Annotated in this window: 11 protein-coding genes (1 of these 11 running past the window's edge); all 11 read right to left on the reverse strand. The window is 40.0% G+C overall.

The window, feature by feature from the left end:
• Positions 1-2,806: hypothetical protein (locus ACHSBP_RS10205; RefSeq protein ID WP_395388780.1), on the reverse strand; the 2,806-nt coding region annotated here is incomplete at its 3' end.
• 1 nt (position 2,807) lies between these two features.
• On the reverse strand, positions 2,808-8,876 hold the full coding sequence (locus tag ACHSBP_RS10210; protein ID WP_395388781.1) for a thrombospondin type 3 repeat-containing protein: 6,069 nt from the start codon (positions 8,874-8,876) through the stop codon (positions 2,808-2,810).
• Positions 8,863-9,693, reverse strand: coding sequence for a peptidyl-prolyl cis-trans isomerase (locus ACHSBP_RS10215; RefSeq protein WP_395388782.1), 831 nt, complete (start codon positions 9,691-9,693; stop codon positions 8,863-8,865). Before ACHSBP_RS10215 ends, ACHSBP_RS10210 begins: the two co-directional genes overlap by 14 nt.
• 12 nt (positions 9,694-9,705) lie before the next feature.
• Positions 9,706-10,530 (reverse strand): peptidylprolyl isomerase, encoded by an 825-nt coding sequence (locus ACHSBP_RS10220; protein ID WP_395388783.1) that lies wholly within the window; start codon positions 10,528-10,530, stop codon positions 9,706-9,708.
• Between the two features lie 65 nt (positions 10,531-10,595).
• Positions 10,596-48,368, reverse strand: a complete 37,773-nt coding sequence (locus ACHSBP_RS10225) for an IPT/TIG domain-containing protein (RefSeq protein WP_395388784.1) — start codon at positions 48,366-48,368, stop codon at positions 10,596-10,598.
• 280 nt (positions 48,369-48,648) lie between these two features.
• Positions 48,649-49,563, reverse strand: a complete 915-nt coding sequence (locus ACHSBP_RS10230) for a polysaccharide deacetylase family protein (protein ID WP_395388785.1) — start codon at positions 49,561-49,563, stop codon at positions 48,649-48,651.
• An 84-nt stretch (positions 49,564-49,647) separates the two neighbouring features.
• Entirely contained in the window at positions 49,648-51,195 is a 1,548-nt protein-coding gene (locus ACHSBP_RS10235; protein WP_395388786.1) for a glycogen synthase, read from the reverse strand.
• 9 nt (positions 51,196-51,204) lie between these two features.
• Positions 51,205-52,524: a glucose-1-phosphate adenylyltransferase gene (glgC, locus tag ACHSBP_RS10240; RefSeq protein WP_395388787.1), complete on the reverse strand. Its 1,320-nt coding sequence runs from the start codon at positions 52,522-52,524 to the stop codon at positions 51,205-51,207.
• Complete coding sequence (locus ACHSBP_RS10245; protein WP_395388788.1) at positions 52,517-55,027, reverse strand: glycogen/starch/alpha-glucan phosphorylase; 2,511 nt, start codon at positions 55,025-55,027, stop codon at positions 52,517-52,519. Before ACHSBP_RS10245 ends, glgC begins: the two co-directional genes overlap by 8 nt.
• A gap of 1 nt (position 55,028) precedes the next feature.
• Positions 55,029-57,155, reverse strand: a complete 2,127-nt coding sequence (gene glgX / locus ACHSBP_RS10250) for a glycogen debranching protein GlgX (protein ID WP_395388790.1) — start codon at positions 57,153-57,155, stop codon at positions 55,029-55,031.
• A protein-coding gene (gene glgB, locus ACHSBP_RS10255) for a 1,4-alpha-glucan branching protein GlgB (RefSeq protein ID WP_395388791.1) crosses the window boundary here: on the reverse strand, positions 57,155-57,671 show its 3' portion. The gene runs 1,670 nt beyond the window's last position; only the last 517 of its 2,187 coding nucleotides appear in the window; its start codon lies off the right edge, out of view — the gene reads right to left on this strand; its stop codon occupies positions 57,155-57,157. Before glgB ends, glgX begins: the two co-directional genes overlap by 1 nt.

Below are 57,671 nucleotides of genomic sequence, written 5' to 3' on the forward strand. Positions count from 1 at the left end.
GGCTTTGCAGTGGCACAACTGGGTCGTCTGCACTCACATAAATAGTGCCATCTTCGCCAATGTTGTCATAGCCTGCCCAACGCGTATCAAGTGCTACAGCTTCAAACGCATAATCCCACAGTACATTAGTGGGGTCGGTGTTGTTATAGAGACTTAACGTCACAAAATCTTCAACATCTAGCGCTGCAATGTGGTCAAGGCGTTCAAAACGTACTTGACCTGATTCGCCAATGGTGGCTTTGATTTCATCAGCGCCAAGTGAAAACACCAGCTCTTGGCCTTCACCTAAAAATTCTAGCGCGTCGCTGTTTGATGCCAATAAATCGTACATCATAGTAACCATGTCGTCGCTTGAGCCAATTAATGGGCGCTCTTTGGGGTAAAGCGATATCACATTATCATCGGCTGTTTGGCGCAGGATATCGTTTACTTTTAGCTCGTATGTACTGAACTGATACTCTGGGCGATAAACATAATGGTAAACAGGCTCTGGCTTTGCCAAGTCACCTGCTTCTCCCGCCTCAACCGCTTTTTTATACTTAAAATTTAAATCTGTCGTTAACTCTTCATTAAACACGGGCACTTTAAACGGGACATAGTATTTTGGACGGTGTGCCAACGGCCCATCTCCTGCGCCTATTTCTTCAAAACTTGGCGATTCTGAAATGGGTTCACCACTTACATTTACGTAAAAGTGTTCATTAGTTGACGCGCCACCTGGCAAATTAATTTGAACAATATTACGCCCAGGTTTTATCGCAAAGTTTGCAAGCTCTCCGCCAACGGTTACTAAACTATTGTTACCGGCTACTTTTGCTAAACGCCCTGTATAACCAAAGTCAGCTAACCCTGCTGGTAAAGGAGTACCATCATTATCAAACCACTCAGTTGTCAGCACTAGCATTGAATCACTTGATAATGCTGAGCCTTCATAACTAATCACGTTTTTTTGCTGACCTGTTTTTATAGAATTTTTATTTGGCTCAAAAATGCGCTCCGCTGTTACTTTTAAGTTAGGTGGATACATTCGAGTTTCATGTAAAATACTCATGTAATGACGATCGTCAGATATCCCCCAAAATGAACGTAATGCCGTTCCTATATAACCGGTTTTTCGATTAATAAGGACAATACGCAACATTTCGTTGGGTTTTAAATGATCCGCTTCACGGCGATGCAACTCAGGGTTCATATGAGATTTACTTTGATACTCAATAAAGCCGGCTTCTCCGCCTGTTCTCCTCATCGCATAGTTATAAAATGCGTCAGAAGCAGGGCCTCGCATAAAAATTTGGTAGGTAAATTTGTTATTATCAATGGCGTAGTGACTAGCCCCTTCCCTTAGATCTTTACCTTTGCGTTGCGTAATTAGCATTCCGGTTGATTCTCGGAAAACAAAAATATCTGTGTCTTGGAAATCATCTTCACTAATTTCAGCAAGCAGACCCTGAGGTGTTTGGTCCGTGGCGATGTCGACTACTCGTACTAAATCTGGTTGAGGTAACTCTGGTTCTTCGTCTTTACAATCATACGCGGGTTTAACCCCGTTTGATGATAAGTAGACACCATAATAAGTTGCATCATCTGGCGATTCATTACATACAAATTGGCCTTCAGCGTTTAAGTTGCCATGTAAAGTAAACTCTTTCAGATCATCGCCATCAAAATAAAAACTAGGTGATGGGATCACTCGATTTTGGGGCTCGTTATAAACGTATTTTGTTTGACCAGTAATTGGTACTGGTGCACCTGAATTCAAATCGATGAGTGCGCCACGACCGTGTAATAGTGTTGTATCAACGAAATAGTTATTGATTCCGACAGGATCTTGAACAGATGCAAGTATTCCCATGATGGCAACTTTTGCCATCAAACCTGCAAGATCTGTTGGTTGGATCGCGTCATAACCAATACAAGTGCTATGCCCAGGTAACATTTGATATGAAAACCCTGCCCTGTACCCTCTATGGTTAAAGTTGCCAAAGTAATATTGTAAGATTGAAGGCGTTGTATAATGAAACTCAAACATTGGGCACGGTATTAACATGAAGGGCGCCCGCCACTTACCCTCTTCATCGGGTATCGCCCCGCCAGGATACGGTGCTACAACTTCAATATATGATTGGGTATACGGAGCATAAGGCGTTTTATCAAACAGCGATCGAATAGATGACGGGATTGCACTGTCACCTCGTTCACCATCATAAAAAGCCGCTTTGAATGCGATATTAAATTCAGATGATGCGATTAATGCACCTTTATAATCAAGTAATAATGATTTCACGCCCCCGTCAACCGCGCCAATACTGTTGAGGTCGAAACGAGCTAACAGCAAGACCATATCTTGATCACCTGACACTAACGTTTTAGGGTCCAGTATCGCTATGCTTTTATAATAATCGGGGATCGTAATTTTCTTAATTTCGGTTTTTATGCCTGTTTTAAATTCTGCACTGTTATATGCATCAACAGACATTATTTGGAGGCGGTCACCATGCTTTAGTTTTAATGAATCGAGTGTTTGATGAACTGAGTTCACATGCTCTGCTGAGAGAACATAACTTTTGGGATAACTAACAAGAGGAAACTCGGCTCCCACCGTCTTTCCTGAGTCATTATATTGAGCCCAAATCGGCAAATCACCTTCCAGTACAAGTCCGCGCGCCATTACCATACCGATGCGAACTCGTTGAATGTCTAAGTATCCGTACGCGTTTGCAGGTTTAATTTGTGTAACTGTGCTAAATAAAATTAAGTAAATAAATACAATGTACTTAAACAAAATCGAAAGTCTTAAGAACCGCATTTTAATTCCGTTTATTTATTAATGCAGAAAGCTGAACTAACCCAATTTCACCGTCAGCATAATTTTTCAAATGCTCCTGTAAATTAGGGTGTAAGCGACCAAAGCCAATGTAATCTAATGTTGAAAGTAGCACTGGTCCACGAGATATGACTTGCCTGTTTTGTAATTGGCCAACTCCAACTAATTCCATTTTATTGGAGTTGAGCTTTCGGCCATATAAAGGGACAAACTCACCATCGTCAGGCAAATAACTTGTATTTCCATACAAACTCGCTGCAGTCATAGTTAGACTCATTGCGCCTGTAACTTCTACACCTTGTGGTTGACCTGCCATTAAATAGAATATTGGTACGTCATTATTTAATTGCATTCCTGATGCAGTAAAGTTCTGAATACTAAACTGCATTGGTACAGTGGATTTTCCTTTAAAATTTATATTCGCTTGTGACAAATCAAAGGTTAAATCGCCATTAGCAAGGTTTGTATTGGGAAGACCTGATGCCACTTTACCAAATGCAATGTTTTTACCTAAAAATGGCACCTGAACTACACCAAGGGAATGTCGCGTATTTGGTACATAATCCAGTGTTTTTATATAGTTGCCAAAATCAGATGCAGGCGAAAACTCGTTAAATACGAGCGTTAAATAATTCGCTGATGTTTCTGGGAGTTTTTGATCTCCATAACCAAATGTAAAGTTACCATTGTCGTCACTTTGAGTACTGATACCAAGCTCTTTGATAGATACCCACATCTTTGGAATACTGACAAATAAATGATCCTTTAAATTACCATCTATTAAGGTTGGCATCTTTTCAGTTTTAAAAGTAAATCGCGCTTTTTCTTCACTATTTACCAATATTTCGGCACGGATTGTTGCGCCATAGCCAAATTCACGGCTAGGATAAAAGGCATACGTATGATCACCAGGTAAACTTGCAATTGCACCGGGTACAGGTTCGTTATCGCGATCTACACGTTTTACTTCATACCCTCCCATAGTAAACGGTGAATCTTGGGGAGGTTTAGGCAGATAAGTGTCGCCGTGTAATGTTTCATACACATTTACTTGAATATCCGATTGTTCAACCGCTTTGTTAAAGTAAAATGCTATAAAACCGTTTGCGGCATGTCCTTCATCCTCATTTTTAGGAGTTGTCTTGATAATGCTTAAAGGTATCGCCTGTTTACTACTAACAGTGAAAAATTGCGTAGACGTACCAACTAAGCTATTGCTCCCATCATAGACATTAACTGTTAACGTTTGTTCTGTGGTACTGGAGTCTACTTCAGTTGTTACGTTTATGTATCCTGCAATCACATCAACCGCGATTGGCGAGGCATTATTAACTTGAATTTCAGCATGCATTTGTTCAGTACTATTTTCCACTGCAGCAACAATTTGCAGTGATAAATTAGCATCGTCAATTAAGAAGATTTGCTGTTTTCGTGGTGCAATGATATTTACCGCAGTTTGTGACTGATTGGTTAAATTAAACGCATATTCACTTGTGTTACCGGCAAAATCGACCGCTTTGATTGTAACTGGTGTATCAACGCCTTTCGCCAAATCTAACTGCGAGGTAAAACGATATTCGTTTTCACTATTACCTGGTCGTAACTGTATAGGTAACTCATTAACGCTTAATGTTATTGATTGCGCATCGCTCACCGTACCGCTAATCGTAACTGGGTTTTGTACCAACACGGTAGACGAGTTTTTTGGCCAAGGCTGCTCCAATATTATTATTGGTGCGCTATTATCAAATTGATAATTAAGGGTTTGAATTACATTACCAAACTTATTGGTAGCTTCCAGCGTCCATGTATTTTCAGATTTTTGAGCCAGGTATTCAAATTGATAACGCTCTATACCTGAAGGTGTTACGCCAACGTCAATATTATTAATTGTTAGTTCTGGCAATACATTAGATACAATTACACCGGTGATTAAAAATTTATCACGATTAATCCAACTGCCATTAGTTGGGCTAGAAATTTCTATTATTGGCGCAATGCCTTGGTCCTCATCTATTCGTTTGATTATAAAACGTAACTCACCATATCCTTGTGCTGATTCGACCTTTACATTGAATAAGTTATCACCCATATCAAGCATTATTGGTTCAAAGGTCAAACGCCATCGATTATTTTCAAATGGACTAATGGTTCCGACAAATTGACCATTCATTGTTGCCACTAGTTCGGTTAGCGTAACTTCACTTGTCACAGCAAACTCAAGCTGAACATTTGCTTGGGTGACCGTATCCCCATCTTTATGAGATACTAGTGCTATTGTCGGCTGTATTTGGGACACTCGTTTTATATTAACTATTTTGCTAACTTTTTGACCCAATGCATCTTCAGCCACAATAGTCAGTTCGTTATCACCCTGTTTTAGAGGGATCTGTCCCGTAAATTGACGCAGTTCATTAAACATCAAATGGAATGTGCTGTCCTCGAATACATTTGACTTCACCAATAACTCTTTTAAATTGGTTTGCGACTCAACTTTACCAGACAATGTTATGCTATCTTGCTCTGTCTCTAATTCTATTGGGTCGAGCACAATGTTTGGCGAGTCAGCTTGAGTAATTACTTTGATGACAAAATTTTCTTGCCAACCAGTTACATCAACTGCGCTGAGCGTCCATTCATGACCAAGTGCTAAATCAAGCGGCAACTTAAATCGTTTATCATTTTGAACTGTATACTCTTGTTCTGAACTCAATGTTTTGATAGTCAACTTTGATGGGTAAGAAACGTTTAGTAACCGCCCATTAATGACTAATTTTTCGGCTGATTTCGTCGCGAAAAAGTCGAACTGATTACCTTCATGCTTTGCGTATTCGTACAACACTAATTCAGGAACACTGCGTACCAATGCACTCGCACTGTCAGACCACGGGCCTAAAACGATTACATTTTTTTGAGTGATTGGGTTTTTGATATAGTTATAAGCCCTTACTCTGTATTCGTACGTCATTCCTGAAATAACATCAAAATCGTCATAAGAACTATTATTTGTTTCTGCTAATTTTAACCAAGCGCCGTCAGCTAAACGTTTTTCTATTTGGTAGTTTTTACTGTCATTTGCTTGCCAAGTTAATGAAAGGCCTTCCTTATTACTTTCAACTTTTAACGCTTGAACCTGTTCATACTTGCCTATGTTAAACACAGACACTGACCTACTTTGACCTAAAAGAGAATCAATTGCTCTCACCGTAATATTATAGTGATAGGCTCGGTTGCCCATCGCTGTAGAATCGATATAACTTCTTACCGTTGCATCAAAAGTTGCAAGCTGAGAGAACGTCCCTTGATAATCTGATCGACTTAAAATAATTTGCGAGATGTGCGGTGAATCCGAAATTTGCCAATTAAGATTTACTGCGGACTTTTCACTTTCAGCAAACAAAACTACGTCAACCGGGTCTAACCAACGTGTAGGATCATCTGGAAAACTATCAATGTCGTTATTATAGCCATCACCATCTCGGTCCGGGTCACTATTATCCCCAATGCCATCTCCGTCTAAATCAGACCACTCATTAGGATTATTTGGGAAAGCATCATTTTCATTCGCATAGCCATCTCCATCACGGTCAGGGTCACTATTATCACCAATACCATCACCATCCATGTCAGCCCATTCATCGGGATCATCTGGAAACGCATCTTGTTCATTGTTGTAAGAGTCGCCATCGCGGTCAGGGTCACTATTGTCACCTAAACCATCTCCGTCTAAATCTGCCCATTCATTCGGATTATTAGGAAATGCATCTTGCTCATTAGAGTAACCGTCACCGTCGCGATCTGGGTCACTATTGTCACCGATACCGTCACCATCCAAATCAGACCACTCATTAGGGTCATCAGGGAATGCATCTTGCTCATTGGGATACCCGTCACCATCACGGTCATCTAATTCAGGATTGTCACTCCAGCGCGTAGGATCATCTGGGTACGCATCATATTGATTTAAAACACCGTCACCATCTCTGTCTGGGTCACTATTATCACCAATGCCATCACCATCCAGATCAGACCATTCAGTTGGATCACTTGGAAATAGATCTTGCTCATTAACAACACCGTCACCATCTTTGTCTGGGTCTGAGTTATCGCCAATGCCATCATTATCTAAATCCGACCATTCGGTTGCATCATACGGAAATGCATCTAGCCCGTTAACAATTCCATCATTATCAATGTCTGGGTCAGTATTATCGCCAATACCATCATTATCAGTATCTGTTGTTTCGCTAGGATCGTTTGGAAATGCATCATCTTGGTTATTAACACCATCACCATCGCGATCTTCATCACTGTTATCACCAATGCCATCATTATCTAAATCTGACCATTCATTTGGGTCATCAGGAAACACATCTTTTTCATTTTCTATGCCATCACCGTCACGGTCTGTATCGCTGTTATCGCCAATACCATCGCCGTCACTGTCTTTGCTTTCATTCGGGTCTTCTGGAAAAGCATCCTCATCATCAGGCACGCCATCACCGTCTAAGTCTGCTTTACGAGACAGTTTTTCGGCTAATAACTTAAGGAATTCAATTAAGCATGCAATTTTATTTGGTAACGCTATTTTAATTACAGGTCGCACACTATTGCCTGTTACCACATAGTAATAAACTAAACGATGGCGCCCTTTTTTGAGATAGAATGTACGATAGTGATATTTCCCTACTCTCCCCGCGTGTTTATCTACAACAGTGGACCTATTAGTTGCTAATTCTTGTACATTTTGAGCACTTAAAACTTGCCCAGCAAACTCAATTTCAAGTTGGCTTTCAGCTGTATAGTAAAGTGTTACGTAACCGTCTTGCTCTACCTCTAACTCGGTATCAAATAAAACTGAATAAGGCTTAGGCCATTCGTTGTTAGGTAAGTTGTCTATCGATACGCCAACTAGATTAGGTAGCAAACTTTGGGCGTGCGCCATATTATTTGGCTGCTGGGTAGTAAAGACCCTAAAGTTAGTGCCTTCAACATATTCACCTGCGGGAGTGATTGGTGGAATTTCATTTTTTTCTATTTTTTCAGCGACAAATGACCAATTATCTAATGATAAATAACGCGCTGTGCTCCCTGGCGTATAAAGTGCAATATCAAGCATCGGATTTGCTTGTTTGGTGTGTTGTAGTTGAGTAAATTCGAACTCATGAACGCCAGCTTCTAAGGTTACAAACTGCTCAATTAAACCAAACTCACTTGCCACTTGAAAATTTTGATTGAGGCTTACTTTAATAGGACCACTCGATAACACTCTTACACTGTAGCTTGCTGCTTCTTCCAGTGTTAAAAAGCCTCGATAAGTCAAAGCATAACTCTGATCACTATGACGAACAAGTAAGCTAATGTCATCTCGATTCCCATGAACTATCGGAGCTATCTGTTTTAATGAATTAAAATCTAACGTTTCACCTTCAAAATATGTATATTCAAAGCCAGGGGTATGTCGCGCAGGAATTGTCGTGTTTACAGCGTCAACCTTTATTAATGAACTCGTTGCTAGGTATAAATGCTGCTGTGCTAAATCAATTTCTTGGGTCTTTTCAGACGACATTAAAATTCGCGGCTGTGTTTGCAGTTCATCACTTTCGAATGACAACTGTATATGGTGGTACCCTTTGCCGAGTGCAAGCAACTCACCTTCAATATAGGCAGAACCGTTTATCTGTAACTCTGCGTTACCATTTGTAAACACTTCAAATTGGTAAAGTTCGTCATTTTCAGCGAAAAAGAAGCCCCTAAATTGTGCGGCGCCCACAAACTCAGGATCCAATAACATTGCTGATATTGCAGGCATATTACCTGTTTGTATAGCTTGCGCTTTAGTAATATCTTGAATTTCACTGCCGGGTGCGAACAATGCATATTCAACAGCCGCAATTGGGCCATCTAACGGCGTGCTCGCATGATAATCTATTTCTGGCTTGGGCGGTTTTTTTACATCATCTGGATTTGAACATGCAGATAATAGACCTGCCAGCAATAATATCGATAAGTAATTTTTTAAACTGCTTAAGTTTTCGCTAATCCATAGCATAACGGGTTATTTTGGCCTGTTGTTTTAAACGAGCCGCTTCCTCTTTTATTGCACGTTTGATTTGAATTGGTGATAGTGTCTTTCTTATTTGTTCTTTAACTTCACTCAACGGTTTTGCATCACTTTTATGTTCAGCTATCACCTTAAAGCGAATTAACTTATTATCTAAACGATACGTTTTTGAAACTTCCCCAAGCGCTACGTTTGCAATAATGTTGCGATAAAAAGGGCTTAATCCTTTATCACCTTGCGTACCCAGAGACAAAATCAGTGCGGTGCCCTTATCTTTTTGATCCTGCGCGTGCACTCGCCAATCTATGTCTTTTATAAAACTGTCTAGTGCATTTTGGGCGGCCTTTGAATTTGGTAAAGTTATCATTTCAAATCTACGCTGCACTTTTTGCCCAAATTCACTTAAATTAGCGTTGTAGTACGCTTGAACTTGCTCTTCTGATACTGGGGTTGCAGTTATGTTCTGTTGGATATATCGTTTGCTTAAATATTCATCGCGATATGCTTGTTGTGCGAGTTTAAATTCTGTTAGTTCATACTCACTGAGTTGTGCAAGTTGTTGCTCAGCCATTAATTTTTTGATTATCATGCTTTCGAGCAACTTTTTCCGGCCTTCATCGCCAAGTTGCATGGCTGCATATTCACCAAACGTTTTGAGCATCACATGTTCTAATTCTTGCGCTGTAATTGGCACGTCGTTAACATTCGCGATTACGTCACGTACACCCGAATCTGACTCTTGTTTAACGTCTTGTTCACCACAGCCAACTAGCAACAATGCTAGTAATACTAAACATTTGCGCATTGTAGTCCCTTATTACAACGTAACTGATACTGTTGACTTTAAACGCGCTAACTCGGTATCTTTCGCTGCCTTTCTTAGCGTACGCTTGATGTTTCCTTTTACATGCTCGTATGGCTGACTCACCGTTTTTGGTGTGTGCTCAAGCTTTATGATGTGATAACCAAATGAAGTTAAGATCGGTTGAGAAATCTGCTGTTCTTTAAGTTGATTGAATACTGCATCCGAAAACGTTGGCGCTACAGCTCCTTCTTTGATCCAACCTAACTGTCCACCGTTTTTTGCAGATACTTTGTCTTCCGACATGGCTAGAGCAACATCGGCAAATGCTTGACCTGTAATTACTTTAGAATATGCCTCTTGCGCCTTAGAGTATTTGGCTTGACGTGTTGCTTGGTCATCTGTTTGTGCCACACGTATTAAAATATGCGATACTTTAGCCTGTTTTGACTGATACTTATCACTATTTTGCGCGTAATAATTGCGCATTTCAACATCGGTTACAGCCGTTTCTAGAAACTGATTAAGATATCGACTAAGTAATAAATCTTTTTTTATCTCATTTAGCTCTACCGCTAATTTTGACGTGTCGAACTCAGGTAGAGACTCAATAGCCTGCGATACCGCTAGGGATTCTAGGTAATGCTTTTTAGCTTTAGTAACGAGTTCTGAATTATCTTTGTCAATACGTTTGAGCTCATAATACGCATTAAGCTCTTGTTGCGTTACCCCCTGATCACCAACGGTTGCAACAAACTTAGGTTTGTCGGAACAACCTCCAATCAACGCAGCATTCACCAAAAATAGTGTTAAAAATTTATTATGTTTTCTAATTTTCATCCCTAAAACCTAAACTACATTCGTGTAACTATATAATAACTCGGGCATTATCCACTAAATGGAAGTTAATGCCAAATGATATTTGCGCCCGAGCTGTTTAATTTTTCAACTAACTCTTGATTTGCACTACCAAGACTGATACTCACGTCAGGTGTGAACACTGCTTCATTAATATCACTCACTTCAACTCGGTTATTACCAAAATCGACATTTGCACTATTAATAACTTTGAGCCCTTTTAATAAATGAATACCTTGTAATGTTGCACCGGCGTAATTACTTAAATCTTGAGGAGTTCTAACAACCAAACTGTTTTTATCATTACTGACGATTTCCACAGCATGGTCAAGCGGGTTATATATATCTGGGTCAATCATGCGACCAATCAAACTACGCTTTTTATCTATGTTTGAATCGTTCCAATGTTCAGTATTGTTATCAGCTGAACAATCGGTATCTAAACGCCATAAATTGCCACCCATGCTGGTAACACAATCAATTTGGTGTTTACCCGCACCACGTATTGGTGTGGATATGCGTTTCTGGTTATTTGTAGTCCAATTTTGTCGTATGTTATCTATTGTTAAGATGCCATTTTTACCATTTTTATCAGCAATATATACGGTACCAGCTTCACCTTGTTCTGATTCATAACTAGCAAATTCTAGCGTTTTAATTTGTGCGTTGAATTCTGTAAGTACATCACTTTTTACAACGACACGACCGCCATTGCCAAATTGCATATAACGAGCGGCTGTAGGCTTGGCCTCAATGACACCTGTACCGCTTAAACTATAAGCCTCAAGCAATATCGCTCCACCTGACGACCCCCAATAATAATTCCTAGATTCAGTGCTATTAGCTAACAGAGTACCATTATGAATAATTTCATTAGCTGTCAGTTTTAAATAAGCGCCAGGCGAGCCAGGTTTACTATCATTTTCTTTTGTGCCTATTACGCCACCGTAATTAACATCAAAATAGCTTCCATAAGTACAATCTAAAGCAAGGTATTTATTGGTACTCGTAAAACAGTTTACTCCTTCGTTATCAAATGAGCCCTGCATGCCAGTAACATCTATGCGGCCATTTTCGCCAATCGTTGCTTGATTAACTACATCAATTTTTAAACCATGAATATCGGTACTAGCTTTTCTAATATCACCGTTTTCGATAACCAGGTTATTACCTATATGTGTGATATCACCTGTATTGAGATATAAACGTGACTCAGCCACTAGATCCTTGCCAACGTTAATTCGTTTTTCTGCTGATAACGAAGTACTTCTCGAGCTGTTAAGTTCAATATCTTGTAGAACATTTATATTCTGATAAGCAGCTATACTCAAACTACCACCACCATTCACATTAATGTTCCCATTGATATTTATTTCACCGACTTTAATCGAATTATAAGCACTATCCTGAACTTTAAGATTCCCACTAACATCGATCGAATTAGCATCAATACTTAACACACCACCATCACTGAGTTCGATATTTTCTGAAATATTTAAATTATCTAACTGGAGTTGAGAAGAACCTCTTGGGATTGTCCCTGTGACTTTCATGGTTCCTGATACATTAAGGTTGCCATTAGGCATACTCGAAATCACTCGAGCCTGACCTATAATGAGATCCCCTTCAACATCCAGTGATTTATCTATAACAAAGTTCGACAAACTACCTGAATCAATTGTGAGGCTGCCCTTTACCGTCATTTTTTCAGCGATAAAAGAACTATCTTCGTCTATTAGTTGATCACCATCTAGAATGAGGTGTGTATGATATTCAGGTTTCCCATTGAATAATGCTGCCACACTAGAATTAGAAGGTGTTACTCTATGTAGGCTTGTTTCAGATACTGAGCTATGTTCCACATCTTCAATGTGCAATACATCATCACCAAGATCGAAAATTACATTGCTGTTGATATTGATACTATTAAATACATGTACCCCAACCAACTCTCGCCCCGTATATGTTGATAGATCATCATTCGTAATGACTACCAGTGAGTTACTGGAATGACGCAAGATTTGATAGAAGTGTGTAACGTTATCTCCTGCATCTAAATCAACATATTCTCCTGTAATATTAAAGCCTTGGGTATCTTCTAAAAGCTTCCAATTAGCAGAATTGGCTGTAATCTCCCACTGATTGTTACCAAGACTACGAATATTTGAAATGGTATGTCGCCCAATTTCTGGTAGTTTTATCACATCTTGGAAATACTCGCAGTGATAACATGGGTTATCTTCAATATTTAATAATAAGTTACCATAAATCTCATTTCCATCTTTGGTGTAAACAGTACCTTGCGAGCTATACTCACCTGCAAAACTATTATCAACTGCATTGATGATTAAGCGTTCCCCTCCATGAATTTTACCGTTACCACTCAAGGAATCTATATCTATCACAAACGCACTATTAGGCCAGCTACTGTAACTACTTATATCTAATGAGAGCTCACCATTATTAATCAGCGAATTTGCAGTTAAATACGCCAAATGCTCACTTAGTTCAGGACAATCTTTACCAATACAGCTTGGCAGACTGCTAAAACTAGGAATAGACTTGTAACCAATAAGGTCTGTGATACCAGCCTGTTCAACGGATGAGGCAAATTCAAAGGCTAAATTACCATATTGATTAAGCGTAATATTACCGCCCACAATTAAGCCTTGATACGCATCTTTTTCGGTATTCATATCCCTTAATACTAAATTGCCATCAATAGTTAAGTCGTTTGAAACATTCAGCACACCATCGTAGTTAATATACAAACTACCATTCACTGTAACGCCATCATTAAAATTAATGGCATTTGGTTGTTTGAACTTAATAGAAACATTATTCCCAGCGCTTAACAGGCCATTTACAGTTAGAGAACCAAACTCAGAAGCTATGTTTGTATCGTTTAACACCAAGTCTTTATCAAATACAATCGTTCCGGTTCCATTTAGCAATAAAGTGCCATCGTCATAATTGTCTTTTGCGATTTTAACATTACTCATAAAGCTAATGGTGTTTTCCGAGTTAAACTCTACATTTCTTCGCGTTATGAATACCTCTTCTAATATCTGAATGTTTTCAGGCGCCTCAAAATCAATCTTGGTAATTCCACTTAACTTGTTGATAGTTATTGACGTATTCGAAGTTAGTTTTGTTGCATCATATGAATGGTACTCATCATATAGTTCGCCCAAAATGACAATTGAATTAGCCTTTACACTAGCTTCACTACTCATAAAGTCAGATTTAAACTCAATATCACCGTCTGCGATAAACTCAACCCAGTTGTGGTAACTGCCAGAATCGACAACATCGTTTAGTTGTATATTAGAGCTACTGATTAATCTAAGTTGTGTTCTTGGCCAATCAGCCAGTACTAACGGCCTATCAATAATAATATTTTGAGCATTTATAACTAATTTTTTAACCGGAGAGTCAACTGTTGAACGCTCTACAGTAATTGGTTGATTAACATCAAGTTCCAAATCAATCTCTGCAGCCTGCCAAAGAGCGGACAACGCCTCTTCTGATACTGAATCAGCTCTTAAAGTTGATTTATTTAGTATCAAACTATTGCTTTCAACGATATCGTTAGCAAAATCAGCTTCGCTCCACACTAAATGAATACTTTCGAACTGGTGTAAACCTTGAAGCCTTGTTGGGACAAAACCATTTAAGTTGGCCTCAGTCGTAACATGGAGACTGCTGTCCGTATTTCCGGTGATCACAGCATCAATACTGCTCTCAGAGGCATCAAATAATCGTACTCTTAATCCTGCTAAAGAGCGGCCAAATTCTTCTCGGTTTGAGAGCCAAGGATCACCATCAACAGTAATAATCCATTCAGACTGATTGAGCTCGTCGATGTTAGAGATATCATGTTTACCTACCGTTAAATAAGTTGTTAAATATTGCCTTGATTCATCCACCATTTTCGGCTCAGGTGAGTTTACTTCGCCTCGAGCAATATTTTCTGCGCCATGAGGTTGAATATACCCACCACTTCCTGGTTGTAACACACTCAAGAACTGCTGTTTATTTGTTTTATCAATCAATATCACTGAACCTACATTCAGTTTGGGATCCTCAGGATAAACATCTAAATCTAACGGAAGCGAAAATAACGTTTGTAGATTTGCTAGGGATTCGCTGTGACTTGCAGTTCGAACCTGACTGGCTCCATAACAACACTCTGGGTTAGATGTAGGATCCTCAAAGTGATTGCTTGCATCAATTTGTAATGCGTCAAAAGAAACAACATAACGTACAGCTTTTAAACTCGCTTTATCTTCGCCTACATTCATTCCTTGAGTTGACTGAGGGCCAACTCCATACTCACCACATAACTCATCATTGCAACCAGAACTTCTTTCATAACCCGCATTTACCAAGAATTGGACATTTCGAACAATTAATTCATCAGTGTTGATATTAACATCAAGATCATAAACAACATCAGAGAAATGACTTCTATCACGCATTTCGAGAGGAGCTACACCATGCGGAATTTCTCCAGAAGAGTTCACATCGTTGGTTTTCAACCAATCTGTTGATGTGTCTATTTCAATGCGATTGGCATTAATATTAATGCCATACACTGACGATAGATGGTTTGTGACATTACACGTCGCTTCATCGAATAACGTTAAACACTCTTTTGAAATACCATCGAGATAACTTGGTAATACATTAAGTTGACCAAAACCAGTTAGCTTCTGACCTACGTTCAGTGAACGTAGTGTCGTTTCAATTGGTCTATCTTGTCCGAAGTGTGTCATATCACCTCGCACATCAATAAATTCGACTTCTAGTACAGTCATATCACCTAAGGTTAAATCGGTTTGCACAGTCAAGTTAGACGCATCAAGGTGCCCCTGCGAACTTATGCTTTCAATAGTAACAGAGCCATTCACTGATACATTTCCTGCTGCAAGGTATGATTGCAGCGTTAAATCACCCGACACTGTTATATCACTGATAATAATAGGCTTATAGTTAGGGTTCCTACGATTACGAATTCCTATTGTGTCATCATACATAATATCAATGCTTAATTTGACTTGAGAAAATCTAGGTACAATACACACTGTTTCGTCGCTTTCTGGCCTTGGTTGCCAACAATCATCCACAACCTCCCCTGTTTGAAGATTCGTCATATTGATTGAGTTACGATAATCACTGAATAGTTCCAATCTGCGATCACTTCTTTCACCTAAGTTATCAATGAACAACTCAAACATGCCAGGTGGCAAGTCATCATAAAAAGAAACTACTTGACCCTCGTTTGAGAAATATAGATGTTCTGATGAAATATCACTAATCATCATAGAACCTTCAACATTACCCTCAACGTTTAATGTATATTCACCTAGCTCTGTTAACGGACACGTTACAATAAATACGGCAAAATCTGCATCATACTTACCCTCAAATGCTCTTTGATACTTTTCGTCACATTGGATTTGCGCTGTTCCACTGAAACTATAGGTATTATCGAACTCAGGCAACGAACCATGGCCGCCAGTTGGCGGTACTTTAAATCGGATCTGCACAAACTTATCTATATTTGATTCGGTTATATTAAGCCTTGCAACTAGATTATCTTGATTAAAGTCATAAACCTTGTGGTGTTCTCTGATGTATAAACTATTATCACCCTCTGACTTTAAGACCATTAGCTCACCTAGAATGTTAGCATCTCCTTTAACTTCTAATGTATTGCTTGCTACTTTACTCAGCGCTCCTTGTTCAACAGTCAAGTCATTTTCGATAACTAAATCACCAGCTACAAACGCATCAACCCTGCCTCGAATTGTAATTGAGTTGGCAAATACAGTTCCGGTAAATTCAACACTTTCATCCTGCCAAATAACATCGCCTAAACTAATGACTTCTACCACCTTCACTTTAGCGGTATCAGAATACGCACCGAAATGCACTCGAACCTCAGCTTCACCCAAAGCAATTGGTGTGAATCCGCGGTATGAAGGAATAACAATACTTTCATCCAACGACTCGAATACTAAGTCATAGAAATTAGCATCACTAACATCGATCGTGTAAGTACGATCATTAATTGAAACAGTGGCAATTATTGTGAATATTACATCGTCACCATTGCCAGCTAGGTTATGAGTTACAACATCTTGGGCTATATCAATACCGATAACCAGCTCTGGCTTAATAGCGCGGTCGTTGGCATCTGTTGGATCTGAGCCCGATGCAATTTCAATTGCATCATCAATACCATCACCATCAGTGTCAGCATTATTGATATCTGAGCCCCATTGATATTCAGTGCCATCATTAACGCCGTCATCATCACTATCGGCATTATCAATTTTGCCACCTAACTGAATTTCAAGAGCATTTGATAGTCCATCATTATCGTAGTCTTCATTTGCATCTGACACACCATTACCATCACTATCTTGCTTAAGCGGGTGGTAGCCTAATTGATGTTCAAGGTCATTACTGATGCCGTCCCCATCAAAGTCACCAGCTTGAGTTAATAGGGTGAATGTTCTTGCATTTGCAACAAATAATGATGTCTCTTGTATCCTCGCACTCACACTTGCAACAATTTGCTTTCCTTCGTCTTGCTCAGCAATAACTGGTGCAATTAATTCATGAGTTTGTGCATTTACCGCTAGACTTAGATCGTCTGATATGAAATTGAGTTCATTAATCTGATCCCATGTATAGTTATCAGCAAGTGCAAGCGTTAATGTGCTCGTTTGTTCTGATAATAAATATCCCAACGTTTGCTCAGGCAAGCTAAGGTCTGGTCCAGTAAATTCATAATGTGACGCAAATATTGTTTCTTGCGTTTCATTACTCACAATTGCTGTGCCATGAGTACTTAGTTCATAAACAGCACCAAGCGTAAGCGGCTGATTCGGGATAAAGCGCAGTGTGACGTCATCATCAAACGAGAATTCACCTTCAACATTTACACCTTGTAAGCTCACGGTAGGCCACGCAAAACCGCTTGTTAATGAAACAGGCTCGTTAAATTTGACTTCAAGTGGAGTGATATCTAAATCAACAACTTGAACAAGTTTCGTATCGACAACGCGCGCGAGTAATCGGGCAAAGTTCAACGTCAAATCGCTTTCAGCATCAATGTTTAAGCTATTTGCAATATTTGTTACTGATATAATTACTTCTTCAACGGTATTGTTAGTCACCGTAAATGTCGCAGCACCGTTGTTTAGCGCTACAACGAATTGGTTAGTATCATTTGCGAACGTCGCATCACCAGTTACAAATACGTTTACTTCTCCATTTGCTGGCTGACCGTCAATTTCGGTGATCTGATTACCAAATTCGTCGGTCAATTGTAATTGTAAGGTTGCGGTTTCAGTTTGCTCAAGCACGTCTTCACGACCTGAAATATCATTGCTCATAGCTGATAATGACATCACCAATCTCGCCGGAACGTTAGCTGTCACGTTAAGAGGAATATCTGCACTGATTTGATACGAGCCATCTTGTTCTGATTGATAGCTTAAACCAACATCTGCAAGGTTGTCGGATAAACGTGCAAGCACATATTCGCCCATCACTTCGGTGGCTTGGAACTCAATATTCGCTTTTCCGCCTACCAGCGTAATTAACGCTTTTTCACCAACATAATTTTCCCCCTGATAATAAGGCTCAACATGAACATTCGGATCAAACGCAAAATGGAAACCTGGGTGGTTAAATACAAGCGCCACGTTGGCATTAGGTACATTCGTCGCTTTATTACCTGCCGCATCAACAAGTTCAAGCATCAAGTTTGCGGTTTCGTTGGCACGAATTGGCGCGATGTGCTCAACGCGAATTGCACTTGGTTCACCTGGTAATACTTCGAAGCGAACAATCGCAGGTAAGATGTTTGGATAATCTCGAAGTGTCGCTTCAGCAACATATTCGCTAACCACCAGATCCGAAGTATCAACTGAGAAATACGCCACACCATTACTATCGGTTATAACCGAATTAGATATTTTTTGCGCGGAATCACGCTGCGAAATGACTAAATCTACATCTTGTAACGCTACGCTACGATTTGCTAAATCTTTGACCCTAAATGCAAATTCTGCTGGAACGCCGACTTTTGCAAGCGATAAGTTAGCACTGTCAAACTCATCAGTTAAAACAATAGCATTGGGTACTTGTGATAATAGAATAGCATGTTGATCACTTTCCGTAACTTGACCTAGCTTATCGATAGCACGTAATGCAATGTGAATTTGGTCATTAGCTACAGTGGTGAATGGTATGTTAATACTCGCATTCATTGTCTCGCGACATACTATGTTGCGGTTAATATCACAAATTGGCTTTGCAACCTTAAGTTCACCATCTTGATAAATAAGTAAGTCAACTGCTAATTCTCGTAATAAACCATCATCAACTAAATTTAAGTCGATAAGTTTACCATTGAGTTTAGAACCGTAAATGGCCGCATCAGCAAAGCTTAAGTTACTTAGTTTTGGCTGTGGTGCCTTATCTTTCGTAACCGTAATGGATTTTTCAACGCGTGTTTGCTGCCCTTTCGAGTCAACGATTAGTAACGTTAGCGTCTCGTTTTTGTCACTGTTAACACGCAGTGAACGCGTATCTTGAATTGATAACGTTTTATTTATTTGTCGTTCGTTTACAGGATAACGCTTTACAAAATTTGGCCACTGTACTTCGATATAAGCGACTTGAATATCATCCTGCACATTCATTGTAACCTCAAATGCACTCTGTTCCAGAACTGCATTTGGTACACTGATATCATTAACGACTGGACGCTCATCTTCTACCACCTCAACATTAAGACTTGTGCTATTGGTGTTATTTGCATTATCCGAAACTTCTAAACTATAAACATAAGTATCACCCGTGTTTTTTGCATGTTGTTCAATGCGAGACTGCGTATCTGTAAAGCCAGCCCAAATCACTGTGTTGTCACGTTTAAGCAGTGCCAAATTAATTGCACTTCCAGTATCACTAACGTTAAATGCAATACCATAAGGGTATGTGGTAGTAACACGCTTAGCATCATTCAGTGGCGACTCTAAACTGAGCGAGACTTGAGGTACTTCATCATCCAAATGGCGCTGTATTACTGTTGGTTGCGATTCAGTCACGTTGCCATACACATCAATTGCACGTGCTTTAATAAACTGCCCACTTTGCGCTAGCGTGAAATTATTGCGAACAATAAACTCAGGGCCATAATGTTTGCGAATAAGCTTATACGGACCAGATTCATCATCTGACAGATAAAACTCAACTTGACGGATATCTTGTGTCGCATTCTTAACTAAGGCTTCAATTTTTAGCGGTGCCGGTACATAACTTGGGTTACGGTAAAGTAGCTCAACGTTAAAGTTATTTTGCGGCAAGTCTTGGCTATGAAGTAGCATTGTGCGCTTATTACCAACAACTGAGTTACCTATACGGTCTTTCGTTACCGCATGGACTGTAAACTCATTACCATTACGTAATTCTCCAGGGATTGGGATCTGTACGCTAAATGGGAAGTGTTCGCTACGCGCGACTAACGCATCATTAACATAATAATCGACGCTCACAAGATCAGCTGAATGTGCAACAGCGAGGTCAATTGCTTGACCATGCACAAAATGCGTTTTATTAGCTGGTTTAGTCAGGTCTGCAACTAATTGACTTGGCTGTTCGCCACGCCATGCTAACTCGACACCATTAACGCCTAACGCCACCGCTAACTGATCTTTTGAGATAGCAAAGCCCGCAATATCAGCCTTCGCTTGATACATTAATTTATCTGGAGTGTTTGACGAAAGTTTATGTTCAAAGATCTCGTTATCGAGTGCATAAAGTACACTTTGTCCCTTTATTACAACATCTTGCACTTTATTTGAAAGAATCGTTTGGTAGATATTTTCGCTAAGATTATAGCTGCTAAGCTCTGTTCGAGAGGTTAATACTAGTGTATCACCAAGTGTATTAATTTCCTCAATTACCGAGTTGGTCGCAATCACACTATCAACACGCAGTGCAAATTCTTCCATAGGTAAACCAGGATGACTTACGCGATAAATCGTGCCATCTAACGTTGCAACATAGACCTCGGTCGGAGTCGCTTTTAACGCAGTGATCACTTCACCTGCGGCTACAGTGAAGGTATGGCGTTGCTCAAAATCATCTTTACTAATGATAGTTAACTGATCACTTGTTGCAGCATATAGGTAATTTTCATCAGTACTAAACATGCTATTGCTAGCAAACTTACCAAGATGTTGGCTACCACTTAATTGAGCTGTGTTAACTTGATACAGATAACCTGACACTTTATCAAACGCATAGATATCTGTATTGTCGAGTATCAACGCACTAAACTCGCTCGCATATTCACTAGGGAAAAAGCTACGTCTCGCATGATTTGGTAAGCCCGTATATTGCGTTAGTGCATATGTTTTTTCAGCTACTATTGCACTTCCATTATGCAGCACAATGTGCTCACTGCTGCCTTTGTGTTTATTGCTAGTAAACAGTTGACGGTATGGCGCATTTTGATTTTGATTTAACGTCCAAACATCACCGTTATTTGATGTAATGACGCCATTTGATACAAACAGATCACTAATATCGCTTTGAATATTTTCACGGTAAATAACGTATGGCGTTGCTTCATTTAAGCTAATGATTAGTAATTCATTTGCTAAACCATCATAAGCAAACAGTTCATTACCAAGGCTCGAAACGGCATTAATTGCCATGACTGTGAGCTGATGCTGAGATAAACGACCGTTGTCAATACGATATAGACCACCTAGTTCATCAAATGCGATGAGGTGACCATTATGAACCACCGAGTGAGCCACTTCAGCAGAAAGTTCAAAGGATAAATCAACCTCAAGTTCATGATTAAAACGAGTTAGTGTGTCTTGATAAGTCACCCAAATGCCATCGTTCGCTACTACAACCTGCTGTGCAAGCGTACCAGATGGAAGTTGCTGAGCAGACGGCTCTAAGCTATTTCCTTTAATATCAAACACAATAATATTACCAGCATCACTGATTGCAAAAACTTGTTGCTCATATATTGCCAGCGCTTTGAAATCTATCTGACTAGGGTAAATACCCAATATTGCGTAATCATCCTGCCAAGACATAAACGCAATACCTAGGTCTTCTAGCGCAATAAGTAATCGGTCTTGTAACAATTTAGCATCGAGTACATTACCATCGAATTGACTAACAGGGAGGCCATCCTTATACAATTTACTATGGTTTATTGTGTACTGATTATTAGCAATACTAAATTGATACTCAAATGGCGATACCGGACTATCTTTAATTAATTGATATGGTTGAGCAACGGCTACTTGTTTATCAACTTTAGTTTCATTACCTAAGCCATCTTTCAACAGTGCTTCAATGGTGAAGCTATCGATATCATTAGGGACAGCAAATGACACCGGCTCAACACCACTGGCGATAATCGTTCCATTTAAAGTCGATACCTTAAAGTCAGCATGTTGAGGAATATCTGTACTCAATGTAACAAGGCTATTCGAGTAAATTTTATTGCCAACACCTTGAATTTTTGCATCTAAGGATTGACGAAGCGGTACGACCTTAATACCAACCGATTTTTCGATATAGTTATAACTTTGTTCGAAATAGGCGCGAACTCGAATGGTATATGTGTCATACCGGTCGACTGCTGGTACTTTAAATGCTGTGTTGGCATTAACAGAGTTTGTAGTAAAAGATAACAAGTCAACTTTATTGAAATCTTGTAAGGTCACCTCAACATGCTTGAATTGAGACAAGTCAATTCCACTTGCTAACACCTCAAGACTAACCCAATCACCTTCTGTAAACTGGCTGTTGTTTTGTGGGTTTGAGATTAATAGCTGCCCTTGTGGAACTGTATTTTCAAGCACATCTAATGTAAATGGTGCAAACGTGGTTGAACCATTAGATAGGTTAAGTACTTTACTTGTAGTTACTGTAGTCCAACCAGCTACACTACTTTCGGTTGCCATTGAACTCGCGCTACCTTCAAAAGTAAATGGTACAAAAGCCATGGTATTTTTAAATGTAGCGACAGTTGGGACAATTGCCGTATTAACTATCGATTGACTAAGGTTCCAATTCACTTGGTCATTTGTTAACCCTGAATCAGCTGGCATATCAATTTGATACCCATTCGTTATATCACCATCGATATAAATAGTTAATTGCGTCGCGTCTGTAAGCTCATTATTAGCAATAAACAAGGTGTTATCATCCGCCCAACTGCTAATCAAATGACCGCCTTGCGCATTGACAATGGTGAGCTCTGCAAACGACTCAAGAGATGTAAACCCACTAATGGCAACACCACCAAGCTTGCGTTCTACAACCAATGATAAGGCTGGTTTAAGTGCTTTAACAACACTGTATTCAGCAAGTTCATTCTGAGAATGTAACCATAACTTTTTGTTTGTGAAAGTTAGATCATATTGCCAGTCAAGTGCCCCTAAAGATTTATCTTGCTTCAATACATACCAAATTGGTGATTGAATTGGGTACTGAACTTTTAACCAAACTCGACCAGCGTTATCCATGTCTATCGCATGAATAACGCCGAGCTCTTCAAAGTCACCGAGCTTAACGAGTTCTTGGTTCTGATTTAACTCAAACGCATGAACGGCGTTACCCTCTGTAATGTAAATTGTTTCTTGATTAGCAACCAAGCTTATAGGTGAAGTAACCGCATGTTGATAAGTCGTGACACGTTGCCATGACAAACTTTCGTAATCGGCAGCTAACTCAGTTAATTGACCATCAGTGAGTAACCAAAGCTTTCCACGTACAAACACTGCATCTTTTAACTGTTGTGCAGTTTGATAACCGATAAACTCTACTACTCCGTTTCGCGAGAAATGTTTTACAAGCAGCACATTGCCTTGTTGAATTGCGACCAAATTCTGTTCAACTGACAAAACATCGCCATGAATTGCACTTCGCGTGATTTCCTTTCGTTCATTCGGGTCGAACATTGCTATAAACTGCTGATTATTTTCACGATATTCAACGAAATAATGGCCACCAGAGTGATATAATTTCGAAGCGACGGTATTTGGTCTTTGATATACCGTAGTATCGTTTAGCTTGATCTCAAAACCGTGATTTGTACGTTGTTGCAATGTAATTGGCTGATTATTGAAACTTGCAACATCAACAAGATATGACTCCTTGTCGTTGAACGACGCTAGTACATTGCGTGAGCTGTTTACATAATCATGTTTTTGTATAGTAAACTCTTCTTTCTTCTCGTTACCAGATACATCTTTTAGGGTACTGCTCACCTTAACTTGGCCTGACTCAATACCGGTTTGCCAAAGTGCAGATGTCGTGTCCATAGCAAGTGTTTCAGTCGAATTGTTGCTGTCTGTTACGACAACAGTTGACTCGTCTGAATAATCAACCATGCTTTGTGGGCGCTGCCCTTGAATATGCATCGCCAAGCCAGATAGAACATTGTCATTTGGCCACACTTTTACTGCAATATTTTCCTCGAGAGAGTCATCTTTAACCACATTTACAAAGCTACGAGCGACATAGTCCTCGCCTTCTAACGCTAGTAATACAACAAGGTCTTCGCTTGTGTAAGGCATTTTGATTGTTACATTAAAACGTTCTACATCTACATGTGGTTTTACAATTTCAATTGGCTCAGGGTTACGCGGATCAGTTTTCTCAGCACCGACTAAAATTGCTAATGTCGCTTTTTCGATATGGCGCATTAACAGCGTAAGTTCAACTTGCTGTCCTTCTCTCACATACTCACCATTGTTTGGCGAAATAATACGTAGCTCAGGCTCTCCTTTAGTTGGGTCAAATGCTCGCACAGAGACAACTTCAGAGTATCCAATATTACCGTTCGGATCATTTGCTCTCGCTTGAATTGTCACTTGTGACTCTGTCTCAGGCGTAAATTGATACAAGTTTGCTGTTTCAACCGTTTCGAAAGGACCTTCATTAATTGACACTTCAACTTTTTCAACACCGTATTTATCGAATGATTGAATAACCACATCAGCAACTTCTCCAATTGGGAATTTATCATTCATTTTAGGTGTTACAATTGAAACAGTCGGCGGTGTCGCGTCTTTGTATAGCCTATAGCTACTATTGAACGTTCGAGAACCTGCATAATTAAGTTCCGCCTTGAGCACCACACCAACATTTTGTTCAGGTGCAATCTGAGCCAGGCTTGGGTTTACAAAATTTAAAGTGACTAAACCATGGTCAAGCATCTGATGGTATGTTGTTCTATACCACTTGTTATGCAGCATCATTGTGGTGCTATTAACCAGATCAAAATCACCAAACACTTTGAATTGAATACTCGACGCTGACAGTTCTTCGGCTTTCGTTGGTGTTAAGATTGGCTCAGACACGTTTACTTGAGGTTCGATTATCGCGGCACTAAATGGCGCAGTCGCGACATTGTCATTACGATCGGAAACTTTAAGTCTAACGCCAAGTTGCTCAAAAGACTCATCAATAAATAAGCTAAACTTATTGTCACCGATAGACTGTGCGTGATGTACAAAATTAACGCCATCTTTCGCATAAAGCAGCGTGTACCTTACGTCACTTGTTAAATTATCAATAGCGCTTGCTTCAAATTCATAAGTACGACCTCTTGTTAAGGTCATTGCAGGTGTCATTGGCAACTGATCTGCAACTCGCTGTAAACTAATTGACCTTGGAGGCAAACTATCAAACGTAGTGTGACTCAATACTAATTGGCCGTCGATAATCGTAACATTTGTTTTATTGTAATCTTCAACAGTATTTGCGTCGGTGTCACTAATGCCATTTATGACCACCGTATATACTGCGTTATCTTGTAAACGATAACCATTGACAGGAGAGAGTATTAAACGTTTATTTTCAACTGCAACAGTAAAATTATCTGATACATCGAGATGCATTTGAGTATTGTAATCAAAGTTTTCTTTGCTTACCGAAAAGCTTCCCACAACCATGTCATCATTGAACGAAATAGCGATTCTATCTTGTGTGTTAAAAGCAATACTGGTCGACGTCACAATAGGGGCTGTATCATCAATAGCGGTCAAACGTTGTGCAACTTTATAATGCTCTTGTGTGCTCGGTTTAACTATTTCAACATGATACACAGTGCCAGGTAAGGTATTAGGCGTATTGAATACTATGCCTCCCGTAATATTTCTGTACTCAACCTTATTGGAATCTGAAATAGTATCGCCAAGCTCATCCGCTAAAAAGTAAACTTGTATATCACCAGTTAACCCTTTGCCTTTTAGCGTGATTTCATTTCTCTGCGTATCAGAAACTAAATCCGCGCCACGTGCATTATTACTCGTTAAAGTATCTACAGAAATTGCATCTGTGACATTCAACCCAGCTATTAATGACGCTGTTTCTGCCCCTTGATAAGCGGTAATACTATTTACCCCGGCATTGTCAAAATGACGAGTAAAGGTTAATTGAGTACCGCTATTATTCACTTCAAAGTCAGCAGGCAATAGAGTTTGACCGCCCACAACCAGACGCTCTAGTGCAAAAAGTTGATCTCCAAATAAAGTAAAATGCGTTTCACGTCCAGTGATAGTCGTGTTCGGGGATAGGTAATCAAGCGATACCGGCTCATCAGTAAATAGCGGATGCATGGTAAAGGCATTTGGTAAATCAAATACAACCTGACCACCGTCTATATTCTGTTGAGGATACACATGTAGTTCAATCTTCACAGCCGCATTTGCTATAAAACCTGGCAAGTGTGGCGTATAACCAATGAATCCATCAAACACCTCTGTTTGTCCAGCGACATCATTACCATCTTGTGTCACGCTTAAGCTGCTGTTTCGCCACGGAGACTCATCGCCCTTGATAGCGAAGTAAAGTGATTGATTCGCACGTGTAATCAAGTTGGTTTGCGCAGCAATTAAGTTACTAACAATCGTACTACCACATCTTACCTCACCACGAATGAGTCCACATATTTGGTCATCAAATAACATGACATGTGTTGCATTTAGGTCTACGTCGACACTAGCAATTACGTTAGCGTTTAATGCTTGATCACCTATATTAAGGTCCGCAAGTACAAACTGCTCACCATTAAAGTAACTAAGCAGTTCACCATTGATACTTAATTTATTGTTTGTTCCTAGCGATGTAGTAACTGCTAATTTACTCATCTGCCCACGGATCACATGACTTAAATCATAAAGCGCCAATTCTGACGGTGCCATTACATATAGTCGATTCCCCTCAATATGTAATTTTTCTGCATAGGTCGGGATATCAGACTTTATAACAACCTCAGATGCTAAATCACTTGCTCTCAAAGCAACCAGAGATCCATCTTTAATGCTAATAACAAAATCGTCGTAGAAGGTTAATGCTTTATACGCCCCCTCCAGTGTTTGATAACTCTGGCCAGAGATATCGGTTATTAATACTTCGCCATCGGCAAACATCGCGAGTGTATTTTGCTGCAGCACTAGCGCACTGATGGTTTTATCAGTTGGAAGTTGAATTCGGTTATGAAGTGCATAAGCCGCATTATCATTCGCTCGATATACGACAACGGAGTTATCGTCCAACAGAACTGCGACTGTATCTTTTTGTATCGCCAGCAGTTTACCTTTACTTGGTAATGTATGCGTGAACAAGTTGACGTAGCTATTCCCAATGTGCTTATCGATTACCAATTCATCAATCTTCAGCTTAATAATTTGATCATCAAAGCTTTCCATTAATGTAACAGCATTATCGTGTTCACTTGTTGGTACAAAAACGCTTAGGCTATTATCAATTGCGGCGACGTCTGGGTTGTCTTGGTTATGTAGTTTCACAGACAAACCACCAAGTGTATTAGTTGGTAAATCAAACACGACTAAATTCGAACGAATAAACTCAACACCTGTGGCAGGTTGATTATTAATCTCAATCAAGGTATGGCGGTTTATGCCTTCTGCTTGAATTGCTATTTGTTCTGCACTGTTAAATGCAAAAGTGGTTTCGAGCGTATTTACCAATACTTTTTCATGATTAAACTTACCAATAGCAAGAATTTCTGGGTCAGTAATGTAAGTGTAAGCACCATTTAATACATCGTGTTGGTGCATGTTACTTAGTTCAAGACTGACAAGTTTGTTGCTCGCTGGTTTTTCATTAAGTGGCGGTACAATCAGCGTAAGCTTTTCAGGACTATAATATTGAATATCTTCTTGTGGTACCTCTTTTCCTGCAAAGCGGATCTCGCTATCACGGCTGAAGTTTTCACCAAATAATGTTACTTGATTACCACCATTCCAAACCCCAGAATTAGGCACTACGGCAGTTATGACTGGTGAATTAAATTCACTCGCGATAAAGCTAAATTGATAAGGCGCTTCGAGCGTATCGTTAGTGATTGCACGTAATCCTTTGGCAATATTCACCTTATAACGTTTGCCATTTTGCCATGGTGCATCTGACACAAACCTTGCAACTACGCCATCCGTTAATACATCTAATTGCCATTGCCCTGAAACAGGCACTTTATTCAAAGTAACTGTAATTAAGCTGTCTATAAACTGCTCAAAATAGTGAGGTTCAATGTATTGATTAAAACGGATCTCGAGTGCTTGTTCTAAAGAAACATACCCCTCAGTGTCTGGTGTATGGCCAATTACAGCAAAACCATCTGGTGCAAAGCTTTCAATGCCTCCACCTGTTCTATGGTACTTACTACCAACAGGTACAGGACTTTCAATTCCTTGACCTTTACTATCTTGAAGATAAGCCGTTGTTGCAAATAGAGTAAGATTGTTCACCGCAATATCAGTAACAGATCCCATCACACTGTAGTAGTTATAGAGTGCAGGGCTTATATCAAATCTTCCTGCTAACCAATTACTTATATTAAACTGCTGAAGGTCACCATGACCTGCCGCCACATTCAAGATGCTGCCTTGAAGCAATAATTTATCTGCAGAGATATCACCATTGCGTAACAGATAAGCCAAGTTTAGATTATCTAACCCGTTACCAGTTGCTTTATCAATAGCTACTACGGTCGCATTATTGCCTGTAGCAACAAGGATAATTTCATCCAAAACGATAGCGTCAGCAATTGGTAAACGTTTACCTAGCTGATCAGTAACTTTGATACGCTGTTCAATTGTGAAATCACCTGAAGCAATATCTACCGAGACAAGCTCTCGACTGGTTGATAACACTAACCATAGATCAACACCATCAACAATCGTTTTGCTTACAATCCCTTTAAGCACTGCACTGCTAATAAACCCAATTTCTTCCAGCTGTGCGTTATCGCCAATAGTATAAATAGCAAGACCAGCGTTAGTTGCAACAAACAATAAATTATTTTCGATAATTAAATCATTAATCGAACCTCTTTGTTGCATAACAGACATCAATTGTGGTTCTGCTGGTTGAGAAGTATCAAACCAAAATAATTGATTACCACCAGCAATGAATAATTGATTATTCTGAGATGTAATTAAACTAAAACCTGAAGGCGGTAATTGACGTGAGAAATGATATTTTTGAACATCATTGCCAAGCTTCTTTTTCAGTATATTGATTACTACAGGGTCATTTACATCGGCAACTAACAATTGCGCTTGTTGCGTCTTTACGCTCGCCAGTTTGTTGCCGTCACTATCATAAGGTGCATACCCGCCACCTGAAATCGCATACAACAAGCTATCTCTTGCGAACAAACCTATTAACGGATTATTGTCATCTCCTTCGGTCGCATAAGTTGCTGTTGCTTGGTCTGCATAGAAATACTCTACTGGCGACACTGTTATGTAGTCTGTGAGTTGAGGATTAAATGCACTTACTGTTGCAGGGCCAAAGTTACCTGCTGGTACTAATCCTTCAGCAAGGTTTGCTGAATGAACTCGTACATTATTGAGCGGTGATCCATTTACTTCAAATTGTGTGCTTGGTGTAAAACCAAAACCACGAAGTTGCAATGTGTTACCGCCCTGTGGGGGACCGGTAGCCGGATTAATATCTTGCAGTACGAGTTTCGGTAATACAATTAATCCTGCAATAACTGTGTCTTGTCGGCCTAGCTTTGAAACGCTTATCGAATAAGCCGTTGCAACATCAATATTTGGGATTTTATCAAGCTTAAAAGTGACTTGATTATTATCAACACTTTCGATGTTAGCCCCATCAATAAGCATATCACCAACATAAATTGTCAACTGTGCAGAGTCTCTTCCGAACCCCGAACCCGTTAACTTAACTAGCTCCGTACCGTCTGCATAGAAGTAATGATTAGATGTGTTTTCACTGATACTGACACGTTCAATTTTATCAATATCAATAGCAACTACATTACTATACTGATACGTGATCTCAGATGTCGTGCCTAGTTTTTCACCGTTTATGTTTAATAGCTCAGCATTAATAATCACCGTCACGGGCCCTGAACTATTAAACTCTGGCATTGCAAAGCGAACTTTAGCGCCAGTCATGGTATTAATACCTAACGGAGAAACCCCATAAGTATTGTCTTCAAACTTTACATTAATTTGCGACTTTAAATGTGCTTCATCGGTGTTTATCAAATTATTAAAATAAAGTTCGATGTATTCTCCCGGCCCAATATCAGCATTTACCGTCGGTACGAAATCGCTTAGCGCGAGTCCTTTGGGTAAAATTTGTTCTAACCCTTGCTCTGTTGCTAAGTATTGTGAACCATGTGATTCCAGTAGCACACTCTCAACACTATGTTGCTCAGCATAACTCACCACAAATACATTAGATTCTCGAGACAATTGGATGTATTGGTCACCTAATGTAATCGCCCCACCTTGCTCCGCCAACAACATACTGACTGGCCCTTGTTGGTATTCAAGGCCTGCTAATCCGTGTAACACGTACTCTGGTACAGCTCCTAGTGAAGTGAACTGAACCAATACAATATCCGCTTGGCGCTGCAATAACACATGCAAATCACCATTAACCCATTGAACTTGAAGAGGTTTACCAAGCAACTCTCCAGAATCAAAGCGCAATACAGGAAAACCTAAAGGCGCAGCATAAACAGGAGAAGTTAAGTCAACAAAGCGTATATATCCTTCAGCTAAGTCTGAATAGCTAGCAATTGCGAGTACGTTATTCGCTTTCGACAACGCTATATCACTCACATGATAATCTGAAACTGCTAACGTATTTAAAATAAATGGATTAGCTTTGTCTGAAATATCAATAACAACCACACCGGTGTTCTGTACCGATACAAATGCAACCTTATCAACAAGCTCGATTCCAGTAACAGGTCCTGATAATGGTAACTGGCTTAGCCTTATTGGTGACATTGGCAAGCTCATGTCATAGATTTCAAGTCCGTAATCTAACAAATAAGGGTTGTTAATGGCTGCTTGCGCTCCGCTGTGAACACCCACAAATAGGAAGTTTTCACTTTCAACCATTGCGCCAATAGACATAGGTGGATAGTTAGGCAAATCAATGCGCGTTCCGCGCTCTAACATATAGTTAAATTGACCTAAAAGAAGTTCTTCATTACCGCTAATTAAAATCACATCATATTGCCCGGGCTGTACCACTTTTGGCAATCTGAAACGAATTAAGCTCTGTGAAACAACGTCATCTTCTAAGTTGAGATTGTATTCACCATCATCCATTTCTTCAGTGTATAACTCATTACCTAATTTATTACGTAATAAGATTTTATCTCCAGGTAAGAAAGTCGATCGATTTGACTCAATATTTAATATGTAGCCACCTTCAACCGGCCCTGACGTTTTAGAAAACTCGAATTCAGTCGCGTTGTCTATATGGTCTGACACCACTACCGCACCAACTAGTTCGCTACTGAGGCCGTTGTTTTCTACTCTAACTGTGTATTGACCTGCTAGGTTTTCCCTAAATTGTAATCCCGTAATGTCGGTTATCAACATGTCAGAATCTAAATAGCTATCTAAAGGGACGTCATTTAGGAACACCTGTGACTCATTGGTAAATCCACTTCCGTAGATGCGTAATTCTCCAAGATCATTTGTACGGAATAAGTTTCGTGATAAGTGGGATATATCAGGTCGAGCGGCATCAATATAGCTAAATGATGCCTCAAAAGCTGCCAATAAGCCTGTTCCTCTGGCATTATTAGCCGATTTAATATTCAATGTATATCGTTGTTTATCAGATAGTGCTGCATTGATCAGAAGAGTGCGTGACGCTCCTGCTTCAGGGCTAACTCCAACCACTGTTACATCAAGAGATTCACCAGTGCTTTCATCAACTAGTGTCGCGACAACCGAATCAACTGCAATTGCTTCGTTAAACGTAATTGTAATTGCTTCGTCTTTCGCTAACTGCTGAGACTCAATATTACTCGACTTAACAAACGAACCAGGCAGTTCATATGCAGCAACGCCATTATCACCTTGTGCTGTTAGCACGCTGACATTATTGACAAGCCCATCATAGATTTGCGCATTAGTACCCGCAGACACAACAACCGGGTTATTTATATCTGTTACATCATAAATAACAATGCCACCTTGTTGCATTGAGACAAACAATAAGTTGCCATATACATTTACTTTGTGTGCACTGCTCTTTCCAGATTGCAATTCTTCAGGGATTACAATAAATTTCTCAACTTCAACTAATTGTTTATCGACAATAGCAAGACCGATTTCACCAAGAGCAAGTACTAACTTACCTTGGTGCTCGGCAATATCAAATACATTTCCCGGTAGCAATAACTCAGTAACTTCTGATGGGCGGTATAAATTAATAGCCTGAATCTTATTAGGGTATATGCCATTTGGGGAGGTATCTAAATTAAACAGATCAATTAGAGGGCATTTTTCTCCCGGTGAACTTACCCTGCTACCGCTATGACCGGCAACAAAAAGTCTGCCATTATCAGTTAACAACAGTTTATTATCGCTTTCTATGGCAATACTGTTTTGTATAACAATAGGGTCATCTTTTGCGAGCATATTAACCGAAAACATTTGGCGCGATGTGGTTCCACCTGGAACCCACGAGCACTCATCAGGAGTGTCTGTTGCTGACGAACTGATACCAGTTGCATAAATACTGAAATCGCTTGACGAAGTCGCAACCGTTAAATCACCCGCTCCAGTGTAAGCTGAATGTTCCCTAACAACAATTGGTATAATCGATGCATCATCAGTATTGACGACCCTAAGGCCTATAGGTCCAAAGCCACCTGTAACAACGGTGTCACGTTTACTACTACCAATATTAGCTAGTTCAAACGATTCAATATTTGCACTATCAGCGCTCATACCAAGGGCTATCGCTTCATGGTAACGCATGAAATTCTGTTCAGAAGGCGTTAAAGGAATTTCTTCACCTGTAAGAATGGACGCATTTTGTTTTCCAGAAAGTAGCTTATGTGTAACAAACTCCTCAAACTCGTATTGCTGGTACTCACCGTTAGGTGTTGTAGCGGTAGTGCCCGCTACGACCAATTGATTCGGATTATTCGCATCGACTGAATAACCTATGTTAGGTAAAAACACTGGGACTTGTGCAATAGAAGCACTCGGAACTCCCAAATTAAAATAACCACTGCTTGTGTAAACCATATTCGCAGTGGATAGCGCTGCTAAGTCGTAACTACTTGCGGCAAATAAATCAATCGCACTTTGTTTTTTAAGACCATAGCCAAGCTGTACGTCTGTCTCAATACGGTGGGCATTATTTCTGCTTGAAACGGTTATTGGGTGCTTACCCGACATATTTGGTGGTGCTGTGAAGGTGAGTTTATTGCTACTAAGCACTTTTACATCTTGCGCAGTGACATTACCAACTTTGATACTCGTTCCATCAGATACACTAGTACCCGGTTCAAACCCGCTACCAATTAATGTAATAGTCTCTCCGCCTTTGTAATCTGTCCACAGAGGTGACACAGAGTCTGCACTCAACACACCGTCAACAACAATTGCCCCTTTTAGGCTCAAGGTATACTGCGTACCTTCGCCTGTTATTATCATAACCAAATCATAAATACCCGGTTTAGGCAGTGTTGGCGTAACAAAACTCAATGTATTTGCAGGGTTTTCTACCGAAGCATGATTAATTTGCAGGTCTGTAACTGGTTTTTCGCCGATAAAGATAGAAATATCTTTGTTTGTTAATAACCCTAACACCGATAGCGAATGCTGCTTTTGCTCACCCGTTAAAACTCGGCGTGGCAACAAATCAAACAACGAGTAATTCTCAATTTCTTCGTTGATATACTTAAATCTCGTTACAACATCATTTTCGAGAGACGCTATTTTAAGGTAATTATTATTAGGCAACGGTTTAACACTCGCTAAGCCACTTTTCACTACAATATCAAACGTATCATTAACCGAAAGCTGTGATAAGTTTGGTGATATTGAGATGTCATTATTGGTAATTTCAATATCACTTGGGATAACCTCGCCATTAATGTTTCGTGCAAACACAAAATCATTATTTTTGTCGTAAAGGTCTATCGCTTTATTGAAAGAGACAACCACGTTATCAAGCTTTTCGTTGATGTAATGTGGTAAAGGCTGAACTCGAATGACTCTTAATTCGCTATCTATATAGCGACCAATCATATAGTTCGACTCGCTTTTGAAAGACTTGCTGCCTGCCGTATACAAGGCATAATTAGAAGTTGTGAGCACGTAAACTGGATATTTAATCGCTAACTTTCCAGCCGTTGGTTTGATGTTTTGAGCATCCGCTACATTTAAACTCACCACGCCAGACTCGCCAGTAGCTAAATGCAGAATATTGCCCTGTATAGCGACATCATGTACTGCTCCATAATTCACAAGCCGAGCTATTAATTTCGGCTGATAAGGGTTTTCAATATCAATTATTGCAGCACCTAAAGCCCCCATTGCCATATAAACTCGCGTTCCATTAACGGCTAAATGAGAACCAGGTAAATCAATCGAAGCAACGTGTTTCAGCCCCAATTCGGCATTGTGTTGAATAATGTCTAGCTGACCACTTTTAACACTTGATGTGTCAAGAGTTTGCGAAGCAAAATTGTATTTACCGGAAGCAACAGCAAAAAACTTACCTTGTTGTAACTCTAATTCTGCAACATCTAACGCATCGAACTTGGTTTGATAAGATGCCGCAGAATACAGTTTAGTGTGTAAATGACTATCTAATATCTGTAACCCTGAGTCTCCAGCGGCAACATATACTTGATTATTTTCAGCTCGAATACCTTTCGCAAAGTTCGCACCTAATGCAAGAGACTTAACCAATTGAGCTTGTGAGATATCAAAACTATTTACTGCAAAAACAAAAACTCGTGCTGAGTCTTTGATCGGCGCACCATCTTTATCCAATAATGCCGCAGTTACGAATAATCTATCGTTATTTCGTTCGAAAAAGCCATTAATACCAAGGGCAAAGTAATTTGATGGTAGCGCATAACGTGCGACTAAAGCATTTTCACCTCGTTCTGCCAATGATAAATCCTGAACAAGGACACCTTTCGGCCCAGCAGCTAAGAACAAATAATTATTAGACGGATCAACCTCACTGTCATAAATTATTCCTTCACCCTCAATCTGCAACTCGCTAGGAGTGCGGTATTCAAACGCAGATTCAAGGGTAATATTGCGGCCATCTGAATACGAAACAGTTACATCACTTAGGCCCAGTCTGCCTGCAGGCACCGTAACTATTAGTTTACTGTTATCTACAACTCTTATGTCTTTTTTCGGAACAGGTACATCACCAAATTTAATCTCTAGCCTTTGAGAGCTAGGTTCAAAGCCCTGACCTGTAATTGTTACTTCAGTACCACCATTTACCGAACCGTAATTCGGCACGACTTTACTCAAAGACAAAGGAGCAACATAGTGAAGTGCGCCAATGTAGAGTTTGCGATATTCACCATTGATAACACTCAATGAACTGATGCCTGCGTCATTACTAGGCGCTTGTATCGTATACTGACCGTTTGTCTCATCAAACGCAGTAACTTTCGCCACTTTACCGCTCACTAAAAACTCAAGTCCCGGTACTACTTGGTCTAATGTGATTGTCACTTCACTGCCGCGTGTTGAAACACTTGAAGGGAAAACTGAAACTAACTCGGGCTCTGCCGTGTCTTGTGAGTAAGTTGTGAAATTGACAATATAGTCAACTAAACCTTGGGCTCTATAACTATTCGCTTCACTTGATAGTGTTAATCGATAGTCTTGGCCACTAGCTAGGTTTTGTTTTGGCGTAACCGTGAGTGTTTTGCCTGCAATAATATAATCAAAGGATACATCAGTGCCATCAGCACTTCCTTGAACCTTCTCAAGATTAACGAATCTATTAACAAACGCTTGTTCTGATAGACCATTTAAATTAATTACTTTACTGAAGTTTAATACCAGCGAATCATCAATATTAAACAGACCCATAGGGCGCGGGTAAGAGTCAATAATCTCGTTAATCTTAAGGTCGATTAAACTAAGTTTACTGCCGTAATCACTCTCACTATAAACGACTGCAATGCCATCTTTTGATACATCTAAACCTTCAGATTTGCACTCACTTTCACATATTGTAACGCCGTCTAAAAACTTAATGCCTTGATTACGAGACGCGTCAAAAATTATCACTGAAGAAAGGTTAGTTTTATCAGTTTCTTCTGTTTGCTCTCTCAATAACTCATCGAGCACCTCTTCAGCAAGGCTGTTCTTTGGAGGTACAAACAACTGATATGCTAAAGTTTCAGAAACAATATGTGTTTTTAAACCTTGGTATTGATTAATCTGAAAACCTAAATCAGTAAACTTAGCTACCAGTCTTGGCTGCAGATTAATTAATTCCCAGCGTGAAACTCGCGACTGAGTATCAATGACATCGCTCGATAGTGGGGTTTTTTCAAATAATCCACGGAAATTAACAGAATCAGCTAAAGCACTACTCGGCCCCATAATATCAAGGTAGTAAGTTGTGATTGGGTTTTCTGCTATTGAAATTGCTAGTTGAGTGCCAATTGGTTCAACATGCTTTATAGGTTTTGGCCCTTCAAAAACTCGACTGACAAATGGTTCATCGGCTCTCGAAATATTGACAAAAACAATGGTACTGTCTGTCACCACAAGTAACAGTTGGTCAATTACTAAGAACTGTTTAATTTCTTGTTTAATATCTATTGGTAACTTAATGTTGCCAACGATGCCACGATCAACGCTATCATCTGATGCAAAATTCGCCTTATCGAAAGCCAGCAAATAAGTACCGTTTTCATACTCTAGATCAATAAATGGATAATCTTCCGCTCTTGCAACAGCATAAACATATGAGTTCGTAACTTGGAGCATTTCGGCATTAAGCGTTTGCGGCAAATCATAATAGCCCAAACCATGCATCGGCGCCGCATCATCTATTTTTGCTTCGTCATACTTAACTAAAGATAACCAACTCGGCGCATAGTAGTTCCTAACATAAGATTCATCGACTACTTCTGATGGCTTTAAGCTGTATTGTGGATTTATTCCATCACCCAAAACATAAATAAGATTCTGAGCCTCATCAAATCCTACGCCCTTAATTTTGCCTGGTGGTAGCTTGAGCGCATCAATTGGTTTATCACTATCTCCGTTGTACTTTTTAATGTCGTCTAGTGAAAACACCGGTGACGTAATTAAAGAACGAGTCTCAGATAAATCGCCATAGAATAATGCTTTTGCTAAATACGCCGTTTTTCCTTGGGAGTTTGTAACTTTTAGGTCAACAAAACCACGGAAAGATTCACCAAAGTTTGGAACAATTACACTTAGTTTCGTTGCGCTTTCGACGGTTGCATAATTACCGTCAATCTTAATCGATTTCTGTATATCGGGATCATCGTGACGGATAAATGTCATCGTCATATCTGGGCTAAAACCATAACCGATAACTTTTACATGGTCACCCTCACCTCGTTGACTTGCTTTAATAGTAGCTGGGCTGACGAAGGATATTGCAATTTTATCAGTATACGTAAAAGCACCTGGATACACTGTTTTTATACCTTGATCTTCGAGCTCGATCGCTGCAGGTCCAGATACATTTGGTAACGTAGTTATTTGTAATTTAACTTGTTCATCACCTAAGCGATCAAATGAAACCACTTTATGTTCTATTCCGCCTAATTTCACCTTAACCGAATCAGTTACATTTTTGATGATCATGGTGAGCGAATCACCGCCAGAAGTGTGACCCCAAGATGGTGTTAACGACAATAATTCAGGCTTATCTCCATTGCTACTATTTCCAGTAAAAAAGTCAAAAACATAATCACTACTCAACTCGAAGCCAGTTACCGCTTGCAAGCCCGCTTTGAGCGTTACATAGAAGCGAGTGTTTGGATTTAATAACACACCGTCCTTACTGCTAAATGTAACTGTTGTGTAATCCGTTGCTTCGTCCAATTGTTTAAATGAGAGTTCAAACTGACTTGTTAAATCAACGCCAAGTGTCGGGTGGCCCTCTCGTACTTCTAAGAAACTACCAAGGTCAGTTTGCGGCATTAATGCCGTTGATAATCGGATATGGCCTGTAAGGCCTTCTCGAGGATTATAAATAGAGCCAGATTTAGGTTCATGCTCAATCACAGTGAGAGATGGGAAACTAATTCGATTGAAGCCTTTTTTACCGCCGGCAACAAGCATTTTGTTGTCAACAAGCTGTATATCAGTTACTGCAAAATCTGTACTTTGTGCCTCTTTATTAATCAACACAGGCTGCATTGAATCACTTCTCATCGCTAAAAGACGATTCAAGTCAACAATTTCAATAATGGTTTTAACCGGTACATGTTCTTGGTCTAGGTAGAAAGTAGATACGTAGGCTTTATTTCCTGAAACAGCAACATTAAACGCCCCTGCAGAAGTTAAGTTCTCTTGTGCCGCTTCGATTGCGTGCGACGCGATAAACTGAGGGTTGTTTGGATCTTCAAGCGATACAATATGAAGTGCTCCAGCCCCCTGCCAGGAACCCGAATCTGCAACATATAAAACGCTTCCCTCAATACTGAGCCCTGTAGCGGAACCTGCAGTGTCTAAGGTAGATACAATAGGTAAATCTGGGCGTGTAATGTCAACGATCACAATACCTTGGTACCCTGCGGCGATTACAGCATAATTCTGATAGATAGTTACATCTGAAACATATCCGTCTGGCTTTATAAAATCGACTCTGTACGGATTTTCTATATCCGTAATATTGAATACTTGAACACCACCTAAGCCATTTGCAATAAAAGCCAAGTTGCCTGAAACTGCAACAGCATTTGCGTCTTTGTAAGGTAAATCCGCATTGCCCGATAATAGGTAAGGTACTCCAAATTGATTATCACCATTTTTCTTAGTAAACAGTAATAATTCACCAAACGCAGAGTAATGGTCTTGAATATGAGAATCTGACGAGCGTTCAGAAATTAATGCGCTAGTAAACCTATTACCTTCACAATCCGATACACATCCAACTCCGACTTTACTAGCCGCAATCAGACCATCTGCTGCGGCTAGACTTGAAATTGTGCCTGTTAATATTTCAACATTAGCATTGATCAGCGGCGAATAAACAAATCGTTCGCCATTTTCGGGGGCTTCATTCCAATTAATATAATCAGCGAGGAAAAGTCCCGTTTCATTTTTTATTTCTGGAGATTCGGCGTGCATGTATGGAGCAAATATTGGTAAATTCACCACTGGTGATACCGTCGACCAAGCACCCACTAGACTTTGCTTTGCACCATATTGTCTATATTGTGCAAGTGCGTTGTAATGTACAGTTTTAGCTAGAGCATTAGCTGTGCTTTTTGGGCTAAAGTAGACTTTTTCACTAATTGGATGAGCAACTAAATGCGTTGTCTCCTGTGCTACTGTGTGCTGACCTGTAATAATACTGGTTACAACCCTAACTCGTTCATTCTTTAAGCTTTGAGATGTTAAAATATTACCGTCACTGAATTCAGTCCAATAAACAAACTGATTATGTTTAGGTTCACTTACTTGGTAACCAAGATCGGCAAGCATTTGGTCATCTCGAATCAGTTCACGCTCAACCTGATATAGTGTTATCCATTGGTTGTCATCATTTTGATACTCTCTTAACCATGTTTGTTTTACTAATCGCTCACGGCTGCTGCCATAGTCTTTAAAAGTCACAAAACTAATAGTCGCGTTTTCGGTATCAAGAATCTCGCCATCGAGTGGCGCCAGATTAACAACCTCCGGCTCAACAGTATCATCTAAAATCCCTACTTTAATGACTTCTGAAAGGCCTTGCTGATCTAATTTATCAAATGCAACCGCCTGTATATTAATACCTTTTGCATCAACAGGTGGGTATAAACGTGCTTTAAATATATTTGAATTTGGCTCAGGTTGGTAAATCACTGCGGCTGGTTTATCGTTCATTAAGAACCTTACGCGATCAACACCAAAAACACCAAGATCATCTTTTACGCGCACAAATACATCAATTGGTTCGCCTGAAATTGCAAAGCTTTGTTGCTGACTAGGTTGAACGATATATACTTCTGGCGGTTGATCTGCCATAACAGTAAATGCAAACGCCGAGCTAAAATCACTTTCTTTGCCATACGTATCAATCGCTTTTGCACGGAAGTAAATAGTATCTCCTACGCTCAAGTCGCGACTTGACTGCTCAAATGTAAAGGGGGCAGTACCCGATAACCCAACTTCCTCGTATGATTCGATCGTGTCATTATTCACCGAACGATACAAAGTAACTGATTCAACACCCGACTCTAAATCTGAAGCGTGAACATTTGCGATAAAGTCTCGACCAACCGTAACTGATTGTTGATTATCTAGAGCGATGCCGCGAGTATCGAGTAAAATAATGTTATTGATATCAGGAGATGAATTTGCTCGTAAAAGAATACCCGTGCTTTCTGCTGCAGTATTTCCAGCACCATCAGAAGCAATGACGCGCACTTGAAGCTGGGCAGCTTCACTTTCATGTTGATTTAATTGTTGTAACTTCGGAAGCACAAATTCGCCATTATAAGGCGGTATCAGTGAGAAGTTTTGGCTTATTATATCGCTGTTGGCAATGACTCCATCGTTATTGAAATCATATACTAACTGTGTATTAACACTCGACACTTCAACATTATCAGTTGCATCTACGGCATATTTTAATCTGCCTTGCTCTGTAACAGTAACACCCTGCTGCGGATTAATAATCGAAATAATAGGAGCTGTAGTATCTTTGCTGACATGTAATTTAGTTTTATTGCTAAAACTAGTACGTGCATTTTCCTTTCTATGCTCCGTAACTGTCGCTAGCAACTCGATGTCTTTACCAGTTTGACCAAACGGGATTTTAAAAACAAATTCGTATGGGTATTTACCATCTGATAATGTTAAATCACCACCGACTAAACCTTTTACCTGTAGTGATACATTGTCAATACCAACATCATCTGACGCAACAACTTGAGTCAGGACAGTTTGTCCTTCAATGTAATTTGCATTATTTTGTGGAAATGCTATTTCTGCTACAGGCGCTTGGTCTGCCACGATTGGTAATGTGATTGACTCTTTAGCAAGATGATTATCAACATCATTATATTTTTGGCCGTATGAATCTAATGCCTCAACATCAATTCGAATCGTGTCATTGTTCAGCTCGGCTTGCGTAGGTGCATAAAATGAAAATGTATACGGGCCTTTCTCAAAACGTCGTGATTCAATTAATTTGTCTTTGTTAAATACGGATGCCCTTACATATTCAATTTTTACATCATCTTGCGCGTGAATGTTAACCGAAACTGGTGCTCCTTCAACGATTTTTGACTGCAAATTAGGTGATACAATATCAACAACGGGTCGCTGATCGATATTCACTTTAAATGCATTTTCAACTTCATATTCATTGCCATTTGCGTCTACAGCTCTAAGTTTTAACCACACAAAGAAGGTAACATCTGTAAAGTCAGATATAGTTGGAAATTGAGATTGTATGTTCGCAAGTGTATCAATTTGAAAAATATGATCATAAACAGGTGTGTCTATATCATTGGTAGTAATTACATTGTGATCTTTAGCCGGAATATTGGAAATTGTTCGGATAGGTGCATCATATGATAACGCAGCTATCTCTTGTCCATTCTTAACTGCTGTTAACCTTTTAAATAGCTCAAATTCGCTAACTTTGACGTTATCATAACCGGTAAATTGTGTTTTTACGCTACTTGCTTCAACAACACCAAATTCTACTTTAGGATACAAAATTGCTGCAGATGGTTTGATGTTATCAGGTACGACATTCAATACAACTTCATCTTTGTTGAAGTCATTATCTAAATCGGTAACAACAGATGACAGCGCAATAATTTGCTGGTCTTTAGTTACTTGCTCAGGCAACTTGTAATAAAAATCGAATACTTCAAGGTATTCACTATCTTCGCTTGCATATATTTTTGCGATTTCTTCGCCGTATAACTTTTCATATTCATCATAAATTTCAGCAAGCTTCAGTTTATCTACAGAGCTAAGTGTTTTATCAGTATCACCATTGAGGTAATTAATTTTTACCCCATTAAATTTGGTAACAATATTTGAATCTTCAATCTTTCGATCATCTGTTACAACCACGCGCGCTCGCAGATTGAATGCACCAGTTACAATAGATTGTGAAGGTGCAGGTGAAACAATACGAATTCCCGGCTTTACATTCCCCAAAGGATGAACAAAAAATTCAATGACAGCTTTTTGATTTAATACATCAAAAACCGTTGTTCGATATTGTTGGGTTTGTTCATGATTAAATACTAAATCAACACTAACATTTTCTTTGACTGTATTGCTTTGATCACAGGCTGTTGCATAGTCTTTTTCAAAGACTAACTCTGTGCTTCCATTAGGTAATAATCGTTCAACTTGCAATCTTGACAAGCCTGTATCATCAAGAAGCGTCAAATCATAGTTAAAATTAGCCCCATTTCTTACCCAAAACTCACCGTAATTTAATCGACTTTTATCAGTAATAATGTTGTGCGCGCCAAACTTAATCAAATCGATTTCAGGTAAATTATTTTTTATAACTGGGTAATACTGCGAAATACTCGAAACAACTCCTTCAGAGTCTGTGAGGTTTACGGAGAGTAAAATATCATCGTTAACTTTTGAGCTCGTTGGCACATTACCCAATAAAGTAAAGTCTTCACTAAATAGTTCAGGGTATTTTGACGCTACGACCTGATCATTGATAAAGAATTCAATTTTTTGCAGCCTTTTCGCATCATCTGCAAAGCTAATATTCCAATCAAACTTTTCGCCTGCCTTAAGTCCGTTTAACTGTGTTGGTGACATCTGTTCAGAAGTCAATGAAGTTGTGCTTTCAGTTATCAACATTGTGCCAATCTGAGGCATTGAGTGGAAAGCGTTGTCTTGCCTCAAATAATCTAAACCGACACCAAATACCGCAATATCTTGTCTATGTGCATAAGGTGGTAAAACCAATAAATTAATTGCACTATTCAGTGCTTTTTTATCATTGCCAAATGCATAGCTAGGGCTAAATGCAACCCAAGAGCGACCTTGTTCGGTATTAAAGATAAGGCTACTTTGGTAGTTAGAGTCTGTTAATCGAACTGGATTGTTTGGTAACGGGTAGCGATTGTGAGCTGGTTTTGTAATTGACAACTTATTGAAATAAGCAAATTCATTTACTTCACTTATAATTTCAAAATCTAGACTGTCAGCTTCTAAATCCAATAAGTTTATTTCTTCATTAAAAGCATACACTTGAGCTTGGTCAATCGCCATACAGGCATCTGCACGTTTTGGTGATACTTTTACTTTGAACTCACCTGAAAGATTCGTTTTAAATACCAATTTTGCATTACTCTCTAATTCATTAGAAAGTGCTTTTAACTTGTTCCCTTCAAATTCCAACCACGGCTTATCACCAACAAATACGCTAAATTCGCCGCTATCAGTTAGCATATCCATTTCATAAGTTAAACCACTGGCTATCTCGTTTTGTTTTTCAACTTGGTAAGAGAGTTTTACTGAATCAACGAGGTCATCCGACATTAGTACCAAACCAGCAACCACAGGCTTAGATTTAGGTGCGTAATCATCACTTATTAATGCGTTAACAAATACATGTTCACCTATAAGCATTGGCTGTGGTGATGCAGCATCGAGCACTAGTTTTGCAGGCTTATCTTGTTCAATCTTAATTGTTTGTTTGACTTGTGATTGATTGTTCAACCTATCATTTGCAACTATTGAAAGTTCAACTTCCTTACCTTCGCTAGGGATTGGGTTGAATTGACTAAAATCAACGTAGATTCCAAGGTCTTTTGATGTAAATGTGTCATCTATCTGTTGCGATTGATGTAAAATTTCATCTTGGAGTTTTACCTCAATAGTTGACAAACCTGACGCATCCTCAACGTCGATGTGTAACGTTACTAACTCATTCTGAGTTACGGTTGGTAAAGGTGAAACAACATTTATGTTAGGCCCTTGTGTATCAGGCAATAACGTCACTTTTACATTGTCGCTACTTCCTTGATTTGCCCCACCATCAACTGCATGCAGAGTAAAATCATAGTCAACAGCCTCAAGTCCCCAAAAGCTGCCCGGAACAAACACGATACCATTCACTTCAGCTTTTACTTGTTCATGAACAATACTAGTGCCTATGGTGATCGGGTTTTCAATTTCGATACGTTCTATTGAATCTTTACGAACAAATGAAAACCATTCCAATGTATGCTTTTTACCTTGACTATCGATAAATACAGGCGTGACGTCATCAATGTGAATATCATCAGTAACAACAGCTGACACCTCAAAAGATTGACCTGTTTCCAAGCTAAACGCGACATTTGGTTTTACTACACTCACAATTGGAGCATTACTGTCTTGTATTACTCGCAGTTTTATTTCTTCGGTAACAATCTGAACACCATCATTAACGGAAACAACTAGTTTAAGCTCGTCTTCAGACACATTAGGCATATTGAAAGAAGCTAAATATTGCGCAGAGCCACGATCCGAGCGCATAGTACCATTGTCGACTTCTTTCCCATTCTCAAAAAGTTGCCATTTCGCGCTGAACGTGCTGTTATCTGTTATGTACGCCAGTACCTCAACTAATTCACCTTCAATATAACTGCTACCAGTGACAGGATGCTCAATTACTAAATTTGGAATCGGGTCTTCATAAACGTTAAAATCCCAAACAACATTATTTACATTCCCAAATTTATCAACCGCTGAAATTTCTAGCTTGACCGGCGAGGTCTGTTTAGGTGTATGGTACAAACTCATCACTTGCCGAGCCGCCTTGGCGTCGTACTCAGCCGCTTTATCACCATCAATGTAAGCTGTCACTGATTCCACGGGCGCTTTATCAAATGCTGTAAATGTGAACACTACACGCTTATCTACAAGTAATGCCTCTGAAGCAAGCGGATTAACTAGGTTTATGACTGGTCCTTCGCTATCACGTGTAATACTAATCAAGTTACTGTACACATCCGACTCTTGTCCCATCGTATCGGTTGCAATCACTTTTAGGTTTATCGATTGCATCTCATTTGCTAAAGACAAAGTTGCTAGGTCAATCGAAAACGTACCTTGAACACTGGTATTAGGTGTCACGGCTCTTTGATCCGATAATTTTCGACTAATCAGAACGTTATGCTTTTCATCAATTAAACTAACTTGAACGTTTTTCACGCCTACGTCATCTTTAGCGATAACATTCAATGTAAGCTCACTATTACTTGTATAATCTAACTGATCTAATTCAACTTCATATATACTAGGTCTTTGGTCGTTAATCACGGCGACCGTAAGGGAAATACTTGTTTGGTTTCCCGCTTCATCAGTAACGTAACCATTTAATGTATATGGCTGTTGCTCTACTTGTTTTGATTCATCAAAAATTGGGAATGATGCTAAGCCTGCAATTGAGAAGGAATTTGCTTCACCAGGTAAACGCTGAATTGGAATATCACTGTCAGTAATTGAATCGGTTGTAACCCCCGTTACTTTAAGCTTACTTCCTTGCTTTTTTACACCATTAATTTTAAACCCTGATACCCCTACATTGTCGTAACCAGTTACTTTTATCAAATGCTCAGTGCCAGTGACGATTTTTGCGACACTTGAATCTGCTAAAATACCATTGATGCTAGGCGAGACGAACTGAACAACGGGCTTTTCATTATCCACACCTACTGCAACGTTGATTACTTGGCTATTACTGCTTTGATGTTTGCTATCGATTGCTTTCGCATAAACTGAGAAGTTTTGAACTTCTTTGTTTTGCACTGGTACATCAAAAACTGCGCTATAAGGCGCATTAGTATCGCTGCCAATTAACTGGTCATTAACGTAAAATTCAACCATTTTAACAGCTTCATCATCGCTCGCTGCAGCTCTTAACTCTACTGGTAAACCAGCAATCCAGTAATCTCCTTCGACAGGGTTTGAAAGCGAAACACTAGGCCCTTGGTCAGATTTTACATTAGTTCGAATTACCTCACTTTGAGTGATTTCACCATGAAAATCAGTAACTTTTACTTGAATATTAGCAATATCACCTAGCAGCTCTGGGTCGATATCTATTTCACGTTTTAAAATAGCTGTTGGCTTACTCAGTTCATTTTTTTCTTCATAATCATTATCAAATATCGTATGACTATCTACGACGCGACCATTTAGCAGTATTTCAACGTCAGTACCTAAGAATAAAGTATCGTCCATAATTTGAAGTACAGCCGTTGTCGTGCCACCAGCAATAACATCTGTTTCATGCTGAGGGTGCTGCAAATTTAATGATGCAGCTGTATTTCGTATTAAATTTAAAAACCGTGAAGGTGTTGCTTGTGTTTTAATCCCTTGCACAAACTCAGCATACACAGGGACTGATTTCTGTTTAATTGTCGTATTTTGTGTATTGTATTTTAGTGACCAAGTTTCAAACAGGTAATCTTTTTCTTCTCCTAACGGAGTCTTAATCTTTCGCACTTCAAAGCCTGGGAAACTTGCTGTACCTACATTCTTTCCATCTACATAAAAATTTACGCGCTCAATCCCAGTTGTTTTTTCAAAACTTTTTTTCGCTTCACCAAGGTTATGACTAAGTTTAAAGTCAACTCTAGTTCCTGCAACAACCCGTTGATTTTGGATTGGCTTTTCAAATGTCATATCTGGAATAACTATCGAGTCTTCATCAATTACCATAATTGACTTTTGAGCCGAGTAACCAGTTTGACCCGCGCTATCGGTTACTCTCGCTTGTACTTTTACGTTCGGCGCGGTTTGGAATTCAGATATATTAATTAAAAATTCATATGGCGGCGAAGTAACTGTTGCAGCCAGTTTGCCTTCAACTAGAAAATCTACTTTGAATACTGATACGTCGTCTACTGGTTTGGCGACTAATGTTGCTTGTTTCCCTTTAACAATTTCAATCGGTGTAGTTAGGTCAACATTCGGCAAAGCATCTATTGCTGAAACCGCGACTTCCCCCTTTATTGTCGGGTCGTTCGCTAAATAAAATGTTAATAATACTGGCGTTGTCGATGAGATTGGTAAAAGCGAAGTAATTTCATTATTTTCTATTTTTAAGTAATTGCTCGCAAATTCAGGGATTTCTATATCGACTGCATACTGTTGAGACACTCGGAATTTATCGCCATTCTCATATATAGCTTCAATTGGAGGAAGTGTAATTGCTTTATTTAAAGACGGAATTGTTAACGTCTCGCTACCAAATGAAAGACCTTTCAATTTCTTTGAAAAATTTACTTCTATCGGAACATCAATACTATTTAAACTTGGGTAATTAACAGTTATTGTGGCATTTTTACTATCAGCATCTGGTGAAACATATACCGTTCCATCGCTACTCACCTTAACATGCTCTGGATCAGAGGATGTGTAAGTTACACCCAGCCCTTCTCCTGCGCTAACCGTTTCGCCACGGAATTCAAAATTAATGTAAGGCAATAAAGTCACAGATTGAAACGGGTCATTAATCGAAACTCGTTCAGGAAATACGCGCCAGCCAAGCACTTTTTCTTCTAATGTTCCTCCCGTTTTTTCGATACTAGACGTAACAGCTTTGTTGCCGTATGCGTCTATTACATATGCATTCAGAAGCAATAAACCATCTGCGTAAATTTGTTGGGCTGACAGTTTTCTGTCGAAAGGAATTTTTAACGAAAAGCTGGTTTGAGCATTGGTCTTCGGAATTATGATTTGGTAACCTGCAGAATTTGCAAAAGCGCTAGTTAAAGCATTGTCAACTACACCACCTGCACCTCTTAATGCTGATGCTGTTATACCCTTTAAATCAATCCCTACTTTTGAGATATCCGCATTATCTGTAGCTTGATAGGTTACTACTAGCGATTGCTGCTCATTTTCTTCAATGATGTTGACACTTTCAAAATAGATCTCAGGGGAAATAGTGTCTTGCGAGAATGACTCACTATAAGTGTCGGTTGTGCCATCAATATAGGTTATAGTTATCGCTGGTTGATTGCCCTCAGCGAGACTAAACGAATATTCACATTGGTCAGTTAACTGTGAATCAGTTAATTCCCCTTCAGAGTTAGTATATTGCACACTAACAATGCGGCTACAATCAGATGCAGAAAACACAAAACTATTCGATGTAGATACATCGAAGCGTCCTGTCGTACTGATATTATATGCATTTGACCCAACAGCTACAGACGGCAAAATAACTGCAAAAAAGGCAACTAATCCTTTTACAAACGACATCTAAGTTCTTCCCTGAATAAAGTAAATATCTTTACGCGTAAAAAATCGCAGCCGGCATTATAAAAGATTAATTACGATTCAGGCAAATTTTTTTCTTTTATTTACAGGAAGATAAGATTTTGAGATCAGAGGCCTACTAAGTTCGGTATATGCACGCTTTTTTTGGCTTGTAAAAAGGTAGTACGTGCAATTTTTGCCCACTTGTAAATTAGAGTTTATGAAACACAAAATATATTTAATAGTATTACTCTGCGTAAATTTACACATTTGTAGCTGACAGCTAATTATTCACCACTTCCTTGTCAAAGCGCGCTTTTAAATACGTTTCATCTAAGGTGTTGTGCCACAGCTGTTTAGTTTGTCCTTTGTCTTTTGCAATTTCGCCAATGCGTCCTGGGTTATATTTCATCACACGCTCAGTTTGATAACTGGCAATTGGGTCTTGGTAGGCTTTTTCTGGCGAAATAACTTGCCATCCTTTTTCGCGAAAAGCATCGGCTAAATCGCCAACAAACAGGGCGGTAATATCCATTTCATGCAACAAAATAACGTGTTTTGGCGAGTGACCAAGGTATTTTATTGCCAATTCATCGTAGTATTGTGCACCTTGTACAATTACATCGATGTAAAACTCTTTTAGTTTATCAAAGTCGACTTCTTTGCCATTTTTTAGCGCATCTTGAAATAAGTTTTCAATGTACCAATCGTAGTTATTAAGTGTGATATATGCATTGCTGTAATCATTTTTAGCTAAATAAGCACGCACGCCGTCACGCTTTTGTTGGGTATCACCTTCTCGCAAGTAAGGGAAGCGAAACCAAGGTTTAAAGTTTGGGTAGTCTTTAATTTGATTATGAGCAGTTGTAATTTCCTGTAAATAATCTTCTAAGCTGGTTTTGTTGATATCAGGATGGGTGTGAGTGTGATTAGCAACAATATGCCCAGCATTGGCGTACGCCTTTAATCGCGCTTTGCCTTCTTCATTTAAATGGCGTGTGGTTGCAAAAAATGCCGCTTGTTTAATGCCGTGATCGTTTAGTTCTTTAATCAGTGTTTTCGCGCGCGTTGGCCCATCAAAGTAACCAGTTGCTTTTCGTGGCGCATCATCAAAGGTAAAGGCGATATGCTTTGCGCTTGTAGTGTTTGAAAACAACAAAGAAACAACAATAGATGTGATTAATAAAAAAGGCTTCATAAATAAAAAAGGTGACTAGTGTTATTTAGTCACCCTAACATTGGTATTTAATTTAAACAATGCAACTAACTGTTATTTATAACATTAGTTGTTATACAGTTTAGTTAAATACTGCTCGACACTGCTTTGCCAACTAAAGCGGCTGGCTTTAGCGGTGTGCACCAGAGTTTGCCACTGTGTGGTGTCGTTCATGTAACAGTTTAGCGCCTCGTTAAATACGCTTTGCAGCGAGTGCACTTGCTCACTAATGGTATTGCCCTCAAATACAAAACCATTTTCGCGGTGTTTGACCGTGTCTTTTAAACCGCCTACTCCATGCACAATACACGGCTGCCCTGCTTTTAAAGCAAGCATTTGGCTTATGCCACATGGCTCAAACGAGCTTGGCATTAAGAAAATATCGCCAAGAAGATATAGATCGTCCGACAAACTTTGCCCATAGCCATTTAAAAACAAAAAGTTACTATGCTTTGCCATAAGCTGCATTAACAAAAACTCGTAATGGCTGTCGCCACTGCCAAGCATAATAAAGCGGCCGCCTTTTTCGCTTAAGTGATTAAGCATTGTACTTAGTGCCACTTCACCATCAGCACGTTCAAGTAATAAACGCACTTTTTGCTCAGTTAACCTGCCAATACTCGAAACAATGGGGCCTTTAAACTGTGGACTATCTTGCCATAGTGAAATTTGCTCATTGGCAAGGTAATGCACGGTTTTTAATTGCTCAAAACGACTCATCCAGTTTCGAAGGCAAGTTTTACTACTGCGTAAAAAGCAATCGAGCGTGACCTTAGGCTCAGGCTCATTGCTGTATTCACACCCGTTTAAAATGCCTACCAGTTTGTCGCTATTGTCTGCAAGTACCTGTTCAAGCCCTTCGCCGCCATAAATGCCATTTTGATGGTCGCTGGCACTCAGCACCTCTTCGGCATAACTGTCTGATACAAAATGTACTTTATCAACCAAACTGATTGCTGCGCGCATTGGGTTATAACAAAATGGGTAACGCGGGTCGCATAATTGCTGGCCGTCGTAGCTTAAACTTGGAAACCACGCCTCTAAGCTTGAATCATCGCCGTTAAATGGTCGCGTACCTTGTAGCGCTAAATTATGTACTGTGTATACCAGCTTAGTATTGGTAAAGTCGCGATAGCGTGTATCAAACTTCAAAAGTACAGCTAAAGTTGCCGCATGCCAATCATGCAAATGAAAAATGTCTGCCGCTAAATGCCCTTGTAAAATACACTCGGCAATAACATTACAAAAAAGCGCAAACTTGGTGGCATCTTTGGCAAATGGGCGGTTATCTTCATCATGACAATAAACGCGGCTTTCTCCAGCTTGTTGAAAGAGCGGATGCACCACTACATACTGGGTTACTTTGTCGCTTGAGATTGCGTGCAATTTATAAAGGTAGGCAATGTGCTGCTGGTGAGCGAATGAAAAGCTCACTTCTGCGACACACTCACCGTTGTAATGGCTGTGGTAATAACCATAATCGGGGATCACCACATCCACATTAATATTATGCTCTGCAAGTGCCTTTGGCACGTCACGAATTACATCGGCGACACCGCCAACTTTCGCGCCCGAAATACAATCGTTTTCGGCCGCTAACATCAAAATTCGCATACAGTCCTCTTATGCAATCGCCGCTTGGCTTGAAGATTTATTCGTTTCGGCATCCGCTTCTTGCGACTTTTTTGCCAGTGCAGCAATCATATCGCGCGTCACAAGTACCACACCACCACTTGAAATTCTAAAGCCATTGGCTTCATCTTGTTTGTGATCAACGCCGATGCTTAACCCTTCAGGAATAACACAACTACGATCAATAATGGCTTTTTTAATGACACAGTTTCGGTTAATCACAACACCCGGTAACACAACGGTTTCTTCCACTGTGCAATACGAATGCACATGCACATTTGAAAAAAGCAGTGATTTGCGAATGGTTGAGCCTGATATAATACAACCACCCGACACTGTTGAATCCACCGCCATACCGCGACGCGTTTCATCATCAAAAATAAATTTAGCGGGCGGCAGTTGCTCTTGATAAGTCCAAATAGGCCAGTTTCTATCGTATAAATCAAGCGATGGCGTTGGCGATACTAGCTCCATATTGGCTTCCCAGAATGAATCTAGCGTACCTACATCACGCCAATAAGGCGTGCCACCTTGGCGCGTATCTCTAAATGGGTACGCATATACATTATGCTCTTCAATGATCGATGGAATAATATCGTGACCAAAATCGCGGCCAGAGCAGCTGTTTTGCGCGTCTTTTTTCAATTGTTCAAACAAAAACTCTGTATTAAACACATAGTTACCCATAGATGCTAAGCACTTAGTTGGGTCGTTCGGTAATGGCGCTGGGTTCGCTGGTTTTTCTTCAAAGCGCTGTACGCGTTTTTCATTGTTCACCGCCATCACACCAAAAGCGCCTGCCGCCTCTTCCACCGGCACTTCTAAACAACATACCGTCATGTCCGCGCCCGTTTCTACGTGCTTAGCAATCAACTCACCATAGTCCATACGATAAACATGGTCACCCGATAAGATCATTACGTATTTAGGTAAATCGTGACGAATAATGTCCATATTTTGATACACCGCATCGGCCGTGCCGCAGTACCAGTCATCACTATAACGTTGCGATGCGGGTAAAATCTCAACTGAATCACCTAGTTCCTTTTTAAAGTGACCCCACGCACGATTAACATGGCGAATTAAGCTATGCGATTTATACTGCGTAGCAATACCTACTTTGCGCACGCCCGAGTTAATGCAATTCGACAGCGGAAAATCAATGATGCGAAACTTACCGCCAAAATACACCGCAGGCTTTGCGCGCCAATCGGTTAATTCTTTTAAACGCGAGCCCCGGCCACCAGCTAAAATCAGTGCATAGGTGTCGCGGGTAAGGTTACTTATATAACGATTTGCGGAATTAGGCATTACGTTCTCCTTGTGCCTTGTTGAATTCGATTGCCTTAACTTGCCAAATATCTGAGTTGTATTGGCTTATGGTGCGGTCGCTCGAAAACATACCTGATGCGGCCGTATTTAAAATACTTTTTTGGGTCCAAGCACTTTGGTCTTGGTACAGTGCAGCTGCGGCTTCTTGCGCCTTAACGTAACTGTCAAAATCGTAAGCAGTGAGCCATTGGTCATGGTTATCACGGATTGAGTTGATCAGTGGCTGAAATAAGTCTGGGTCAAATAAGTTAAAATGACCACTTTCAATCAATGTAATCACACGTGATAAGTTTGGTGAATTTGCAATGATGTCATTGGGGTTATAATGCTCACGAATTTGCGCCAATTGCTCAGCTTTAGCGCCGAACAAAAAGAAGTTATCTAGGCCAACCGCTTCTGAAATTTCAATGTTTGCGCCATCTAAGGTGCCAATGGTGAGTGCACCATTCATCATAAACTTCATATTTCCCGTGCCCGACGCTTCTTTACCTGTAGTCGAAATTTGTTCGGAGAGGTCCGTTGCAGGGCAAATGGTTTCCATCGCCGTAACGTTATAATTAGGCAAAAATGCTACGCGCAAATAAGGTTTGGCAGCTGGGTCATTGTTTATGGCATCCGCCACATGATTGATTAAGCGAATAATCAGCTTCGCCATAAAATAACCGGGTGCCGCTTTACCACCAAATAACACACAGCGCGGTGTAAAGCCTTCTAGTTCCCCTTCGCGAATACGTTCATAAAGGTGAATAACATGCAAAATGTTAAGTAACTGGCGTTTGTACTCATGAATACGCTTAACTTGCACATCGAACAGCATGGTCGCATCAAACTCAACGCCAGTTTCACGCTTGACTAAATCCACCAGTGCTTGTTTGTTTTCAAGCTTCACTTTTTGCCATTTTTTATGCAGCGATTTATTATCAAATTTTGCTCGTAATGCATTAATTTTACTGAAATCGCTGACCCATTCGTCGCCAATTTGTTGGTTTATTAATTGCGCCAATTTAGGATTACAATGGGACAACCAACGCCGTGGTGTTACGCCATTGGTTTTGTTATTAAAGCGCTCAGGCCACAGCGCATAAAAGTCGCTAAATAAGCCGTTAGTGAGTAGCTCAGTATGAAGTGCAGCAACACCGTTTACTGAATACGAGCCGACAATGGCTAAATATGCCATGCGAACTTTGGGCTCTGGTCCTTCTTCAATTAGCGACATATCGCGCTGCTTTTGTGTATCGCCCGGCCAGCAGGTTGCTACTTGTTGTAAAAATCGGGCATTAATTTCATAAATAATTTCAAGTAAACGCGGTAGTAAACGCTCAAATAGCCTGACAGGCCATTTTTCTAGCGCTTCAGGCAATAAGGTATGATTGGTATACGCCATGGTACTTGAGGTAATTTGCCATGCTTTATCCCAATCGAGCTGATGATCATCAAGTAAAATACGCATCAGCTCAGCCACGGCAATACTTGGGTGCGTATCGTTTAGTTGAAAAACATGGTATTTCGGGAAGTTATGGAAATCTTCACCGTATTGTTTTACCCATTTAGCAATAATGTCTTGCAGTGTTGCGCTTGATAAAAAGTACTGCTGGCGTAAACGCAGCTCTTTACCGTTTTCACTGGCATCGTTCGGGTAAAGCACCATAGTGATTTGTTCAGCTTGGTTCTTTTTGGCAACCGCTTCTGGGTAACTGCCCGCATTAAACTCTCTTAAATCAAATTCTTCCGTTGCTTCACTTTTCCAAAGACGTAGTCGATTAACCACATCATTGCGATAACCTGGGATCGGCACATCATAGGGCACAGCTAACACATCTTGGGTATTTACCCAGTTGCGATGCTCGCGGCCATGTTTGTCTTTATACACTTCCACATGACCAAAGAATTTCACTCGTTGGCTTTGCTCTGGTGCGGCAATTTCCCACGGATGCCCTTCATGTAGCCAGTGATCGGGCTGTTCAACCTGACGCCCTTGCTCAAGTGATTGATTAAACATGCCATATTCATAGCGTAAGCCGTAGCCAACCACAGGCAGTTTTAGTGTGGCACAGCTATCTAAAAAGCACGCCGCTAAACGTCCTAAACCACCATTGCCAAGGCCTGCGTCATGTTCAGCCGCAGCAACTTGCTCAAGTTCACTGCCATATTGGGTCAGCGCCTCGGTTACTTCAGGTGCTAAATCTAAATTTAAAATCGCGTTATTTAGCGCACGGCCCATTAAAAACTCGAGCGATAAATATGCCACTTGTTTATGTGGCGCGCTATCGCGCTGTTGGTTGGTTTGGCGACACTTTGCCACCAACCTATCACGAATGGTAAGTGCTAACGCTTGATACAAATAACGCTGCGATTTATTGACCTGATCGCGTCCTAAGGTGTAATAAAAATGGCGATATAAGTCTTCGCTCAGATCTGAATTTTCAATAATGCTTGAAGGTAAAGGCGTTTTTTTATCGGCTAAATTTGATTGCTTGTTCACACTAAACTCCTTGCTTAGTTAAATTGAACGTTTGGGATGTATCTGTTGCATGCTGCTTATTGGCGGGCATTTTAATGTGGCTTGAAAGCACCCATGCGCTGTAGCTACTCAGGGTGAGCATTTGTCCTGGGCTTACGCATTCATCATCCCGTTCGTTAGAATGCGATGACAGTCGAATACGCCAACAATGATGCGCTTCTTGCTCCGGCAACTTAAACATTACGTTATTGCTGGATGCATTAAACAGCAGTAAAAGTGCTTTATCGTCTTGAATATCTTCCATTAAATAACCAAGGCAATGGCCGTCTGGGTTATGCCAATCACTGTCTTGCATTAGCGCACCGTGTTCGTTTAACCAAGTAACACTAAAGCGCGGGTCATCATCGTGAATAAAGTGGCTTTGGCGATACAAGGAAAATTCACTGCGTAGTTTTAGAGCGCGACTAATAAACTGGTACAGCGGATGCTGTTGCGGCTCATCTAACCCGTTAGCGTGCCAATCAATCCAGCTTATTTCGTTATCTTGGCAATAGGCGTTATTGTTGCCACCTTGCGAATGTGCCACTTCACTGCCGCCACACAGCATTGGCACACCGTTAGATAAACATAAGGTTAACAGCAGGTTTTTTTGCGCACGCAAACGCAATGCATTGATTTCACTGTTTTCGGTTTGCCCTTCAACGCCCCAATTGGTCGATAAATTATGATCGTGACCATCGCGGTTTTCTTCTTGATTGGCTAGATTATGTTTATTGGTATAGCTGACTAAGTCGGCCAAGGTGAAGCCATCGTGGGCGGTAATAAAGTTAATACTAGAGGTAACCGAACGTCCTTTTTTCTCAAACAAATGGCTTGAGCCGTGAAAGAAACGAGCAAACTCTGGCAGCATGCTGGTATCACCACGCCAAAAGCTGCGCACTGTGTCACGGTATTGGTCGTTCCACTCGCGCCACGGAGCAACATAATTACCGAGTTGATAGCCATCAATCGCTAAATCCCAAGGCTCTGCAATCAGTTTCACGCCTTTTAAAACGGGATCTTGCGCGAGGGTTTGAAAGAAAGTGTGATGTTTTTTAAAGCCATCTTGGTCACGGCCTAAAATACTGGCTAAATCAAAGCGAAAACCATCAACCCCATACACTTGCACCCAATAGCGCAAGCTATCCATTACCAGCTGTAAACTTTTAGGGTGTGAAATATTTAGCGTGTTACCACAACCAGTATCATTTACATAATAGGCAAAATTATTTTGCTGCAATCGATAGTAAGTTTGGTTATCAATGCCGCGAAGTGACAAGGTTGGCCCTTGCTCGTTACCCTCAGCGGTATGGTTAAAAACCACATCAATAATAACTTCAATACCCGCTTCGTGTAGTACCGATACCATTTGCTGGAACTCTCGTTCTTGCTTAGTATGGGCATAGGCTAAGTGCGGCGTAAAAAAGTTAAGGGTGTTGTAACCCCAATAGTTACTTAGGCCACGTTCAGGTAAAAACGCTTCACTAATAAAACTATGCACTGGTAACAACTCGATGGCTGTAATGCCTAAACTTTTTAGATGCCAAATAAAGTTGGGGTGAGCTAAACCCAAGTAAGTACCACGTAATTCCTCGGGAATAGAGGTATATTGTTTAGTGGCGCCTTTGGCATGGCATTCATAAATAACCGTTTTATGCCACGGAATATTCGGTTTAGTACCCGTGTAATAAGGCAGTGTTGATACTTTACATTTTGGCATATCCATTGCCGAATCAAGTTGCCAAAACACTTCATCTGCACTGTGCGCATTGCCCCAGCTAAACTCACCAAACAACGATTTTGCATAAGGGTCTAACAGTAGTTTGTTGGGATTAAAGTAACATCCTTTTTTCGGGTTGTATTTGCCGTAAACTCGGTAACCGTAGAGCTGATCTTGCCCCACGCCGCGAATAAAAATATGCCAAATATCTTGCTCATCGCGATAAAGTGGAATGCGCGCTATCTCGCTGTGGCCACTTTGATCGAACAAGCACAGCTCAACCTTAGTTGCGCGTTCAGAGAAAATAGCAAAGTTAGTGCCGTTTTCACTTGGTGTTGCACCCAGTGGCGAGGTGTTTCCTGGGCGAATTGCAAAACGGGCTGAGACCATTATTTTGCCACCAAATAATAGGTCGCAAGTGGTGCAAGCGTTAACGATATACTGTATTCGAAGCCATGATTATCTTCTTTGATTACGGGTAATTCGTTTTCAACTAATACGCCACTGCCACCAAATTGCGTGTCGTCGGTATTTAATACCAACTGATACCGTTTTGCTTTTGGTACACCTAATTTAAAGTTTTCATGCACCTCGGGCGTAAAATTGCATATCGCTATTACATTTGGTTCGCTGCTACTTTTACGAATAAAACTAAACACGCTTTGATCGGCGTTGCCGCCATCAATCCAGCGAAAGCCCTCGCCGCTATTATCTTTTTCGTATAGTGACGGAGTGGCTTTATAGGTTGTGTTTAACGCTTTTATAAGGTTAAAAATACCTTGATGTTTAGCCTCATTAAGTAAATGCCAGTCTAGGCTCTTATCATGATCCCACTCATCATATTGAGCAAATTCACCGCCCATAAACAGTAGTTTTTTACCGGGATGTGCCCACATAAAGCCATAA

The organism is Pseudoalteromonas sp. XMcav1-K (assembly GCF_044005875.1).
Lineage (GTDB): Bacteria > Pseudomonadota > Gammaproteobacteria > Enterobacterales > Alteromonadaceae > Pseudoalteromonas > Pseudoalteromonas spongiae.

Coding starts and splice junctions, on each gene's coding strand:
- ACHSBP_RS10230 (WP_395388785.1), bottom strand. CDS start 49,563: ATGAAGCCTTTTTTATTAATCACATCTATTGTTGTTTCTTTGTTGTTT.
- ACHSBP_RS10220 (WP_395388783.1), bottom strand. CDS start 10,530: ATGAAAATTAGAAAACATAATAAATTTTTAACACTATTTTTGGTGAAT.
- ACHSBP_RS10215 (WP_395388782.1), bottom strand. CDS start 9,693: ATGCGCAAATGTTTAGTATTACTAGCATTGTTGCTAGTTGGCTGTGGT.
- glgC (WP_395388787.1), bottom strand. CDS start 52,524: ATGCCTAATTCCGCAAATCGTTATATAAGTAACCTTACCCGCGACACC.
- ACHSBP_RS10210 (WP_395388781.1), bottom strand. CDS start 8,876: ATGCTATGGATTAGCGAAAACTTAAGCAGTTTAAAAAATTACTTATCG.
- ACHSBP_RS10225 (WP_395388784.1), bottom strand. CDS start 48,368: ATGTCGTTTGTAAAAGGATTAGTTGCCTTTTTTGCAGTTATTTTGCCG.
- ACHSBP_RS10235 (WP_395388786.1), bottom strand. CDS start 51,195: ATGCGAATTTTGATGTTAGCGGCCGAAAACGATTGTATTTCGGGCGCG.
- glgX (WP_395388790.1), bottom strand. CDS start 57,155: ATGGTCTCAGCCCGTTTTGCAATTCGCCCAGGAAACACCTCGCCACTG.